51 protein-coding genes and 3 pseudogenes (1 of these 54 running past the window's edge) are annotated in these 56,030 nt (G+C 72.0%); 28 read left to right on the plus strand and 26 right to left on the minus strand.

Annotated features, from left to right (window positions below):
• Positions 1–186 precede the first annotated feature (186 nt).
• Positions 187–1,476: an aldolase/citrate lyase family protein gene (locus tag J7E88_RS18910; RefSeq protein WP_215182580.1), complete on the plus strand. Its 1,290-nt coding sequence runs from the start codon at positions 187–189 to the stop codon at positions 1,474–1,476.
• Between the two features lie 445 nt (positions 1,477–1,921).
• Positions 1,922–2,650: a VOC family protein gene (locus J7E88_RS18915; protein WP_215182582.1), complete on the plus strand. Its 729-nt coding sequence runs from the start codon at positions 1,922–1,924 to the stop codon at positions 2,648–2,650.
• Positions 2,651–3,224: 574 nt separating this feature from the next.
• Here J7E88_RS18915 and J7E88_RS18920 read toward each other — a convergent pair.
• Positions 3,225–3,758 (minus strand): hypothetical protein, encoded by a 534-nt coding sequence (locus J7E88_RS18920; protein ID WP_251022867.1) that lies wholly within the window; start codon positions 3,756–3,758, stop codon positions 3,225–3,227.
• An 87-nt stretch (positions 3,759–3,845) separates the two neighbouring features.
• Here J7E88_RS18920 and J7E88_RS18925 point away from each other — a divergent pair, with 87 nt between their 5' ends.
• From J7E88_RS18925 to J7E88_RS36000, 3 genes and pseudogenes are all read left to right on the plus strand, one after another.
• Positions 3,846–4,523: a TetR/AcrR family transcriptional regulator gene (locus tag J7E88_RS18925; RefSeq protein ID WP_215182584.1), complete on the plus strand. Its 678-nt coding sequence runs from the start codon at positions 3,846–3,848 to the stop codon at positions 4,521–4,523.
• Positions 4,520–5,128: a DUF2867 domain-containing protein gene (locus tag J7E88_RS18930; protein ID WP_215182586.1), complete on the plus strand. Its 609-nt coding sequence runs from the start codon at positions 4,520–4,522 to the stop codon at positions 5,126–5,128. The genes J7E88_RS18925 and J7E88_RS18930 overlap by 4 nt, the downstream gene beginning before the upstream one ends.
• 84 nt (positions 5,129–5,212) lie before the next feature.
• Positions 5,213–5,408: pseudogene (locus J7E88_RS36000) on the plus strand (serine/threonine protein kinase); the annotation flags it as partial.
• Between the two features lie 116 nt (positions 5,409–5,524).
• Here the strand turns inward: J7E88_RS36000 and J7E88_RS18935 are convergent.
• Entirely contained in the window at positions 5,525–6,505 is a 981-nt protein-coding gene (locus J7E88_RS18935) for a LacI family DNA-binding transcriptional regulator (protein WP_215182588.1), read from the minus strand.
• A gap of 227 nt (positions 6,506–6,732) precedes the next feature.
• On the opposite strand from J7E88_RS18935, the gene J7E88_RS18940 reads away from it, so the two are divergent.
• Positions 6,733–7,692: an ROK family protein gene (locus J7E88_RS18940; protein ID WP_215182590.1), complete on the plus strand. Its 960-nt coding sequence runs from the start codon at positions 6,733–6,735 to the stop codon at positions 7,690–7,692.
• A 127-nt stretch (positions 7,693–7,819) separates the two neighbouring features.
• Here J7E88_RS18940 and J7E88_RS18945 read toward each other — a convergent pair whose 3' ends face one another.
• Entirely contained in the window at positions 7,820–7,996 is a 177-nt protein-coding gene (locus J7E88_RS18945; RefSeq protein ID WP_215182592.1) for a hypothetical protein, read from the minus strand.
• A 165-nt stretch (positions 7,997–8,161) separates the two neighbouring features.
• On the opposite strand from J7E88_RS18945, the gene J7E88_RS18950 reads away from it, so the two are divergent.
• Positions 8,162–9,196, plus strand: a complete 1,035-nt coding sequence (locus J7E88_RS18950; protein WP_215182594.1) for an NUDIX hydrolase — start codon at positions 8,162–8,164, stop codon at positions 9,194–9,196.
• Here J7E88_RS18950 and J7E88_RS18955 read toward each other — a convergent pair.
• Positions 9,170–9,877, minus strand: a complete 708-nt coding sequence (locus J7E88_RS18955; RefSeq protein WP_215182596.1) for an MBL fold metallo-hydrolase — start codon at positions 9,875–9,877, stop codon at positions 9,170–9,172. The genes J7E88_RS18950 and J7E88_RS18955 overlap by 27 nt on opposite strands.
• Positions 9,878–10,141: 264 nt before the next feature.
• Positions 10,142–11,506, minus strand: a complete 1,365-nt coding sequence (locus tag J7E88_RS18960; protein ID WP_215182598.1) for a dipeptidase — start codon at positions 11,504–11,506, stop codon at positions 10,142–10,144.
• 110 nt (positions 11,507–11,616) lie between these two features.
• On the opposite strand from J7E88_RS18960, the gene J7E88_RS18965 reads away from it, so the two are divergent.
• A complete protein-coding gene (locus J7E88_RS18965) occupies positions 11,617–12,885 on the plus strand; it encodes a geranylgeranyl reductase family protein (RefSeq protein WP_215182600.1) in 1,269 nt (422 codons plus the stop codon).
• Between the two features lie 108 nt (positions 12,886–12,993).
• Here J7E88_RS18965 and J7E88_RS18970 read toward each other — a convergent pair whose 3' ends face one another.
• Complete coding sequence (locus J7E88_RS18970) at positions 12,994–13,449, minus strand: nitroreductase family deazaflavin-dependent oxidoreductase (RefSeq protein WP_215182601.1); 456 nt, start codon at positions 13,447–13,449, stop codon at positions 12,994–12,996.
• Between the two features lie 161 nt (positions 13,450–13,610).
• On the opposite strand from J7E88_RS18970, the gene J7E88_RS18975 reads away from it, so the two are divergent.
• The 3 genes from J7E88_RS18975 (at position 13,611) to J7E88_RS18985 (ending at position 16,806) form a co-directional block, all read left to right on the plus strand.
• Positions 13,611–14,489 (plus strand): TetR/AcrR family transcriptional regulator, encoded by an 879-nt coding sequence (locus tag J7E88_RS18975; protein WP_251022868.1) that lies wholly within the window; start codon positions 13,611–13,613, stop codon positions 14,487–14,489.
• A gap of 425 nt (positions 14,490–14,914) precedes the next feature.
• Positions 14,915–16,144, plus strand: coding sequence for a sensor histidine kinase (locus tag J7E88_RS18980; RefSeq protein WP_215182603.1), 1,230 nt, complete (start codon positions 14,915–14,917; stop codon positions 16,142–16,144).
• Entirely contained in the window at positions 16,141–16,806 is a 666-nt protein-coding gene (locus tag J7E88_RS18985; RefSeq protein ID WP_215182605.1) for a response regulator transcription factor, read from the plus strand. The genes J7E88_RS18980 and J7E88_RS18985 overlap by 4 nt, the downstream gene beginning before the upstream one ends.
• Positions 16,807–17,002: 196 nt before the next feature.
• Here the strand turns inward: J7E88_RS18985 and J7E88_RS18990 are convergent, their stop codons facing one another.
• Positions 17,003–18,487: an MFS transporter gene (locus tag J7E88_RS18990; protein ID WP_215182607.1), complete on the minus strand. Its 1,485-nt coding sequence runs from the start codon at positions 18,485–18,487 to the stop codon at positions 17,003–17,005.
• Positions 18,488–18,574: 87 nt separating this feature from the next.
• Here J7E88_RS18990 and J7E88_RS18995 point away from each other — a divergent pair, with 87 nt between their 5' ends.
• Positions 18,575–18,988, plus strand: coding sequence for a MarR family winged helix-turn-helix transcriptional regulator (locus J7E88_RS18995; RefSeq protein WP_215182610.1), 414 nt, complete (start codon positions 18,575–18,577; stop codon positions 18,986–18,988).
• 216 nt (positions 18,989–19,204) lie between these two features.
• On the opposite strand, the gene J7E88_RS19000 is transcribed toward J7E88_RS18995, so the two are convergent.
• The 3 genes from J7E88_RS19000 to J7E88_RS19010 all read right to left on the minus strand — a co-directional run bounded on the left by J7E88_RS19000 (position 19,205) and on the right by J7E88_RS19010 (position 21,874).
• Positions 19,205–19,948 carry a maleylpyruvate isomerase family mycothiol-dependent enzyme gene (locus J7E88_RS19000; RefSeq protein WP_215182612.1) on the minus strand — a complete coding sequence of 248 codons (744 nt, stop codon included), beginning with the start codon at positions 19,946–19,948 and terminating at the stop codon, positions 19,205–19,207.
• Positions 19,949–20,129: 181 nt separating this feature from the next.
• The gene (locus tag J7E88_RS19005; RefSeq protein WP_215182614.1) at positions 20,130–20,474 is read right to left on the minus strand and encodes an SCO4225 family membrane protein; all 345 of its coding nucleotides are present in this window, start codon (positions 20,472–20,474) and stop codon (positions 20,130–20,132) included.
• A 65-nt stretch (positions 20,475–20,539) separates the two neighbouring features.
• On the minus strand, positions 20,540–21,874 hold the full coding sequence (locus J7E88_RS19010; protein WP_215182616.1) for an MFS transporter: 1,335 nt from the start codon (positions 21,872–21,874) through the stop codon (positions 20,540–20,542).
• A 76-nt stretch (positions 21,875–21,950) separates the two neighbouring features.
• Here J7E88_RS19010 and J7E88_RS19015 point away from each other — a divergent pair, with 76 nt between their 5' ends.
• Together J7E88_RS19015 and J7E88_RS19020 are read left to right on the plus strand one after the other, a co-directional pair.
• Entirely contained in the window at positions 21,951–23,165 is a 1,215-nt protein-coding gene (locus J7E88_RS19015; protein ID WP_215182618.1) for an ROK family protein, read from the plus strand.
• A gap of 397 nt (positions 23,166–23,562) precedes the next feature.
• Entirely contained in the window at positions 23,563–24,414 is an 852-nt protein-coding gene (locus tag J7E88_RS19020) for a YhjD/YihY/BrkB family envelope integrity protein (RefSeq protein WP_215182620.1), read from the plus strand.
• An 84-nt stretch (positions 24,415–24,498) separates the two neighbouring features.
• Here the strand turns inward: J7E88_RS19020 and J7E88_RS37450 are convergent, their stop codons facing one another.
• Together J7E88_RS37450 and J7E88_RS37455 are read right to left on the minus strand one after the other, a co-directional pair.
• On the minus strand, positions 24,499–24,804 hold the full coding sequence (locus tag J7E88_RS37450) for a hypothetical protein (RefSeq protein ID WP_374196296.1): 306 nt from the start codon (positions 24,802–24,804) through the stop codon (positions 24,499–24,501).
• A 247-nt stretch (positions 24,805–25,051) separates the two neighbouring features.
• Complete coding sequence (locus J7E88_RS37455; RefSeq protein WP_374196297.1) at positions 25,052–25,267, minus strand: hypothetical protein; 216 nt, start codon at positions 25,265–25,267, stop codon at positions 25,052–25,054.
• Positions 25,268–25,780: 513 nt separating this feature from the next.
• Here J7E88_RS37455 and J7E88_RS19030 point away from each other — a divergent pair.
• From J7E88_RS19030 to J7E88_RS19040, 3 genes and pseudogenes are all read left to right on the plus strand, one after another.
• On the plus strand, positions 25,781–26,065 hold the full coding sequence (locus J7E88_RS19030; protein WP_215182622.1) for an SHOCT domain-containing protein: 285 nt from the start codon (positions 25,781–25,783) through the stop codon (positions 26,063–26,065).
• Positions 26,062–26,817, plus strand: a pseudogene (locus J7E88_RS19035) (ABC transporter ATP-binding protein); the annotation flags it as partial. The gene J7E88_RS19030 and the pseudogene J7E88_RS19035, both read left to right, overlap by 4 nt.
• A 53-nt stretch (positions 26,818–26,870) precedes the next feature.
• A pseudogene (locus tag J7E88_RS19040) lies at positions 26,871–27,556 on the plus strand (ABC transporter permease); the annotation flags it as partial.
• 62 nt (positions 27,557–27,618) lie between these two features.
• On the opposite strand, the gene J7E88_RS19045 reads toward J7E88_RS19040, so the two are convergent.
• Both J7E88_RS19045 and J7E88_RS19050 read right to left on the minus strand, forming a co-directional pair.
• On the minus strand, positions 27,619–28,140 hold the full coding sequence (locus J7E88_RS19045) for an ATP-binding protein (RefSeq protein ID WP_215182624.1): 522 nt from the start codon (positions 28,138–28,140) through the stop codon (positions 27,619–27,621).
• Between the two features lie 181 nt (positions 28,141–28,321).
• Positions 28,322–28,645, minus strand: coding sequence for a hypothetical protein (locus J7E88_RS19050; protein WP_215182626.1), 324 nt, complete (start codon positions 28,643–28,645; stop codon positions 28,322–28,324).
• 195 nt (positions 28,646–28,840) lie between these two features.
• Between J7E88_RS19050 and J7E88_RS19055 the strand changes: the two genes are divergently transcribed.
• Positions 28,841–30,031 (plus strand): PLP-dependent cysteine synthase family protein, encoded by a 1,191-nt coding sequence (locus J7E88_RS19055; RefSeq protein WP_251022870.1) that lies wholly within the window; start codon positions 28,841–28,843, stop codon positions 30,029–30,031.
• Between the two features lie 48 nt (positions 30,032–30,079).
• Here the strand turns inward: J7E88_RS19055 and J7E88_RS19060 are convergent, their stop codons facing one another.
• The 3 genes from J7E88_RS19060 to J7E88_RS19070 form a co-directional block, all read right to left on the minus strand.
• Complete coding sequence (locus J7E88_RS19060) at positions 30,080–30,562, minus strand: SRPBCC family protein (protein ID WP_215182628.1); 483 nt, start codon at positions 30,560–30,562, stop codon at positions 30,080–30,082.
• Between the two features lie 75 nt (positions 30,563–30,637).
• Positions 30,638–31,078, minus strand: coding sequence for an SRPBCC family protein (locus J7E88_RS19065; RefSeq protein WP_215182630.1), 441 nt, complete (start codon positions 31,076–31,078; stop codon positions 30,638–30,640).
• Between the two features lie 6 nt (positions 31,079–31,084).
• Positions 31,085–31,930 (minus strand): DeoR/GlpR family DNA-binding transcription regulator, encoded by an 846-nt coding sequence (locus J7E88_RS19070; RefSeq protein ID WP_215182632.1) that lies wholly within the window; start codon positions 31,928–31,930, stop codon positions 31,085–31,087.
• Between the two features lie 222 nt (positions 31,931–32,152).
• Here J7E88_RS19070 and J7E88_RS19075 point away from each other — a divergent pair, with 222 nt between their 5' ends.
• Positions 32,153–34,642: a hypothetical protein gene (locus J7E88_RS19075; protein WP_215182634.1), complete on the plus strand. Its 2,490-nt coding sequence runs from the start codon at positions 32,153–32,155 to the stop codon at positions 34,640–34,642.
• Here J7E88_RS19075 and J7E88_RS19080 read toward each other — a convergent pair.
• From J7E88_RS19080 to J7E88_RS19090, 3 genes are all read right to left on the minus strand, one after another.
• Positions 34,612–37,026: a right-handed parallel beta-helix repeat-containing protein gene (locus tag J7E88_RS19080; protein ID WP_215182636.1), complete on the minus strand. Its 2,415-nt coding sequence runs from the start codon at positions 37,024–37,026 to the stop codon at positions 34,612–34,614. The two genes, J7E88_RS19075 and J7E88_RS19080, sit on opposite strands and share 31 nt — an antisense overlap.
• A gap of 132 nt (positions 37,027–37,158) precedes the next feature.
• Entirely contained in the window at positions 37,159–37,767 is a 609-nt protein-coding gene (locus tag J7E88_RS19085; RefSeq protein ID WP_215182637.1) for a hypothetical protein, read from the minus strand.
• A gap of 504 nt (positions 37,768–38,271) precedes the next feature.
• Positions 38,272–38,715 (minus strand): DUF6643 family protein, encoded by a 444-nt coding sequence (locus J7E88_RS19090; protein WP_215182640.1) that lies wholly within the window; start codon positions 38,713–38,715, stop codon positions 38,272–38,274.
• Between the two features lie 250 nt (positions 38,716–38,965).
• On the opposite strand from J7E88_RS19090, the gene J7E88_RS19095 reads away from it, so the two are divergent.
• Positions 38,966–40,255, plus strand: a complete 1,290-nt coding sequence (locus J7E88_RS19095; protein WP_215182642.1) for a TerD family protein — start codon at positions 38,966–38,968, stop codon at positions 40,253–40,255.
• 17 nt (positions 40,256–40,272) lie between these two features.
• Here the strand turns inward: J7E88_RS19095 and J7E88_RS19100 are convergent, their stop codons facing one another.
• Positions 40,273–41,508, minus strand: a complete 1,236-nt coding sequence (locus tag J7E88_RS19100) for a glycosyltransferase (protein ID WP_215182644.1) — start codon at positions 41,506–41,508, stop codon at positions 40,273–40,275.
• Between the two features lie 58 nt (positions 41,509–41,566).
• Between J7E88_RS19100 and J7E88_RS19105 the strand changes: the two genes are divergently transcribed.
• The 6 genes from J7E88_RS19105 (at position 41,567) to J7E88_RS19130 (ending at position 48,367) form a co-directional block, all read left to right on the plus strand.
• Positions 41,567–42,358 (plus strand): glutamate racemase, encoded by a 792-nt coding sequence (locus J7E88_RS19105; protein ID WP_215182646.1) that lies wholly within the window; start codon positions 41,567–41,569, stop codon positions 42,356–42,358.
• A gap of 158 nt (positions 42,359–42,516) precedes the next feature.
• On the plus strand, positions 42,517–43,077 hold the full coding sequence (locus tag J7E88_RS19110; protein WP_215182647.1) for a hypothetical protein: 561 nt from the start codon (positions 42,517–42,519) through the stop codon (positions 43,075–43,077).
• A gap of 120 nt (positions 43,078–43,197) precedes the next feature.
• Positions 43,198–44,817 (plus strand): apolipoprotein N-acyltransferase, encoded by a 1,620-nt coding sequence (gene lnt / locus J7E88_RS19115; RefSeq protein WP_215182649.1) that lies wholly within the window; start codon positions 43,198–43,200, stop codon positions 44,815–44,817.
• Between the two features lie 226 nt (positions 44,818–45,043).
• Positions 45,044–45,526 carry an NUDIX domain-containing protein gene (locus tag J7E88_RS19120; RefSeq protein WP_215182651.1) on the plus strand — a complete coding sequence of 161 codons (483 nt, stop codon included), beginning with the start codon at positions 45,044–45,046 and terminating at the stop codon, positions 45,524–45,526.
• Between the two features lie 55 nt (positions 45,527–45,581).
• Complete coding sequence (locus J7E88_RS19125) at positions 45,582–46,385, plus strand: 3-hydroxybutyrate dehydrogenase (RefSeq protein WP_215182653.1); 804 nt, start codon at positions 45,582–45,584, stop codon at positions 46,383–46,385.
• Positions 46,386–46,468: 83 nt separating this feature from the next.
• Entirely contained in the window at positions 46,469–48,367 is a 1,899-nt protein-coding gene (locus J7E88_RS19130) for a GAF domain-containing protein (protein ID WP_215182655.1), read from the plus strand.
• Positions 48,368–48,476: 109 nt separating this feature from the next.
• On the opposite strand, the gene J7E88_RS19135 is transcribed toward J7E88_RS19130, so the two are convergent.
• Complete coding sequence (locus J7E88_RS19135; RefSeq protein ID WP_215182657.1) at positions 48,477–49,868, minus strand: MFS transporter; 1,392 nt, start codon at positions 49,866–49,868, stop codon at positions 48,477–48,479.
• Positions 49,869–50,254: 386 nt separating this feature from the next.
• Positions 50,255–50,800, minus strand: coding sequence for a hypothetical protein (locus tag J7E88_RS19140; RefSeq protein ID WP_251022872.1), 546 nt, complete (start codon positions 50,798–50,800; stop codon positions 50,255–50,257).
• A gap of 181 nt (positions 50,801–50,981) precedes the next feature.
• Between J7E88_RS19140 and J7E88_RS19145 the strand changes: the two genes are divergently transcribed.
• Positions 50,982–52,223, plus strand: a complete 1,242-nt coding sequence (locus J7E88_RS19145; RefSeq protein WP_215182659.1) for a cytochrome P450 — start codon at positions 50,982–50,984, stop codon at positions 52,221–52,223.
• A gap of 73 nt (positions 52,224–52,296) precedes the next feature.
• Here J7E88_RS19145 and J7E88_RS36005 read toward each other — a convergent pair whose 3' ends face one another.
• Positions 52,297–52,806: a hypothetical protein gene (locus tag J7E88_RS36005; RefSeq protein ID WP_308307543.1), complete on the minus strand. Its 510-nt coding sequence runs from the start codon at positions 52,804–52,806 to the stop codon at positions 52,297–52,299.
• Between the two features lie 281 nt (positions 52,807–53,087).
• Here J7E88_RS36005 and J7E88_RS19155 point away from each other — a divergent pair, with 281 nt between their 5' ends.
• Positions 53,088–54,044, plus strand: a complete 957-nt coding sequence (locus J7E88_RS19155; RefSeq protein WP_308307544.1) for an AraC family transcriptional regulator — start codon at positions 53,088–53,090, stop codon at positions 54,042–54,044.
• Positions 54,045–54,412: 368 nt separating this feature from the next.
• Here J7E88_RS19155 and J7E88_RS19160 read toward each other — a convergent pair whose 3' ends face one another.
• A complete protein-coding gene (locus J7E88_RS19160; protein WP_215182663.1) occupies positions 54,413–55,975 on the minus strand; it encodes a DUF4139 domain-containing protein in 1,563 nt (520 codons plus the stop codon).
• A gap of 8 nt (positions 55,976–55,983) precedes the next feature.
• A protein-coding gene (locus tag J7E88_RS19165) for a DUF4139 domain-containing protein (RefSeq protein ID WP_215182665.1) crosses the window boundary here: on the minus strand, positions 55,984–56,030 show its 3' portion. The gene runs 2,047 nt beyond the window's last position; only the last 47 of its 2,094 coding nucleotides appear in the window; its start codon lies off the right edge, out of view — the gene reads right to left on this strand; the stop codon is at positions 55,984–55,986.

Here is a 56,030-nt window from a genome sequence, read left to right on the forward strand (position 1 = left end):
GTCAAGTCCCGCAAGGGCTGACCGCACATCTTCCCGCCAGGGGCCGCACGGTGATCTTCACCGTGCGGCCCCTGCCGGTTGTGGCGGACCATTGACGCAGATCACGACCGCCCATTAGCTTCTTTCAACAGAATGTTGAATCCGTGAGGCGGGAAGCGCGGATACACGGTGTGCGGAGGGTGTGGGATGGGTCAGCAGGAGAAGGTGGCGACGAGCCTCGCCGGGGCGGTCAGCGAGGGCATCAGCGCCTCCCTGGCGACGGTGGACGCGGAGCTCGCGCGCCGGTACCCGGGAGACCCCGGCACCCGCCAACCCGTCCACACCGTCTACGTCCCCGGCAACGACTTCGCCGCCGACACCATCCGCTCCTGGGGCGACGCAGCCCTGGCCGCGCTCGACGAGCACGCCCCCGACCCCGCCACCCTGGCCCGCGTGCTCGGCCTCGCCGACGATCTCGCCGAGCCCGTCTACACGCGCGTTCGGGCCAAGCTGGAGCGCGAGCCGATCGAGGACCTGCGTGTCGACTTCGAGGACGGGTACGCGGGCCGCGACGAGGACGCCGACGCCGCCCGCGCCGCCTGGCTGATCTCCGAGTCGTACGCGAAGGGCACCGCGGCGCCGTACATGGGCATCCGCATGAAGTGCATGGAGGCCGCCGTGCGCGACCGGGGCATCCGCACCCTCGACGTCTTCCTCACCGGGCTGATGGAGGCAGGGGGCCTGCCCGGCGGACTCGTCCTCACTCTCCCCAAGGTCACCTACACCGAGCAGGTGTCCGCGATGGTCCGGCTCGTCGAGGAGTTCGAGAAGGCCCGTGGCCTGGAGGCCGGCCGCATCGGCTTCGAGATCCAGATCGAGACCAGCCAGTCCATCCTCGGCCCGGACGGCACCGCCACCGTCGCCCGTATGATCGACGCCGCCGAGGGCCGGGCCACCGGACTGCACTACGGCACCTTCGACTACAGCGCCTGCCTCGGCGTGAGTGCCGCCCACCAGGCCAGTGACCACCCCGCGGCCGACCACGCCAAGGCCGTCATGCAGGTCGCCGCCGCCGGCACCGGCGTACGCGTCTCCGACGGCTCCACCAACGTCCTGCCCGTCGGCCCCACCGAGAAGGTCCACGACGCCTGGCGCCTGCACTACGGCCTCACCCGCCGCGCCCTCGCCCGTGCGTACTACCAGGGCTGGGACATGCACCCCGGCCACCTCCCCACCCGCTACGCCGCCGTCTTCGCCTTCTACCGCGAGGGCTTCGAACAGGCCGCGGCGCGCCTCGCCGCCTACGCCACCCACGCCGGCGGCGACGTCATGGACGAGCCCGCCACCGCCAAGGCCCTCAGCTCCTACCTGCTGCGCGGCATCGACTGCGGTGCGCTCGACACCACGGAGGTCGCCCGGCTGACCGGCCTCACGCGGGCCGACCTCGACGGCTTCGCGGCGCCCCGGCGCGGGGAGCTGACGGCCGCGGCCGAGTAACGGTTGGCCCCGGCCCACTGCTGGCCCCTCGGGCCGAGAACCGGCTGATGATCAGCAGTGGTCCGGCGGCCCGCTTTCGACCTTGACGGCCACCGGAGTGGCGGTGAGCAGCCGGTACGGCGTTCACTGCCCAGGAAACAGCTAGTCAAATTTGCTCAGTGGGACGGATCGGCGTACGCTCCTCGGCATGGCTAGCCAAATTTGGCTAGCTGCTCGGAGGAGTTCGGTGAAGCCGGTACGGCTGCTGGTGCCGGGAGCATTGCGAAGGCGTGGATGCACGGCTATCGGGTCCGCGCGGATCCGGAGTCGTGCGGTGCACGCGAGGGTCCACCGCCACGTCGGCGGGTCACACGGAGCGCCATCGCCGGCGAGGGCCGCTCCTCCGCGCGGCCGGCCCAGTAGCGGCCCGCCGCCAGCACTCCGCTCCTTCCGAACGGAGCGACTCATGGCCAACGAGTTCACCGTGCCGCTTCTGCCCTGCCGGTCCATCGACGAGATCGTCGAGTTCTACACCATGCTGGGCTTCACCAAGGCCTACTACCAGGTCCGTCCCAACCCGTACGTGTCCCTGAAACGAGAAGACCTACAGCTGGACTTCTTCGGGATTCCCGGCTTCAAGGCCGAGAACTCCTACGGGACCTGCCTGGTCATCGTGCCCGACACCGGCGAACTCTTCGAGGCATTCGCCGCGGGCATGCGCGAGGTCCACGGCAAGCTCCTGGTCTCCGGGATTCCCCGGATGACCCGGCCCCGCAAGCGCAAGAACGCCGACAACCACTCCGGGTTCACCGTCATCGATCCCGGCGGGAACTGGATAAGGATCATGGCCGCCAAGTCCACGCCCGAGGAGACGTCAGCCTCCGGGAGACTCGCCACGACCCTTCAGCGCGCGGTCGTCATGGGCGACTCCCACGGCAAGCACGTACGAGCGGCCCAGATCCTGGACGCCGCACTGGAACGGGACAAGGGCACTGCGACGGCGGCCGAGCTCCTCGAAGCCCTTGCCTACCGTGCCGAACTCGCACTCCGGGCCGACGACACCGCCGCCGCCGGCGACGCCCTCACCCGGGCCCGCGCCCTCATCCTCTCCGAAACCGAGCACGGCCAACTCGCCGGGACCCTGGCCGGCCTCGAAGACCTGGAGGCCGTCCTCCGCCCATCCCGGCGCCCCTGACCCACACCCGGGACCGGTGCCGCGCGGCAGTACGGACGCAGTGCGAGGCACGCGCCGCGATGCCCCGGCCGGGCGGCCCGAGCCAAGCGCCCGAAAGCATGAATCCCGGCACTGAGCTGTCGTCAGGTTCCGTAGCCGAAAAGGAGCTTGGATCCCGCGCCCAGCATCGGTGTGGGCAAGCCCATGACGGTGAACCTGGCCGTGCTGTCGGACGGCTACTCGTCTCCCGCGCGCCCGGCGGACGAGTTCGGCTACACGCTGGGACCCCGGCCGGCGTCCGTGGTCCGTTCGGCCGGCCGGCATCTCGAACAGCGGCCGCGCCGGTCCGGGCGGAACCGGCGCGCGGGCGCTGGAGTTGTCCTTTGCCTCCAGGAGCTGGCCCTTGCCGGAGGTCCTGTGGGTGTGGAAGTCACAGCGGGCGCAAGCCATACGGTGCGGGCACTGCTGGAAGAAGGTGTAGGTGCAGTACCCGTCTGCGAGGTCGTAGTTACCGCCGGCGCTCGCCCGACGCGGCTGCTCCGTGGGTGACCGTCTCCCGATCGGCCTGGACCTCGATGGTGCGGACGTTGCGGGGCTATCGCCTCGGGCTCGGCTGCTGGGGTCTGTGCGCGTCGCGCAACAGGTCAGGCGCCAGTTGGCGGTGCTTCTTGGCCAGCGGCAGCCAGATGTGTGATGCCACGGGGCGGTCGTAGCGGACGAACGTGGCGAGGGAGACGTGTTCGTCATCGGCCCGGACGACGAGGTGGCCGGTCATGAACCAGGAACGTGCCTCCAGCCTGATCCAGTCATCTCCGCGGTCCGCGACCTGCCATCCGGCCACCCGGTGCGGTGACGCCGTGAGCCGCAGGCCGAGAAGTGCGCGCCAGATGAACTGCCCCGCGCGGCCCGCCACGTCTTCGAACATGATCCTGGCCCACTGCTCGGGTGACCTGCCTGGAACCCCGCCGGTCATGGTGAAGACGTCGACGTAGCTGGGGTCGGTCATGGTGCTGAGGGCGCGGATCTGCTCGGGAACCGGCTGCTGTCGGCGGACGGCCGGCACGGAGGCCACCGCCTCCTTCGAGCCAACCCGGTGTACGCCACGGCCTGTTTCTGGTTCGACGTTCATACGCCCTCCCCTTGTGGTCGGTCTGTGGAGCGGCACAGCATCCGGATGTTAACCTACATGCATGTATGTATGTGAGGTGAGGTGACTATGGCGGGGAAGCCGGAGGGCGTTCGCCGGGCGCAGGCGGACCGACGGGCCCGGACCAGGAGTGCTCTGCTGGAGGCCGCGGCGCGGGGCCTGTCCAAGTACGGGTACGCCAATCTGGTGCTGGAGCGCGTGGCCGGCGAGGCGGGTTATACGCGCGGCGCCCTGTATCACCTGTTCGCCAACAAGGAAGACCTGGCGCTGGCGGTGGTGAAGTGGGTGGAGGAGACGTGGGAGGCCGAGGTGGGCCGTCTCGTCGCCGCGGAAGCCGACCCTGTCGACGCGCTGATGGCGCTGGCCCGGGGGCATGCCGTCTACTGCCGCCGCGACGTGGCCAGCGTCATGATGACCCTGAGGGTCGAGTTCGCCGGTCAGGACCATCCAGTCGGCCGGGCGATCACGGACATCGTCGACCGGCTCGAAGCCGACTGCGCCGGTCTGATCGCGGCCGGACGCAGCAGCGGCGCGATCCCGCCCGGGCCGCCGCCTGCCGAGACGGCATCGGCCTATCTCGGCATCGTGGAGGCGGTCGGGATCCAGCTCGCCGGCCACGCTCCCTACGACGTCGAACTCGCCGACAGGGCCGTCCGAGGCGTGCTCGGCCTGCCGCCCGTCTCGGCCGATCCCCCGAGCGTTGGAGCTTCCGCTCGCGCACACACGGCTACGGAGGTCCACGAATGAAGTTGCCGAACACCGCCCACACGTCGCGTCCCTGGCGAATCCACGAGGTCACCCCCGGCTTCAAGGTCGAGGATGTGTGGGCGCTGCCGACGCCGGGCGGTCCCGACGAGTTCCCCCGGCTGGTGTCGAGCATGGTCTCGGACTCGGAGTCGGGCACCTTTCCTGAGGGTGCCCCCCTGGTGGTCCGTTTCCTTTGGGCGGCCCGTTGGAGGATCGGAGCACTGTTCGGGTGGGACGGCGGGGACGCTGGTGTCGGCTCCCGGGTTACCTCGCTCAGGGACCGGCTGCCGAGCGATCTGCATGCGGCACCACGGGGCCCGGACTTCAATGACGTCCCCTTCAGGTCGCTGTACCTGCTTACGGACGAGTGGGCGTCGGAGATGGCCAACCGGACCGTGCACACCGTCATGCACATGAGCTGGGTTCCCGACGGATCCGGCGGCTACCGCGGCCAGATGGCGGTCCTGGTCAAGCCGAACGGACGGCTCGGAGCCGCCTACATGACCGCCATCAAGCCGTTCCGGTCCCTGATCGTGACTCCGGCACTCATGAGAAGCATCGAACGCGGCTGGAGGGCGAGCGCGGACGGCGCGACCAAGGCTTAGCTGTGCGTTTTCGGCAGGGCGGCACGTCGTACGTCATGACACACGACACCCCAATGCGGGATCTCCGGCACTGACCCCCGAGGACCCGGCGACGGCTCCACCACTCATCTCACGCGCGGCGGCGAACTCGTCGGGTCCCTCGACCACTTGGCGCCCGAGGGGCCCTGGGAACGATCCGGGCCCGGCCTCCGACGTATGGGCGCTCGGCGCGACGTTGTACGCCGCGGTCGAAAGGGCGTTGCCCTTCCGCCGTACGTCCCCGCGGTCCGCGCTCACCGCGAACGCGGGGCGGCACCACGGGCCCGACGGCGGCATGACCGGCGGCTCGCGGACCGGGATCGGACCGGGATCGGGCCGGGATCGGGCCGGCGGGGTTCTCGCCCGAGCGGCGCGGGATCAGGCCGGCGGGGGGATCTCGCCGGAGCCGCGTGGAATCAACACCGTGTCCAGCGTGACCTGCGTCGGTTCCTCGTTCACTCCGTCCAGCCTGCGGAACAGCCGCTCCGCAGCCGTGCGGCCCAGCGTGGCCGAGTCCTGGGCTATGACCGTGATGCCGAGCAGATCGGCGAGCTCGATGTCGTCGAACCCGACCAGCGCGACCGGCTCCTCGTGTCCGGCGAGGAACCGCACCACGGTCACCGTCACCCGGTTGTTGCCCGCGAAGATCGCGGTGACCGGCTCTGGCGCAGTGAGCATCGCCGCCACCGCGTCCCGGACCCGCTCCGGCGCCGTGGAGCCCAGCGAGACCCAGGAATCGTCGATCTCCAGACCGGCGTCCTCCATCGCCGCGCGATAGCCGCGCAGTCGCTCGACCGCGGTGTGGATGCGCGGCTGGTCGCCGAGGAAGGCGATACGCCGGTGGCCGTGCGCTATCAGATGCGCCACGCCCGCGCGTGCTCCGCCGAAGCTGTCGGACATCACCGTGTCCGCCTCGATCCGCCCTGCCGGACGGTCGACGAACACCGTGGCCACGCCCGCCTTGATCTCCGGCTCCAGGTAGCGGTGGTCGTCACCGGCCGGGATCACGATCAGCCCGTCCACCCGGCGCGCGCACAGCGCGAGCACCAACTCCTGCTCGCGATCGGGGTCCTCGGCGCTGGAACCGTTGATCAGCAGGGCGCCGTGTGACCTGGCGACCTCCTCGACGGCACGGCTGAGCGGCCCGTAGAAGGGGTCGGCAAGGTCCTCCAGCACCAGCCCGATGGACGCGGTCCTGCCCTTCCTGAGCACCCGCGCACTGTCGTTGCGGCGGAACCCGAGGGACTCGATGGCCTCCTGCACCCGCCGCTCGGTGTCGGGCGTGACGCCCGGCTCGCCGTTGACCACCCGCGAGACGGTCTTGAGGCCCACCCCGGCGCGCGCCGCGACGTCCTTCATCGTCGGCCGATTTCCGTAGCGCGGCTCAGGGCCTCGGGGACTCACCGGCGACTGCGGGGGACGGGTCGTATCGGCCACGGTGAGCTTTCTGTCCGAGGGCAGGCGGTCGCGTTCGATGGTATGGGATGGTGTGGCGTCGGGCATAGGGCCTGGACAACGTTGTCAGAGAAATGGAGACTGTTGTCGAATCCGCAGGTCCGACAGTCTCCCCGGGGGATCCCACACCGATGCATACCAGCCTCGTCGCCGCTCTCGACATCGGCGGCACCAAGATCGCCGGCGCGCTGGTGGACGGGGGTGGCGCCCTTCTGCTGCGAACGCAGCGGCCCACACCGGCCCGCGAGAGCGGCGACACGGTGATGCACACGGTCGAGAGCGTCCTCGCCGACCTGACGGCGTCGCCGTTGTGGGCGGGCGTGCGGGCGGTCGGCATCGGCAGCGCGGGCCCCGTGGACCGCTCGACCGGCACGGTCAGCCCGGTCAACGTCCCCGGCTGGCGCGACTTCCCGCTCGTCGAGCGGGTCTCCCGGGCCGTCGGTGGACTGCCCGTGGAGCTCGTCGGCGACGGCGTCGCGATGACGGCCGCCGAGCACTGGCTCGGCGCGGCCCGGGGCCACGACAACGCGCTCTGCATGGTCGTCTCGACAGGGGTCGGCGGCGGCCTGGTACTGAACGGCCGCCTCCATGCGGGCCCCACGGGCAACGCCGGGCACATCGGCCACATCAGCGTCGATCTCGACGGCGACGCCTGCCCGTGCGGTGCGCGCGGCTGCATCGAGCGGATCGCCAGCGGTCCCAACATCGCCCGCCGCGCCGTGGAGAACGGCTGGCGCCCCGGCTCCGACGGTGACGCCTCGGCCGCCGCGGTGGCCGAGGCCGCACGCGCGGGCGATCCGGTCGCGACCGCCTCGTTCGCCCGCGCGGCCCAGGCCCTCGCCGCGGGGATCGCCGCGACCGCGACCCTGGTCGAGATCGACGTCGCCGTGATCGGCGGTGGCGTGGCGGGAGCGGGTGACGTGCTCTTCGCGCCCCTGCGCCGTGCGCTGCGCGACTACGCCACGCTGTCGTTCGTGCAGCGCCTGACGGTGGTGCCCGCGCGGATGGGCCCGGACGCGGGCCTGGTCGGCGCGGCCGCGGCGGCGACGCTCGGGCGGGGCGAGACTCCGGTGGCGGCGGCCCGCGCCTGACGGTCGCCGTGTCCGGCGGGTGGCGGACCGGTCCGTGAGCTCGGCTCGCCCGGGGTGGGCCGGGCCGTGCGGGAGCCGGTCACGGCAGCCGACCCACCCGGGGCACCCGGGAGCGCCCCGGGCGCGCTCACCAGGCGTGCTCCGTCTGCTGCTGCGGGACGACCACCAGGAACGCGTCCGACTCCAGGTCCATCACCACCTCCGCGGCCAGCCCCTCGTCCCGGCGGTGCCGGGCGTACTCCTCGGCGTGCCAGCTGCCCCGCGGGTCACCCGCGGGGAACTTCTCCAACACCGTGCGGCGCATCGCGCATCCCCTCGTCTCTTCCGCTCCAACGACGGCCCCCGGCAGGTGTCACGGGCAACAGCCCGGCCACAGTTGCGTCCCCGATCGGCCAACCCGTTCCGGCCGGGGGTTTCCGTGGCAGGCTGATGCGGGCAAGCCACTGTGGGCAACGGAAGAGGGGGACCCGTGATCGTCTGGATCAACGGTGCGTTCGGAGCGGGCAAGACGAGTGCCGCACGCGAACTGATCGATCTGATCCCCAACAGCACCCTGTTCGACCCCGAGCTCGTCGGCGCCGGTCTGCGATACGTGCTCCCGCAGAAGCGGCTCGACGACGTCGGGGATTTCCAGGACCTCCCCATCTGGCGGCGGCTCGTCGTGGACACCGCGGCCGCACTCCTCGCCGAGCTGGGCGGGGTGCTGGTGGTGCCGATGACCCTGCTGCGGCAGGAGTACCGCGACGAGGTGTTCGGCGGGCTCGCCGCCCGGCGCATCCCCGTGCGCCATGTGCTGCTGTGCCCGGACGAAACGATCCTGCGCACCCGGATAGCGGGCCGCGAAGCGCCCGACGCCCCCGACGGCGACCAGCGCGTCAGGCAGTGGGCGTACGACCACATCGAGCCCTATCGCGCCGCACTCGGCTGGATCACCGCCGACGCGCACGTCATCGACACCAGCCGCATCGACCCGCAGGAGACGGCGCGTCGGATCGCCTCCGCCGTACGCACCGGCGCGGCGGCTGCCTGCGACATCGTCCAGACACCCGAACCCACCGCCGAGACCGTCGCCGCGGGTGTCCTCCTCTTCGACGACGAGAACCGGGTGCTGCTCGTCGACCCGACCTACAAACCGGGCTGGGAGTTCCCCGGCGGAATCGTCGAGAGAGGCGAGCCACCCGCGCGCGCGGGAATGCGGGAGGTCGCCGAGGAACTAGGCATCGAGCTGCCCGACGTCCCACGGCTCCTCGTCGTCGACTGGGAGGCGCCGCGCCCGCCTCGCTTCGGCGGGCTGCGGCTGCTGTTCGACGGGGGCCGGCTGCCCGACGGCGGCGCGGAACGCATACGCCTGCCCGGACCGGAGCTGCGCGGCTGGCGGTTCGTGGGCGAACAGGAGGCCGCCCGACTGCTGCCGCCCACGCGCTACGAACGGCTGCGCTGGGCCCTGCGCGCCCGTGAACGAGGCACCGTGCTCAACCTAGAAGCCGGCACCCCCGTCGGCTGACACCTCCGCCGCGTCCAGCAGCACCGCGGCGGCATGCTCGGTCAGCGGGTCGCCGTGGCCGAAGCAGACCGTCGACGGCGCGAGCGAGGCCAGCCGGCGCATCGACACCTGCGCCGTGGCCCGGTCCACATTGAACACGCCGAGCATCACGTGACCGACGCCCGCCACACAGTCGCCCGTGAACAGCACACCGTGATACGGCAGATGGATGCCGATCGAGCCGTCGGTGTGGCCGGGAGAGTGGATCACCCGGGCACCGCCGCCGAAGTCCAGCACCTCGCCGTCCTCCAGCTCCCGGTCCACCCGGGTCGGCGGCGCGGGCGGCACCGTGAGCCCGTGCTCGTACAGCGGGACCTCCCAGTCCAGCAGCACGGGCTCGGGCACGGGCGCCTCGCCCCGTACGACCGGTGCGTCGAGGCGGTGCGCCAGCACCTCTGCCCCGTATCGCTCGGCCAGCTCTCCGGCGGCGCCGACGTGGTCGCGGTGACAGTGCGTCAGAACGATCCGGCGGATGGCGGCCGGGTCGAGCCCGGCGCCCCGTATCGCCTCCTCGATCAGTGGCGCGGCGTCCCGATGGCCGGCGTCGACGAGCGTCAACTCGTCGCCGTCGCGCCACAGATAGGCCTGGCCGATCGGGAAGCGGAACATGTGCAGCTGCGGCAGTACCTGAAGGAAGTCCATGCGGCGAACGTAGGCACCGACGTACGCTCGCCGCCCCGGACTTCGCTGGCGGCGATCTTCGCCGAGCGCTGAACGGCCCCGCGACGCGAAACGGCCCCGCGACACCGATCGGCCCCGCGACGCCGAACGGCCCTCGCGCCGAGCCGCCCTGCGCTGAACGGACCTTGCACTGAAGGGGCCTGACGGCCCCTGTGCCGAATCGCTGCGCCAAGTCATCACGCGACGAGCGGCCCGGTCCTGAGCCGCCCCGTGCCCGTCAGGTGGTCAAGCCTTCTTGGACGCCGCGTAGTTCACCAGGAACATCGCCTCCGCGACCGACAGCCGCTCCAGCTCCTCGGGGGAGACGCTCTCGTTCACCGCGTGGATCTGCGCCTCCGGCTCACTGAGCCCGATCAGCAGGATCTCAGCCCTCGGGTACAGCGCGGCGAGCGTGTTGCACAGCGGGATGGAACCGCCCATCCCGGAGGCCTGCATCTCCTCGCCGGGGTACGCCGCGCGCATCGCCTCGGCCATCGAGGTGTACGCGGGGCTGGTGACGTCCGCCTGGAACGGCTGGCCCTGGCCCACCTGTTCCAGCGTCACGCGCGCGTTCCACGGGGTGTGCTTCTCGATGTGCGCGAACAGCAGCTTCGTCGCCTCGGCGGCGTCCTGACCGGGCGGCACCCGCAGGCTGATCTGCGCCCGCGCGCTCGCCGGGATCGACGGGGTGGCCCCCGCCACCGGGTGGCAGTCGATACCGATCACGGTGACGGCGGGACGCGCCCAGATCCGGTCCGCGACCGTGCCGTTGCCGGGCAGGCCCACACCGTCGAGGACCTTCGCGTCCTTGCGGAACTCCTCCTCGGGGTACTGCAGGCCCTCCCACTCGGCCTGTGCCGGAAGGCCGTCGATGACCGTCGAACCGTCCTCCGCGCGCAGCGAGTCCAGTACGCGGATCAGCGCGGCGAGCGCGTCGGGCGCGGCCCCGCCGAACTGGCCCGAGTGCAGGTTCCCTTCGAGGGTGTCGACCTGGACGCGGATCATGGTCATGCCGCGCAGCGTCGCCGTCACCGTCGGCAGACCCACCCGGAAGTTGCCGGTGTCGCCGATCACGATCGCGTCGGCCGTCAGCAGGTCGGGGTGCTCCTCGGCGTAGCGCTCGAGGCCGCCCGTGCCCTGCTCCTCCGAACCCTCGACGATCACCTTGACCGAGACCGGGACGCCGCCGTTCGCCTTCAGGGCGCGCAGCGCGAGCAGGTGCATGATGAAGCCGCCCTTGCAGTCGGCCGCACCCCGCCCGTACCAGCGGCCGTTGCGTTCGGTCAGCTCGAAGGGCGGGCTCACCCAGGCGGCCTCGTCCAGCTTCGGCTGCACGTCGTAGTGCGCGTACAGCAGCACGGTCGGCGCGCCCTCGGGGCCGGGGAGCAGTCCGTACACCGACTGCGAGCCGTCCGGGGTGTCGAGGAGCGCGACGTCCGCGAACCCCTCGGCCTGCAGTGCGTCCGCCACCCAATTGGCCGCCGCCTCGCACTCGCTGCGGGGCGCCACCGCCTCGTCCGCCACCGACTGGAAGGCCACCAGCTCCGTGAGCTCCGCCTTGGCGCGGGGCATCAGCGAGGCGACGGTCCCGGCGATCGGATCCGCGGTCATGGGCACGCTCCTTGTGGGTGCGACGTTGTGCGATGTGTGTACGGCAAATGTGTGGTCGATCCTCCCACAGGGGGTGGGACGGGTCTGCGCCGTAGGATGCCGTCGAGAGCATGGGCCATGGGTCGGATCGGGAGCAGAAGTACATCGTGAGCAGCGAGAACGATGCCACCGGAGCAGAGGCGGCAAATGAGCTCGGCGACGGTCCCGCGTGGGACGTCGTCGTGGTCGGCGCAGGACCCGCCGGGGCTTCGGCGGCGTACGCGGCGGCTGTCAGCGGCCGCAGGGTCCTGCTTCTGGAGAAGGCCGACCTGCCGCGCTACAAGACCTGCGGCGGTGGCATCATCGGCCCCTCGCGCGACAGTCTGCCGCCCGGCTTCGAGCTGCCCCTGCGCGACAAGGTGCACGCGGTCACGTTCTCGCTGAACGGGAAGCTGGCCCGCACCCGCCGGTCCAAGCGGATGCTCTTCGGGCTGATCAACCGCCCGGAGTTCGACGCCGGCCTGGTCGAGCAGGCGGAGAAGGCCGGCGTGGTGGTGCGCACCGGCGTCACGGTATCCCGAGTGGAGCAGCACGGTCCCGCCGTCCCCGACCGGCGCACGGTCGCCGTCGTGCTGTCGGACGGCGAGACGCTGCTGGCACGCGCGGTCGTCGGCGCCGACGGCAGCGCCAGCCGGATAGGCGCTCATGTCGGTGTGAAGCTCGACCAGGTGGACCTCGGCCTGGAGGCGGAGATCCCGGTGCCGGACACGGTCGCCGAGGACTGGGCCGGCCGGGTGCTCATCGACTGGGGCCCGATGCCCGGCAGTTACGGCTGGGTGTTCCCCAAGGGCCGGACGCTGACGGTCGGCGTGATCTCGGCGCGCGGCGAGGGCGCGGCGACCAAGCGGTATCTGGAGGACTTCATCGCCCGGCTGGGACTGGCGGGCTTCGAGCCCGCCATCTCCTCGGGTCATCTGACGCGCTGCCGCAGCGACGACTCGCCGCTGTCGCGCGGCCGGGTCCTGGTGTGCGGGGACGCGGCGGGTCTGCTGGAGCCGTGGACCCGGGAGGGGATCTCGTTCGCGCTGCGATCGGGACGGCTCGCGGGGGAGTGGGCGGTACGGATCGCCGAGGCGCACGACGCCGTGGACGCCCGCAGGCAGGCGCTGAACTACGCCTTCGCCATCAAGGCGGGGCTGGGCGTGGAGATGGCGGTCGGCCGGCGGATGCTCGCCGTCTTCGCACGCCGGCCCGGACTGCTGCACGCGGCGATCACCGGGTTCCGGCCCGCGTGGACGGCTTTCACGGACATCACGCGCGGGGCGACGACGCTGGCCGGCCTGGTGCGCAGCCACTCCCTGGCGCGGCGCGCGCTGGACATGCTGGACAAGCGCGCCTAGGCCTGGCCGGCCGCTGCCGCGGGGTGCGTGTCACCAGGTGCGTGTCATCGGGCGTCAGCGGCGCGGGTGTCATCGGGCGGACGTCATCGGGCGTCAGCGGCGCGGGTGTCATCGGGCGATGGTGATGCGGAAGACGGGGTGCTTGTGGGCTGCGGCGAGCAGCTCCTCGTCCGTGGAGTCGGCGTCGATGTCGCCGAAAAAGCGTCCGACCTCCCAGCCCCAGCGCTTGAGATAGGAGCGCAGCAGGGCCGGCTTCTCCTCGTCGGGCAGTTCCACGGCGGTGAAGTGCTGTGTCCTGCGACCGACCCGGAGGCGTCCGCCGCCCGCCGCCCGGAGGTTGCGCACCCACTGCGAGTGGCCGCGGGCGGAGATCAGGAACGGGCCGCCCTCGTACGGAAGCGGGTTGACCGGGATACGCCGCCACTCGCCGGTGGAGCGCCCCCGCACGGCGAGCTCAGCGGTGCCCATGAGGCTGATACCGCGGCGGGCGAGCCATCCGACGAAGTCGTTGACGATCGTGTCGAACCAGTTGGGCCTCATGTAGTGCACCGGGTTCTGCGGCATGGTCGTCTCGCCTTCTGTCCTGTCCGGACATCTTCGAGAGCGGTGCTCTCGCTTAAGAGCAGTGTGCACGGGGTGTAGCTCCTAAGCAAGAGCAGTGCTCTCTATTCTGGCAGGTGCTCTCATTGTTGGTCAGTGCTCCGGAGCGTGACAGAATGTCTCGCATGGCGACTGTTCGAGGGGCCAGGGAACGGGCCCGCACCGAAATCACCGCGGCGATCAAGGAGGAGGCGCGCAGACAGCTTGCCGCTGAGGGCGCGGCGAAACTCTCCCTGCGCGCCGTCGCGCGCGAGGTGGGCATGGTGTCCTCCGCGCTCTACCGCTATTTCCCGAGCCGGGACGACCTGCTGACCGCGCTCATCGTCGACGCCTACGACGCGGTGGGCGCCGCCGCCGAGACCGCCGCGCGTGCCGAAGCCGCCTGGAGCACCGCGCGTGCCGAGGCCGCCGCGCCGCGAGCCGTTGCGCCCAAGGCGGTCGGCCGTGGTGATGCCGCGCCGGGAGCCGTCGGCCGTGCTGACTCGGTGCCCCCCGGGCGGCAGTTCGCGCGCTGGATCGCGGTCTGCTGTGGCGTGCGGGCATGGGCCCTCGCGCATCCCCACGAGTACGCACTGATCTACGGTTCCCCTGTTCCCGGCTACACCGCGCCCCGGGACACGGTCGCCCCCGCCTCTCGGGTCGGCGCCGTGTTCATCTCGATCGCCCGTGAAGCCCATCGCACGGAGGGCCTGGCCGTTCCACCGCTCGGTGACGCACTGCGCACCGAGGCCGACCGCATCGCCGCAGACATCGCCCCTGATCTGCCGCCGTCCGTGGCCGCCGCGCTCGTCGCCGCCTGGGCGCAGCTCTTCGGGCTGATCTCGTTCGAGGTCTTCGGGCAGTTCGAGCGGGTCGTCGGGGACCGCGATGTCTTCTTCGCGCACGCCGCGGGCCGGCTCGCCGCGGAGGTCGGGCTGCGCCCACCGCACGCCGGGGCTGCGTCGCGCGGGCCGCGCGCCGGTCTGGCCGCCGGTGCGCCGGCGGACAGCAGCGCGGGGTCCTGACGCACCACCCGCTCGTGCAGGGCGCGCTGCGCAGGCCCGGTCCGCGCCCATCACCTCCGGGATCCGGCGCCGCGACTCCTCGTAGGCGATCGGAGTGCGTCCGCCGAGCGGCCGCTGCGCTGCAGGGCCGGCAGCAGCGGCCACACCAGCGACTCCCGAAGGGCTCGGCGCACCGGTTCGCTCACCCAGTCGCCTGAGCGCCCGGTGCGATCTCGCCCTCGATCAGGGATCAGGGATTCGGGGTTCGGGGTTCGGGGTTCGGGAACCAGCATCCGTTTCTCCGCCCACGGTTGCGCCGCCCGCACCGCCCGCTTCGGTCTCGCCGATGCCCCCAATGCCGCCCGGCCCCGTACTGCACAGGGAGTACGTGTGACCGCCATGCCGGGGTGACGCCCCGCGCCCCGCACCGGTCTAGCGTGGCCGGTATGGAGCAGCAGCGCACGCGCAGGTGCGGTGGTCCGCCCTGGGCACGGGGCGGACCACCGCTGATGCGTCAGTGGGAGGAACGACGGGAACAGATCCGTGTCCCCTGGATGTCCACCATGGCGCTGGCCGTCGTCGTCATGGTCGGTACGGGCTTCGCCGCCGAAGGCCAGCCGGAGCGCGAGCCGCTCGACGCCTTCGCACGGGTCCTTCTCCTCCTCGGACCCGCGCTGCTCCTGCTGCGCAGCCGCTACCCGGTCATCGCCCTCTTCGGCGCGTGCGCGACCGCGTTCGTCTACTTCGCGGCCGGCTATCCCTACGGACCGGTCTTCCTCACCATCGCCGTCGGCTGCTTCGCCGCGATCGTCACCGGACACCGGCGCGCCGCCTGGTGGGCCATCGGTCTGCTGTGGGCGGGCCATCTGCTCATCGCGCACTGGCTCTACCGCTACCTGCCGCCGGGCGGCGACGATGCCGCTCCCTGGGGCCAGGAGGTGTTCGTCACCGCGTGGGTGATGGCCGTCGTCGCCGCGTCCGAACTCGTGCGTGTGCGGCGCGAGGTGTGGGCCCGGGAGCGCGCCGAGCGCGCGGCCGCCGAGAAGCGCCGCGCCGACGAGGAGCGGCTGCGCATCGCCCGTGAACTCCACGACGTCCTCGCCCACTCCATCTCCGTCATCAATGTGCAGGCGGGTGTGGGCCTCGCCCTCCTCGACACCGACCCCGAACAGGCCCGGACGGCCCTCACCACGATCAAGGCGGCCAGCAAGGAGGCTCTGGGTGAGGTGCGCCAGGTGCTGGACACTCTGCGCACCCCCGGCGACGCCCCGCGCGCGCCCGCCCCGGGTCTCGCGCGCCTGCCCGAACTCGTCGAGCAGGCGGCGAGCACCGGACTCACCGTGGACGTCGAGACGACGGGCAGCGTGCCCGCCCTGTCACCGGGCACCGACCTCGCCGCGTTCCGGATCGTCCAGGAAGCGCTGACGAACGTCGTACGGCACTCGGGTTCGCGCACCGCTCGGGTGCGTATCGCGTACGCCGCGGGCCGGCTGGATCTCCGGGTCGACGACGACGGACCGGCCACCGGGAGCGATGCCGGAGGCAGCGGCAACGGACTGGCCGGGATGCGGGAGCGCGCCGCCGCCCTCGGTGGCACCATCGACGCGGGTCCCCGGCCGGACGGCGGCTTCCGGGTCCGCGCCGAACTTCCTGCGCAGCTCAAGGAGACGATGTGATCCGCGTACTGCTCGCCGACGACCAGATGCTGGTGCGGGCCGGTTTCCGGGCGCTGCTCGACGCCCAGAGGGACATCGAGGTCGCGGGGGAGGCCTCGGACGGCGAGGAGGCCGTGCGCCTGGTGGAGGAACTGCGCCCGGACATCGTGCTGATGGACATCCGCATGCCGGTGCTCGACGGGCTGACCGCCACGCGAAGGGTCACCGGTGACGAGCGCCTGAAGGACGTCAAGGTCGTCATGCTCACCACCTTCGAGCTGGACGAGTACGTCTTCGAGGCGATCCGCTCCGGTGCGTCGGGCTTCCTGGTGAAGGACACGGAACCGGAGGAACTGCTGCGCGCCGTACGGGCGGTGGTGGAGGGTGACGCCCTGTTGTCGCCGGGTGTGACCCGCAGGCTGATCGCGGAGTTCGCGGCCCGCTCCAAGGCGCCCGCCAAGGCCGAGGGGCTCGACGGGCTCACGGAACGCGAGCGTGAGGTGATGGCGCTGGTCGGCATCGGCCTGTCCAACGAGGAGATCGCCCGCCGTCTCGTCGTCAGTCCGCTCACCGCCAAGACGCATGTGAGCCGCACGATGGTCAAGCTCGGCGCGCGTGACCGGGCCCAACTGGTGGTCCTCGCCTACGAATCCGGCCTCGTGCGCCCCGGCTGGCTCGGCTGACCGGGCGTGTGTTGCGAGGCCACCGGCTTGCCTGGCCTGGCGTGTGTTGCGAGGTCGCCGGACCGGTCTGACCCGGGGTGTGTTGCGAGGCCGCCGACTTGTCTGACCCGGCATGTGGTGAGGCGGCCGACCGGCAAGTGATGCGGCGGCCGGCGGGCTGGTGCCCGCCGGCCGCGTTCCCCCGGAACGGGGGCCGTCAGTCGGCGACCTTCACCCGCTCATGCTCCGCCGCCGGTACGGACCGTGCGACGAGGACCGACTCGCCGACGGCGGCGCGCCGCGCACGCAGACCGGTGAGCGTGATCAGCAGCCCGACGGCCGCGATCACGGTGACGACCACCAGACCCGGCCGGAAGCTGTCCAGCACCTCCTGTGGGGACCGGCCGCTCTCGCCGCCCGCGGTGATGACGGCGGTGACGACGGCCAGGAACAGGGCGCCGCCCACCTGGATCGAGGTGTTCAGCAGGCCGGAGACCATGCCCTGCTCGTGGTCCTCGACACCGCTGGTGGCCTGGATGTTGAGCGAAGGGAAGGCCAGTGCGCAGGCCGCGCCGATCAGCAGCATCGACGGCAGGATCACCGCGGCGTACGTCGGCGTCAGGTCGACCTGGAGGAACAGCGCGTACGCGACGACCAGCAGCGCGAAACCGGTGGCGATCACCCGGGGCGTGCCGAAGCGGTCGACGACCGAGCCGATCTTCGTCGCGGACAGCGCCACCAGCGCGCCCGCGGGCAGGAACGCGAGGGCGGTCTGCAGGGCCGACCAGCCGAGCAGCGACTGCATGTACTGCGTGACCAGGAACTGGAAGCCCACGTAGGAGCCGAAGAAGAACGCCGCGCCGAGGTTCGCCCGGACCTGGTTGCCCGAGCGCAGTACGCCGAGCCGGATCAACGGGTGCGAGCTGCGGCGCTCGATGGTGACGAAGGCGGCCAGCAGGACGGCGGTGGCGGTGAAGGAGAGCAGTGTCTGCGCCGAGGCCCAGCCCACTTCTGGGGCCTGGACGACGGTGAAGACGAGCAGCAGCATCGCGAGCGTGCCGGTGACGGCACCGGGCAGGTCGTAGCCCTTGCCCGCGTCCTCGCGGCTGCTGCGCGGGATCAGCTTGATGCCGAGGAGGAACGCGATCAGGGCAATGGGCGCGGGCAGCAGCATGGTCAGCCGCCAGCTCACCTCGGTCAGCAGTCCGGAGAGCACGAGGCCCATGGAGAAGCCGGTGGCGGCGCAGGTGGTGTAGATGGACAGCGCGCGGTTGCGCTGGGGTCCTTCCTTGAAGGTCGTGGTGATGATCGACAGGCCGGCCGGTGCTGTGAAGGCGGCGCTGAGGCCCTTGATGAAGCGGCTGGCGATCAGCAGGGGGCCGGAGTCGACTAGGCCGCCGAGCAGGGAGGCGAGCGCGAAGACGGCCAGGGCGATGAGGAAGACACGGCGGCGGCCGAGGAGGTCGGCGGCGCGGCCGCCGAGGAGCAGCAGCCCGCCGTAACCGAGGATGTAGCCGCTGACGATCCATTGCAGGGTCGAGGTGGACAGTTCGAGATCGGTGGCGATCGAGGGCAGGGCGACGCCGACCATCGAGACATCGAGGGCGTCGAGGAACATCGCGGCGCAGAGCACGAGCAGGGTGCCCCACAGCCGCGGGCTCCAGCGGTCCTGCGATGCGGGGACGTCGATCGGAGAGGTCATGCGGAGGACACTACATGCACATGCATTGACTGCAAGTGCATTTAATTCCCGTGCAACAAAGGGCGGCTTTTCTGCTAACGTGCGGTCATGGCTGCGACGAAATCCGAGCGCGCGCTCGTGGAGCAGTGGCGGGACGTCCTCGCGCTGCATGCCCGCACGATGTGCGAACTCGATCGTGAGTTGCACCGGTTCGGGCTCGGTGCCAGTGACTTCGAGGTGCTGGACGTACTCGCGGAGACGCGCGCGGACGACGGCGGACCCACGGGTGACTGCTCCTATCGCGTCCAGGAGCTCGCCGCCCGCGTCCATCTCAGCCAGAGCGCGCTCTCACGGCTGATCGCCCGCCTGGAGAAGGAAGGACTCGTGACCCGGGGCATGTGCGCGGAGGACCGGCGCGGTGTGCGGGTCGCGCTCACCGACGAGGGCCGGGCACGCCACGCCGAGGTGAAGCCGCTGCAGCGTGCGGTTCTGTCACGGACGCTGCCGGGCGCGGCGGGCTGAGGGTCACGACCCTCAGGCGGCGCGCGGGCAGCGGCACCACGCCAGCCGGATCTGCGACCGTGCCGTGGGTCACGGCCTGCGGCCACGGGGCGCGGTGGACGTGCCTGCCACGGCCTGCCGCCACAGGGCGCAGGGCGCAGGAACGGTCTGCCACGGCGGGTCGGGCCCGTACCGTCGGGACCGTGCCGCGTGCGGCCCGCACAGGCCCGGCCGTGGCTACGACCAGGTGATGCCCGACGTCTCGCGCCACAGGTGCGCGAGGGTCGGATCGCCGGTGACCGACACGGCGTCCATCGGTAGCCGGTTCCACAAGGTCAGGTAGAGCCGCTCCGCCGAGCCGCTCAGCTCGCAGTCGCACGGGCCCTCGCCGCCGCGCTCCGTGCGGGCCGGCTCCTGCGACAGCCGTACGGTCCACACGTCGCCCGTGTCCGTCGCGAAGACGCGCAGCAGCTGCGGATCCGCTGTGCGCACCCGGCTCTTGGGCCGTGCGTGGAACGCCGACAGCAGCTCGTCGATCCCGTCCACCGCCAGCTCCGGAGCGACCGGTCCGGGCTCCCCGTACGCGGCGGACTCGGCGTCCGCCCGGTGCACCGCGGTCTCGTGGGCCTGCCGCCGGGCCCAGAACGCCAGCGGCGAGGGCGCCGGCAGGAACGACCAGCACTCCAGGTCGGCAGGGGCCTCGTGCAACGCCGCCACCAGCAGGCCGTGCCCCTCCCGGAACCATGCGAGAACGTCGTCGCCGTCGAGATCCGGTTCGCCGTCGTCGGGGCGGTACGAGGTGTGCCCCTCGGTGACGAACGCCGTAGCCCAGCGGTGCACCATGCCCGTGTGCCGCAGCAGATCCCGCACCTGCCAGCCGGGGCACGTCGGCACGGGGGCACCAGGGCCCGCCGCTTCGGCAGCCGATGCCAGCAACTGCCCTTCCCGCACGAGGAATCCGACCAGCGAGGGGATCTCCATGGTGCCGAGTGTGCCAGTGCGTCGCCCCCGGCTCCAGGGCCCCCTCGATCACGGCGCCCGCGCCGCCCAGGCCGTGTTGACCACAGCCCCTGCGCCCCTGCGCCCCGGCGTCCGGATCGCGCCGCCCGCGCCCCGGCGCTCCGGACCGCGCAGGGCCAGGCCCGGCGTCCGGCTGCCTGCGTCAGGCCCCGTGCGGGTGCGCGGTGTGCGGCCCGCCGCCCAGCAGGCGTACGAACAGGCCCAGCGCGCACGCCTGTACAAGGACCGCCAGGACCAGAGCCGGGTAGAGGAACGCGGCCGACTCCGCCACGCCCTCCCCGAACAGCGTGCCCAGCGCCATGAGCGCGAAAATCGTGGGCGCGGTCAGCAGGAACAGCCATATCCCGGCCATCGACGCGTCCTCGTGGTGCACGAACAACGTGTCGACGGCCACGAAGAGGGCCGCCGCGGCCACCAGTGCCAGATAGATCCTGGAGGCGGGGTTGCCGAAGGTCAGTCGTGCGAGCGAGGTCAGTCGAGCGTGCATGGCCGTCTCCCGTGGTCGTCGTCGTTCCATGCTGTGACCGTTCGGGTGCCCGCACCTGAGTACGGCTACTCAGCCGCGCTAGGGGAAACGGCGCGTTCCCCGCGTCGCGCACGTACTCGCCCCACGGCGGACGCGACCCGGCCGCTCTCCGAACCGGGCCCGTGACGGGCGACTTCCGTGCCCGGCGCGGACGCGTGGCGTGCGCAGAAGGCGATCAGTGCGGCGCCGGCGGCCAGCGCTGCCACCGTCGTGAGGGCGACGGGCAGGGAGAACCAGTCCGCGAGGAAGCCGATCGCGGGCGGGCCGAGCAGCATGCCGCCGTAACCGAGAGTCGAAGCGGCCGCGACCCCGCCCGGACCGGCCAGCGCGCCCGCCCTGCCGACGGCCACAGGGAAGATGTTCGCCAGTCCCAGACCGGCGACCGTGAAGCCCAGCAGGGCGAGCCATACCGTCGGTGCGAGCGCGCCGAGCAGCATCCCGGCCGCAGCCGTGACGCCGCCGGCGACGAGCGTACGGGTCTGTCCGAGCCGTTCCAGCAGGAGTGTGCCGGTGAGCCGGCCCGCGGTCATGGCGAGCGCGAACAGCGAGTAGCCGGCAGCGGCCACGCCCGGATGCGCGTGCAGATCCTGCTCCAGGTGCAGCGCGCTCCAGTCGGCCATGGCGCCTTCGCCGTACGCGGTGCACAGCGCGATCACGCCGAACAGGAGCACCAGGTTGCGGGTGCGCCCGGTCAGGCGCGCGGGCGCGGACGTGCCGGACACAGCCTCCTCGCCCTCCGGCGCCGGGGGCCGGTGGGCCAGCAGGGCCGGCCCGGCGACGGCGGTGACCAATAGCCCGAGCACGGTGAGGGCGAGCAGGTGGGAGGTGGGGGACAGGCCGCCGGCGACGAGACCGCCGAGGCCCGCGCCGAGCATGCCGCCGAGGCTGAAGGCCGCGTGGAAGCTGGGCATGACGGGCCGTCGCAGGGCCGCGATCAGATCGACGGCGGCGCTGTTCATGGCGACGTTGATCCCGCCGTACGCGGCGCCGAAGACGAGCAGGACCAGGCCGAGGGCGAGCGCGGAGTGCGTCAGCGGCGGCAGGGCCATGCTCAGCGAGAGCAGCACCGCGCTGCCGACGGTCACCGCATGGCTTCCGAAGCGGCGGCACAGGCGGCCGGTGAGCGTCATGGTGACCACGGCCCCGGCGGAGACTCCGAGGAGCGCGAGACCGAGGTCGCTCGCGGAGGAGCCGGTCTGTTCCTTGATCGCGGGGATGCGGACGACCCAGCCGGCGAAGAGGAAGCCGTCGAGGGCGAAGAAGACGGTGAGGGCAGTGCGGAGGCGGGACAGGGAAACGGAGGCGGGGTTTCCGCCGGGTCCCCCCGCTACGGCCGTCCTGAGTTTGTTTAGTAGCGGCACAAAGTCAGGATAGGGGCTCGCGCCCGTTGTGTACAAGGCGGCGGCTCCAGGTCCGGATCATGGGAGACTCGGCTGCATGAACGGCAAGGCGACGACCACCCGGACGAGACTGGAAAGAGGCCGCAGCGCCCTCGGCCCGGCACTGGAACTGGTGCACACCGGGCGTGCGCCCACGCGCGCCGTCCTCACCGCCGAGCTCGGCGTCACCCGCGCCACCGCCGGAGCCGTCGCCGCCGAGCTGGAGGCGCTCGGGCTCATCCGCGTCGACTCCCGGCCCGGCGCCGCCGCCGGCTCCCAGGGCCGCCCCTCGCACCGCCTCGCCGTCGACGACACCGGACCGGTCGTTCTCGCCGCCCAGGTCCACGCCGACGGCTTCCGGGCAGCGCTCGTCGGGCTGGGGGGCCGTATCGTCGCCACCGCGCCCGGCTGCGTCACCGTGCAGGCGGACCCGGCACAGGTACTTGGGGAGGTCGTCGAGGCGGGCGCGACGCTGCTGCGCGAGAGCGGGCGACGCTGTGTCGGGGCCGGGCTCGCCGTGCCCTCCGCGGTCGCCGAACCGGAGGGAACCGCCCTCAACCCCCTGCACCTGGCCTGGCCGGCCGGTGCTCCCGTACGTGACATCTTCGCCCAACGCGTCGCCGCCGCGGGCATCCGGGGGCCCGCCTTCACCGGCAACGATGTCAACCTCGCGGCCCTCGCCGAGCACCGCCACGGCGCCGGCCGCGGCGCCCAGCACCTGCTGTGCGTGGCCACCGGCCACCGCGGCGTCGGCGGTGCGCTCGTGCTCGACGGCCGCCTCCACACGGGCAGTTCGGGCCTCGCGCTGGAGGTCGGCCACCTCACCGTCAACCCCGAGGGCAGGCCCTGCCACTGCGGCAGTCGCGGCTGCCTGGACGTCGAGGCGGACCCGCTCGCCTTCCTGACGACCACGGGCCGCGAACCCGGCCCCGAGGTGTCCCTGCTCCAGCAGTCCAGGGACCTGCTGCGAGGGGAGTACGACGACCCGGCGGTGCGCGGGGCGGCGGCGGAGCTCATCGACCGCCTCGGCCTCGGTCTCGCCGGGCTGGTCAACATCCTCAACCCGGACCGGATCATCCTCGGCGGCCTGCACCGCGAACTCCTGGAGGCCGACCCGGAACGCCTGCGCGCGGTCGTGGCGGACCGCAGCCTGTGGGGCCGCAGCGGGGGAGTCCCCATCCTGTCGTGCACCCTGGACCACAACAGCCTGGTCGGAGCCGCGGAACTGGCCTGGCAGCCGGTCCTCGACGACCCACTGGCGGCACTCGCCTGACGCCCGGTCAGCGGTCGGCGGGGCGGGAGGAGTTTCCGGGCCGTCGTCCCTGCGGCCCGGGACGGGTGGCCGTTCGGCCCCCGGCAACCGGCGCCTTGGGCTTCTTCCTGGGCACGTGGGTCTGCGTGACCGCATGGCCGCCGATACCGGTGCGTACGGGCGGTGCCCGGGCTTCGCCCTTACCGCGCGGGGCGGCTTGGCCGGCGGCGCCGCCCCGCGCCGGACGGCTTGCCGCGCGGCCGCCGGGCGCGGGTGCCCCGGTCTTGCCCCGCCGCGCGGGGGCGGGGAGGCCGCCGGAGGCCGGCGCGCCCGCCCCCCGTTGCACCCCAGGGCCCCGGCCACCCGTCCGGAGGACCGCTCGGCGGGTCGCGGGGTGCCAACGGGTAGTCCACGACATATGAGCGACACGTCCTCCGGCCCGCGCCGCGCGCACCGGTTCGAGCATCTGCACCGCAGGGTGATCCAGTCACCCGTCGGGCTGGGCTGGAACCGCGGCCGGGAGATGGAGCTCATGCACCGCGCCATGGGCTTCGCCGCGCTCGGCTTCGTCACACTTGTACCGCTGCTCGTCGTCGTTGCGGCCGCCGACCCGGTCAGTGCCGAAGGCTTCGCCCGCTGGCTCGGTGAGGGGCTCGGCGTCTCGCGGGAGTCCCAGCGCCAGGTCGAGGAACTGTTCGGCAGGCCTGGGCAGGCGCTGCAACGCACGACGGCGTTCGGTCTCGCCGCGCTCGTCGTCTTCGGACTGACCTTCGGCTCCGCCGTGCAGACGGGCTACGAGAAGGTGTGGGATCTGCCCACGGCCCGCTGGCACACCATGTGGCGCCATGTGGTGTGGCTGGCGCTGCTCATCCTCTTCCTCATGGTGTTCGTCAATATCCCGGAAACCGGGGACCCGGCGTTGGCCAACGCGCTGGGCACCATTGCCGATCTGCTCGGCACGATCGTGTTCTTCTGGGTGTCCCAGCGGCTGCTCCTCGGTGGTCGTGTCCGCTGGCGTGCCCTGCTGCCCGGTGCGCTGGTCACCGCCGTGTCGATGCTCGGGCTACGGGTCTTCTCGCAGCTGGTCTTCTCACCGCTGATCGCGTCGAACACGGTGACGTACGGCCCCTTCGGCACCGTCCTCGTTCTCCAGTCATGGCTCGTCGGCGTCGGCGTGGTGGTTTACGGCGGGGCCATCGTCGGGCGTCTCATCCACGAGGACCTCACCCGGCGCCGACTGGGTCACGCCCTCGAGCACCACGACCTCTAGCCGCGCCCGCCCGGCTCAGCCCCCGCGCTCCCTCCGGCGGCATCGCGAAGGCCCCGGCCGGGTTGGCGATCAGGATCCGGTCCGTCAGCTCCTTGCCCAGGACGGCCTCCAGCCGCGGGTCAGCTCCTTGCCCAGGACGGCCTCAAACCGCGGTCGCAGCGGCCGCAGCAGATGCACCATTCCCGGCATCTCGGAAGTCACCGTGTCCGCGCCCAGCAGCAGCCGGTCCCCGTGACCGGCGTCCGCCGGCGCGGCCAGCAGCTCGGGCACCCGCCAGTCGGTCGCGTGATACGCCCGCGAAGGGCCGTCGAAGGCGAGATGGGCGCCCGCCGCTCCCGCCTCCCGGTGCACGACGGGATCCGGCGAGCGGCCCGGATGACCCAGGGTCACGGCCCCGGCCACACCCACAGTTCGCCGCAGAGCAGCTCCAGGACATCGGGCGCCCCGGTGCGTCCCGGCGGTGGCGGTCAGGTGAGCCGGGCGTGCGCGTCGACCGTGTGGAAGGCCCCGGCCACCTTGACGAGCCCGGCGCGCACCGCCGAGTCCCCCTGCCCTCGGTCACCTCCCGCGTGAACAGCCCGGCCATGCCCTCCGCGCCGAGGCGCGTGACGTCGATCGCATAGGTGCACCGCCCAGTTCAGGCCGCGGCGACGACGTGCACGCCGTGTGCGCGGGACAGTGCGGCGAGATCGGCGGGACTGCGGCCCATCCCGTACGGGGTCCACTGCACCACCGTCCGGCCGCCCAGTGCCGCGAACTCCCCGATCCGCCCGTCGGCGTCCGCCGGGTCGTCGAGCTCGGCGCTGGGCAGCAGCGGGCTGCGCAGGAACAGGTGGCCGTGCGCGTCCGTCACGTCCGGTTCCGTCGCAAATACCTCCCCGAGGACCGTGCGGACGAGCTTCACCGGTGCGGGCCCCGGCTCAGGCCGGCGCGTTCGGGTGCCGAGACGTGCAGCACCCGGTAGTGGTCGCCGACCGCCGCGGGGGGAGTCGTGGTCCCACAGCGTCGCGTACAGCAGTTCCCAGCGGCGGAGGTCGAGGCCGAGCATCGACGCAGACGACCCCTCCCCGCCCCGCCGGCCGCTCCGTCTCCACTGCGGCCGCCTCGACGAGCGGACCGGACCGGGCGCCCGCGGGCAGCCGCTGCCTGCGCCGGACCGCGGTGCGCGTTTCGGCCGCCGCGGGCGGTACGGAGAGGTCGGGCAGAGGGTCCCGGGCCGCCGGAGCAGCCGCACCCGGCCCGGGTACTCCCGCGGAGGTACGTGCACAGCCGCTGGCCGTACGACGACGTGAACCCGCTGCGGCGGGAGCCTCGAAAGCGTCACGGAACCACCGCGAACCGAAAGCCCCCGAGGAGCTGAACCGACATGAACACTCTGGTCCACGACGGGCCCGGCCCGTGGATCCTGTTCTTCCCGCTGATCTGGGCGGCCGTCGTAGTCGGCGTCGTCACCGTCCTGCGCCGCACCGGCATCCTGCGCCCGCACCGCGCACCCTGGCAGGGCGCCAGGCCCCCGATCGCCGAGAGCTCCCCGATCGCCGTGCTCGGCCGCCGCTTCGCGGCGGGCGAGATCGACGAGGAGGAGTACTGGCGGCGGCTGTCCGTCCTGGACGAGCAGTTCGGCCGCACGGCCAAGCAGGGCCGGGCATGACCACCCACGCGAACGGGACCCGGACCGCCGGGTCCCGCCCCGCCGCCCGGGTCGTCGACGGCGTGAAGATCTACGGCAGCGGCGACACCGACGTGAGGGCTCTCGACGGGGTGACGATCGCATTTCCAGCCGGTCGCTTCACCGCCATCATGGGTCCCTCCGGCTCCGGCAAGTCCACGCTCATGCACTGCGCGCCGCCGGGCTCTCCACCCTGACGTCGGGCTCCGCCTTCATCGGCGGCACCGAGCTCAGCGGTCTCGACGACCGACGGCTCACACTGCTGCGCCGCGAACGCGTCGGCTTCGTCTTCCAGGCCTTCAACCTGGTCCCCCCTGACCGCCGCGGAGAACATCACCCTGCCCATGGACCTGGCGGGGGAGCGGCCCGCCCGGGATTGGGGCGACGCCCTCGTCGACGCCGTCGGGCTGCGTGACCGGCTGCACCACCGCCCGAGCGAACTCTCCGGCGGACAGCGGCAGCGCGTCGCCGTGGCCCGCGCCTGCGCCGGCCGTCCGGCCGTCGTCTTCGCCGACGAGCCGACCGGCAATCTCGACTCCCGCTCCGGCGAGGAGGTACTGCGGCTGCTCGGCGGCACCGTACGCACGACGGACCGCACCGTCGTCATGGTCACCCACGATCACGTGGCCGCCGCCCATGCCGACGAGGTCGTCTTCCTCGCCGACGGCCGCCTCGTCGACCGTATGGCGGACCCGACCGCCGAACGCGTGCTCGACCGGCTCAAGGCCTTCGACCCCCGCGGGCCCGTCACGGAGGTGGTGAGGCCGCCGACCGCGGCTGGCGTCCGGGCTCCACCGCACGCCTGGCGTTCACCGACGGCACCGAGCGGACGTTCACCGTCCGCGCCGTGTTCGAGCAGTCCGAGACGGCCGGTGACTACGTCATCACCCGCGCGGCCTGGGCCTCCACCGCGGCCAGGACTCCGACACCCTCGTCGCCGTCACCCTCAAGGACGGCGTGAGCACCGCGGACGGCAAGCAGGCGGTCGACAAGGCGGCGGCCGCGTACGGCAGTCCCGTGGCGCAGAGCCGCGAGGAGTACGCCGAGAGCTCCGCCGGAGCCATCGACATGATGCTGACCCTCGTCCACGCGCTCCTCGCGCTCGCCGTGGTGATCGCCCTCCTCGGCATCACCAACACGCTCACCCTCGCCGTCCACGAACGGACCAGGGAGCTCGGGCTGTTGCGCCGCCGTCGGTCAGACCCGTGCCCAACTGCGCGCCATGGTGCGCCGGGAGTCGGTGCTCGTCGCCGCCTTCGGCAGCGCCGGGGGCTCGCGCTGGGCGCGGTGCTCGGCTGGGTTCTCGTCAAGGCGTCGGAAAGCGCGGGCGACACCGCGTTCGCCTTCGCGGTCCCGCCGCTGCACCTGCTGGTCGTGGCGCTCGTGGGCCTGGCGGCCGGCGCGGTTGCGGGCCGGCGGCCCGCGCGGCGTGCCGCACGGCTCGACGTCCTGCGCGCGATCGCGACCGAATGACCGCTGCCGGGGACGGCTGCCCGGCCGTCCCCGCGCCGTCCGGCCGTCCCCACGCCGCCCCGTCAGTCCGTAACGGCGGACCGGGCCGTGGCAGTTGCGGCCTCGGCCGCCGCCTCGTGCACTTCGGTGAACGGGCCGGTGGTCGTCGCCCCGTACACCGCCGGATAGTCGGGCAGAGCCAGCGCGGGGAACTTCGCGGGCAGGGTGAACCACACGACCTTGCCCGCGTCGCCTCGCGGCCGTACACCCCAGCTCTCGCTGAAGGCGGCCACCAGTGCGAGCCCGCGGCCGTGGGTCTCGGAGGAGTCCGCGTCATGGACGGTCGGCAGACGCGGATCGTGGTCGTGGACAGAGACCGTGAGCCTGTCGAGCAGCAGCTCGACGTCCACGGTGCACGTCTTGTCCGGCTGAGCGTGCCGGTGCACATTGGTCAGCAACTCGGTGACGCCGAGTGCGGCCTGGTCGATCAGAGGATCGAGATGCCAGTAGCGCAGTTGCGCCGAGATGATTCTGCGGACCTGGCCGATCCGCGACGGCAGGGCCTGGAGCTCCACCGTGCAGTGCCTGCTGGGCTGGCTGATCACGGCTGCGACTCCCCGAAATAGTCCGGAAGAAGACGACACAAGAGATCCAGCAGTCGGCCGCCTGCTGAACATACCGGCGGGGCTGGATCTCAGCGTAACCGCCGGTGAACCCTGAGTGATGTGGAACCAGCGTGAACCATGGCCTGGGGGGCCGCAACTCGCGGCACTCCCGTGCCCGTTCTCAACTCCTGTGACCGCCTGCCCCGCGCACGGCGTCCAGGAAGCGTCCCGCAAGGGCCTTTCCGTCCGGCCGCGGGCTGCGCTGACCCATGGTCAGGCGGTAGCGCTTGCCGTTGAGCGTCGCCACCGTGCTGTCGTCACCGGCGAACCAGGGCCGGCCGGCGGTGACGGCGCGCACCGGCGCGCTCTCGATCACGCGGCCGTAGCTGGTCATCAGCGCCAGCCGGCCGTCCTTGATCATCACCTGCCCGGCCCGTGTCAGTGAACGCGGCCAGCGCTCGATCCGCACGCCCGTGGCACTGAAATCCGGCTCCGCGGTTGCCATCGTCTCCGCCCCCTTCGCAGCGACTCCTGGAGGAAGTCTGCACACTTGGGCCGCCGCGCACCAGTGCGCCTGGTCACGGCGGTGCACAAGGGACTCCTATGGACTCCCAAAGCGATGGTTTGCCCAGGTGAGGGCCTTACTGTTGCAGGTGGTGCAGACAGTGGACCAGTGGTGGGCGAGACGAGGACGGCACTCATGAGCACGCGTGAGAATCCAGTGGCGGTCCCGCAGGCGGACGAAGCGTCCGCCGAACGGGTGAGACCGGACGCGGCGGGCTCGGCCGGGGCGGTCGCCACCATCGACGTGGACCGCACGGACAACGCCTACCGGGGCTGGCTGAAGGAGGCGGTGCGCAAGGTCCAGGCCGACGCCAACCGCTCCGCCGACACCCACCTGCTGCGCTTCCCGCTGCCCGAGGAATGGGGCATCGACCTCTACCTCAAGGACGAGTCCACGCACCCCACGGGCAGCCTCAAGCACCGCCTGGCCCGGTCGCTCTTCCTCTACGGTCTGTGCAACGGCTGGATCCGGCCGGGCAAGCCCGTCATCGAGGCGTCCAGCGGTTCGACCGCCGTCTCGGAGGCGTACTTCGCGAAGCTGATCGGCGTCCCCTTCGTCGCCGTGATGCCGCGCACCACCAGCCCCGAGAAGATCCGGCTGATCGAGTTCCACGGCGGGCAGTGCCACTTCGTCGACGACTCGCGCAAGATGTACGAGGAGTCCGCCGCGCTCGCGGAACGCACCGGTGGCCACTACATGGACCAGTTCACCTACGCGGAACGGGCCACCGACTGGCGGGGCAACAACAACATCGCCGAGTCGATCTACCAGCAGCTGCGGCTCGAACGCTACCCGGAGCCCGCCTGGATCGTCGCGACCGCCGGCACCGGAGGCACCTCCGCGACCATCGCCCGCTATGTGCACTACATGCAGTACGACACCCGGATCTGCGTCCCCGACCCGGAGAACTCCTGCTTCTTCGACGGCTGGACCCACGGCGATCCGGATGCGAGCAGCGACTGCGGCTCCCGCATCGAGGGCATCGGGCGGCCCCGCATGGAGCCGAGCTTCGTCCCCGGCGCCATCGACCGCATGATGAAGGTGCCCGACGCGGCGAGCGTCGCCGCCGTGCGCGCACTGGAGACGGCCATCGGGCGCAAGGCGGGCGGCTCCACCGGTACCGGTCTGTGGAGCGCGCTCAAGATCGTCGCCGAGATGGTGGACAGCGGCGAGCGGGGCAGCGTGGTCACCCTGATCTGCGATCCCGGCGAGCGCTACCTCGACAAGTACTACTCCGACGACTGGGTGGCCGGGCAGGGGCTGGACATCCGCCCGTACGCGGCCGCCGTCGAGACATTCCTGAGCACGGGCGCCTGGCCCTGCTGAGCACCGCCCAGCCGCCGGGGCAACGCGCCCGTGGCGGTCACCCACGGGTCAGGGCGTACCGGAGCCGGCCAGCCGGCGGTCCAGGTTGCGCACCGCGTCCCGGAACGCGCGCCCCAGCCCCGCTCTGCCCAGCCGCAGGGCGAGGCGCAGCGGAGCGGGGCCGTCGGCGGCGAACGTCCACCGGATACGCGATCCCGTCGGCGTCGCGGTGATCCTCCACTCCTCCAACAGGGCCCGCAAGCCAGGGGCGTTGGTCTGCTCGATGCGGTACGCGTAGCGGCTGTCCGGTTCCTTCGCCAGGATGCGCTCGGTGAACACCGTGCCGCCCTTGAGCCTGACCTCGCGGCCCGCTCCACCGTCCGTCGACCGGGCCGCCGTCACGGCCGTGAACCAATCGGGCAGTCCCTCGACGTCCTCGGCGAGCGCGGCGTAGACGGCGGACGGCACGGCCGTCACCTGGGCCGAGAACACCAGCCGTATCGGTGCGTTGTCGACGAACTCCAGCTCGACCGGGCGAAGTTGGCGGGCCATGGTCCGGACCTCCAGTGGCGGCGAAGGGGTGTGGGGACCGCACACCCTAGCGGTGGCGCCGAAGGATGTCCGCCCTTATGGCCTGCGTGCGAGCAGCCCCTGAAGCGCCCGGCCGAAGATCACCCGGCCCACGCGGGCGACCAGCCGGTCCAGCACCCGGGGCAGCGCTGCGAACCGCAGCTCCTCCACCCCCACCACCGCCGAGCCCTCACCGACCGGGCGCACCTCGATCTCGGCCCAGCCCGTGATCACGCGACCGCGCTTGACCAGCCTGCACCGGCCCGGGCGCGCGCCCGAGGGCGGCTGCCAGCGCACGACCTCCATCGGGTCGTCGAAACCGAGCCGGCCGAGACCGGTGCGCGCCACGAACACCGTCCCCACACCCGTCGGGGTGCCGCCGCGCACCGAGACCGACGTCAACGGCACCTGGGCCGCGTGCGCCGGCCAGTCCGTCACCCGCAGCCAGCACTCGGCGGCGGGCAGCGCCGTGGTCCGGCCGATGCGGAACACTGCCATCCCGGCTCAGCCGCCCTGGCCGTGGGCCGCCTCGTCCTCACCGGCCACGATCAGACCGGGCAGATGCTCGGCCATCTCCTGGCGCGCCTGGGCCGGCAGCCCCGCGTCCGTCACCAGCGTGTCCACGTCCGACAGCTGCGCGAACGAACTCAGGCCCACCGTGCCCCACTTGGTGTGGTCGGCCACCACCACCACGCGCCGCGCGGCGGCCACGAACCGGCGGTTCGTCTCCGCCTCCGCCAGATTCGGCGTCGACAGACCCGCCTCCACCGAGATGCCGTGCACCCCGATGAACAGGATGTCGAAGTGGAGCGACCGGATCGCCTGATCGGCGACCGGCCCGACCAGCGCGTCCGACGGCGTGCGCACGCCGCCCGTGAGGACCACCGTCGCGGCTCCCGGCCGCCGGTCCCCGGCAGAACCGGTGTGCTGCGCCGAGTGGAAGACATCCGCGACGCGCACCGAGTTGGTCACCACCGTCAGATCGGGCACGTCCAGCAGATGGTGCGCCAGCGCGTACGTCGTCGTGCCGCCCGACAGCGCGATCGCGCTGCCCGGGACGGCGAGCCCGGCCGCCGCACGGGCGATGTCCTCCTTGGCGCTCAGTTCCAGCGCCGACTTGGCCTCGAAGCCCGGCTCGTGCGTGCTCGCCTCGACGACCGGCACCGCACCGCCGTGCACCTTCTCCACAACACCCTGCCGGGCCAGGGCGTCCAGGTCCCGGCGCACCGTCATGTCGGAGACGTTCAGCCTGCGGGTGAGCTCGTTGACCCGCACACCGCCGCGTCTGCGGACCTCGTCGAGGATCAGGGCACGCCGCTGCTCCGCGAGCAGGTTCTGGTTGTCGCTCACCGCCGGGGCCGGTCCTTCCGTGTCGTCGCCCGTCCTGGCGTACAGCGCCTGTCGGGCCGAGGTTTCTCATCCTCGCACGCGCCCCGTGGGCCGGCCTCGGGGAGATTCCGTAAGTGACCTGCGGCGAACCACCACGATCCGGGATTCTGGTCACGAACCGCAGCAACACCGCGCACCCGCTGCCCTCTCACCGCCCCTGCGACAAGAGAGCGAGTCACCTCAGTGTCCCCTGCCACCCCGGCACCGTACGGCGAAGGGCCCGCGCTGGAGCTGCTGGTCCACGGCGTCGGCGGAGCCACTCCGCAGGACATGCTCAAGGATCCCCGAACGGTCCGGATCACCGGCGACGACAAGGCCGCCGTGTACCGGCGCGCCGACGACGCCGAGGCCGAGCAGCACCCCGAGGAGTACACCGACCGGCCCGTCCCCGAGGCGTACTGCTGGTCCAACCTCACGTCCGGCAACGGAGCGCGGGCCCTGTGGCTGCTGCTGCTCCCCTTCATGGTCGCCAACCTCGCCCACTGGATGCGGCCCAGGGCCAGGGGGAGCCGCCGCACGACCCGGCTGTACGGGGCGCTGGTGCGGCTGGTCGCGCTCAGCCTCACTGTCCTGCTGACGGCCGCCGCCTGCGAGGTCGCGCTCGACCTGCTGGCGTGGCAGTGCGCGGGCTCGGCCGCGTGCAGCGGGGAGCGCGCCTGGCTCGGTTTCCTCTCCGCGGAGCAGGGCGGCTGGTGGTCCCAGCCCGGCCGGCGGCTCGCGCTCGGCGCCGTGGTGCCGACCGCGCTGGTGGTGCTCCTGTGGTACCTGTCCAACCGGACCTGGAGCGCGTACGAGTCCCAGCGTCCGCCCACGGGCGAGGACGGGTGTGTCGCCGGTGTCGACGCCGACCAGGACGGCGCTGGTGAGGCGGATGGGGTCGACGAGTCCGACGGGTTCGGTGAGGCCGACGGGCCCGACGACGGGGACGAGGACTACGCGGGGGACGCGGACGATGCGGACGACCCGCAGGACGGGGAGTCGCGCAGGCCACTGGTGCGGCCCGCGCTCGGCAGACCCGGCTTCTGGTACGGCCGCAGGCTCGTCGCCCGGCTGCGCGCCGCGCACACCGCAGCCGGATTCCTCAGCGTCGCGGCCGCGGTGGCCGGTGCCGCCGCCCGCCACGACCGCTCCGCGGACGACATGCTGCTGAGGGTCTGCGGCGTACTGCTCGAAGCCGCGCTTGCCCTCGCCGGCGCCGCGGTGGTGTGGGTGGTGCTGCGCAGAGGGCGCAGTGAGAGGCGGATCGACGCCCGGCTCGACCGGGCCGCCGTACGGTATCTCCCCGGCACCGCCCTGGCGTTGCTCGCCCTGGCACTCCTCTACGCCGCCTGGTCACGCCCCGCCTGGGAGTCGGCGGCGACACTTCCCGGCGACGTCACCTTCCGCGTGATCGCCCTGGCCCAGGGTGCGCTCGTCGTCGCCCTCGCCGTTGCCGCCCTGCGGCTGCACCGCCGGGCACACCACCCGAGCGCGGTGCTCCGCGGCTTCGGCGGGCCGGCCGTCGCCATGCTCGCCTGCGCGCTCGGCAGTGTGATGACCGGCGGCGTGGCCCAGCGCGTAGCGGACTGGCTCGACGGGCCCGGCACTCCCGGCATGGACGAGCACGGCGCCATCCCCGGGCCGCCCGTCCTGCTCAGCTGGCAGGCCGCCGTCATACCCGTACTGCTGATCGTCCTGCTGCTGCCGGCGCTCGCCCTCGCCGTACGGACCTGGCTGCGTGGACGCCGCCTCGCGGCCGTCATCGAGGCGGAGTACGGGGAGGACCGGCCGGACCCGGTCCGCACCCGCCGGATCGCCGGCACCCGCGCGAGGGCGCAACTGACCGACAGCGCGCCTACGCTGGTCGGTCTGCTGGCCGGTGCCACGCTACTGCTCGGCATCGGTGCCGTCGTCGGCGCATGGGTGAGCGGTGAGGTGCCCGGCCGCGCATTCGGTGACAGCGGCGGCCTGACCGAGCCGACGGCCGAGGCAGCACAGGCGCTCGGCTCCTGGCTCATCGGCTTCGGGTTCATCCTCTTCGTCACCATGGGACGCCGCGCCTACCGCGACGCCTCCGCCCGCCGCAGCATCGGCATCCTGTGGGACGTCGGCACCTTCTGGCCGCGCGCCGCCCACCCGTTCGCGCCGCCCTGCTACGCCGAGCGGGCCGTCCCCGACCTCACCTGGCGCATGTGCACCTGGACGGAGCGCAGCGGCGGACGGCTCGTCATCTCCGGCCACTCCCAGGGCAGCGTCCTCGCCGCGGCGGCCGTCTGGCAGTTGCCGGCGGCCACCCGCCGCCGCGTGGCCCTGCTGACGTACGGGTCACCGCTGGAAAGGCTCTACGGCCGTTGGTTCCCTGCCTACTTCGGGTCCGCGGCGCTGCGCGAGCTCAACAGTCAGATCGACTGCTGGCGCAACCTGTGGCGGACCACCGACCCCATAGGCGGACCCGTGCTGGTGCCCGCCTCCAACGGGCACCCCGATGTCGACCGGGACGCGCTCAAGGACCCGCTTGTCCACGGCCGTTCCGGCCGCTACCCCCTGCCCGAGCCGATCCTCGGACACTCCGACTACCAGGCCGACCCGTCGTTCGCAAAGGAACGCGCGCATCTGCTCGACCGGCTCACCCCGGCCGTGCCCGCGCAGCTCAGGACCGAACCTCAGGGCAGCTCCGGCAGGTCATCGGCGTAGAGCAGGGTCAGATCGTCGGTGCTCACCTCGACGAGCTCGGCCACTCGTACCGCGTGCCGCTCCACCATCGACTCGAACGTCTGGCGCGCGGTACGGCCGTTACCGAAAGCCGGCCCCTTCGGCAGCGCAGTGAAGTATTTCAGCAGGGCCTCCGCGGCGCCCTCGCCCAGCCGGTACTCGTGCTCCTCGGCCTGCTGCTCCACGATCCGCAGCAGCTCCTCCGGCGCATAGTCGGGGAAGGTGATGGTACGTGAGAAACGGGAGGCCACACCGGGGTTGACGTTGAGAAACCGCTCCATCTCGGCGGTGTACCCGGCCACGATCACCACGACCGCGTCCCGGTGGTCCTCCATCAGCTTCACCAGGGTGTCGATCGCCTCCTTGCCGAAGTCACGGCCGGAGTCCTCGGGCGACAGGGCGTACGCCTCGTCGATGAAGAGCACACCGCCCCGCGCACGTTCGAACGCCTCCTGGGTGCGGATCGCCGTCGAGCCGATGTGCTCGCCGACCAGGTCAACGCGGGATACCTCGACGAGATGGCCGCTCTCCAGCACGCCGAGGGAGGCCAGGATCTCGCCGTACAGCCGGGCGACCGTCGTCTTGCCGGTGCCGGGCGAGCCGGTGAAGACCAGATGCCTGCGCACCGACGCGGCCTTGAGCCCCGCCTCCTGGCGGCGCCTGCCCACCTCGATCATGTTGGTCAGCGTGCGCACCTCGCGCTTGACGCTGTCCAGACCCACCAGCGCGTCCAGTTCACCGAGGACGACTCCGGAGCTGCGCGCCGGCTCGGCGGGAGGCGCGGCCGGGCCGGGCTTCCCTGCCGCGGGTGTCTGGGCGGGAACGGCCGACAGCAGCCCGGGGGTCTGCGGGGCGGTCAGCACGGCCGTCGCACGCTCGGCGCCGGGCCGTACCGTTCCGCTCTCGTCGCTCGTGCACTCCTCCACGACCGGGCCGTCGACCTCGGCGAACTCGTAACCGCCGCGGGCACAGCGCTCGGTGCGGCAGCGGCTGAGCATCGTGCGGCAGCCGTCCATGACATGGAAGCCGTAGCCACCGCTGCCCGTCACCCGGCAGCCGCGGAATGTGCCCCTGCCCTCGGCCGACACATAGAACCCCGCCTCGGCGGGCGAAGTGACCGTGCAGCGCTCGATCAGCGGGTCCGCTCCCTTGGTCACGATCACACCGGTCTGCGCGGCGTCGATCGTGCAGCCGTTGAGGGTGCCGCCGCTGCCGTGGTCACGGAACCAGGCGCCGGTGGACACCTCGCGGATCCGGCAGTCGTCGAGCTGGGCGGTCGCGCCGTCGCTCACGGACACCGCCGTGTTGCGCACCTGGGACAGATCGCTGTCGACCACGTCGGCGCGCGAGCCGCGGTCGAGGACGAACAGGGCGTCCGGGACATCGTGCACACGGCACGAGTCGAGTACGGCGGTCGCACCGTCGCTGACCCAGACCGCCGGGTAGTCGCCCGTACTGTCGTGGATCTCGCACTGGTTGGCGTCCACCCGCGTGCCCGGGTCCCAGACGGACAGGCCGTTGCGCCCGAAGCGGCGGACGGTGGACCGGGTGAGGGTGAGCACGGACCGGGACCGCAGATCGATCGCGTTCTCCGGGATGTCGTGGATGTCGCAGTCGGAGAGCGTGAGCACCGCGTCCGTGTCGAGCGTGACACCGTCCGAGGTGGTCCGGTGCACGGAGGAGTCGGTCAGATGCGCCGCCGCCCGCGAGGCGATCTGCACACCGGTGCCTTTGATCTCGTAGATCTCGCAGCCGAAGGCCTCCAGGCCGCTGCCCTCACCGGTCACGGACACCCCCGCGCCCGAGGCGTGGTGCACCCGGCAGCGCTCCAGGCGGGGGTGCGCCCCGCCGTGCACCGACACCCCCGACTGGCCCGCGGCGACCACCTCGCACTCCTCGAACACCCCGCCCGCGCCGTCCAGTACGGCGATGCCGACGCCGGCCGGGTTGTCGACGGTGCAGCGGCGCACCGTGGGCCGTGCGGCGCCGCGCACCTCCAGGCCGACTGCGGAACGCGTCACGATCCGCAGGTCCACCAGCTCCGGTGTGCCGTCCTCGACGAGCAGCGCGGGGGCCGCCGAGTCCTGGCCCTCCACGTGCAGGTCCTGGACGGTGGCGGACGCGCGCACGGTCAGCGGCACACCGTCGAGGGGGGCGATGCGCACCGAGCCCACGGCCCCCTCGGGCCCGCGCAGGGTGACCGCCCGCTGCACCACGAGGTTCTCGCGGTACGTCCCGGGGGCCACGGTGAGGATGTCACCGTCGCCGGCGGCCTCCAGGGCAGCGGCGAGGGACGCGTACTCGCCTGTGCGGCGCCGCCACCGCGACGTGCCGGTGTGCGTCACCTGGACCGTGCCCTGTGCCATGGTGCTGCCTTGCCCCCACCTCGTGTTTTCGTGCATCAGCGCGCCGCTGACGGGGACGCCTCCCGCACCCCGCGTGAGGGGTCGCACCACCGTAGCGCGCGCGGCGGGCGGCAGTTGACGGGATGCGGGGGGTCAGCTGCCTGCGCCCGCCCGTCCCCAGTCCGGACCCACCGCGGCCCAGGCCCGGTCGAGATCGGCGAATCTGCGCCGCACGAGCCGCCACAGCAGAAGCCGTCGGGCGCATTCGACGAGCACACCGAAGGCCCCCGCGGCCCCGATCCCGGCGAGTGTCGCGTGCACGCTCGCCGTGGCGGGCTCCATGGGGCGCGGCACTATTCGGCCGGAGCCGTCGGTCCAGACCGGGAAGGTGCCTCCCGTCCGGGCATACGGCACACCGGTCGTCAGGGTCCCTGTGCGTCGAGTGCCGTCGGGGGCCGTCCACTGCGCGACGACCGTCCGGCGCTGCTCGCTCGCCGCGGCGGACTCCGGGTCGAGGGCCGCGGGACGGGCCACGGTGGCGGGGCCCAGGACCGTGGCGGTCGTCGCATGGCGCTGCTGGCGCTGTATCCGCACGGAATGGCGCAGATACGCGTCCGTCAGCGTGCCGGTGAGCCAGCCGACGACCGGGCCCGCCGTGAGGAGCAGAAGCGCCGTGACAAGGGCCAGCCACGCCTCGGCCAGGTCAGTCGCACGGCGCAGGGGGTTGTGCCGCCAGCGCCAGATTCCCGCGGCTGCTCGCACGGCTCGCCACCCCCTTCTGTGTCCGTGACAGTCCGGTACGGCACGGAACAAGCATGGGTCGCGCGAAGAGAGAGCAACGTCCCCCCTCCGTCGGCCCCCGTGTCCGTCGCGAGGACGTCCTCGCGACGGGTCCAACGCGAGGCGCTGTACGAAGGGTTCCCGCTCGGCGGCGAAATCCACGGAAAGAGGCTGAAGGGCCCTGACAGTGTTCAGGGCGTTTGAAGCGCTCAAACGTGCTGAACGTCCGGCGGCGTCGACGGACCGGTCGACAGGCGCCGAGGCGGTACGGCGTGGCCGTCGTACCCGGCCGGGGCGCGCAGTCAATGTCCGCTGCGGCGCACGCGGTTGCGCAGGGACCCCGGCCGAGATGTCGGCCGGGGTCCCACCGTGCTCTCCGCAATCCCCCGCGGCTGCACCAGGTCCCGCCGGGCACGCTCCGCGCCACCTCGGCCGCGCGGCGGCCGTTCGGACGGGAAGCCGTCTCCGGCAGGCATCACGGTGCCGTCAGTACCCCCGTCCCTGATACGGGCGGTTGTACGGGTCCTCGTAGGGCGCGGGCGCAGGCCGCGCCGCGGCCGGCCGCATGGCCTCGTAGCCGGTGGCGACCGGACGCTGCTGCTGTCCCTGGTACTGGCTGCCGGGGTACCCGCGGGGCGCTGCCGCTTGCTGCGGGATGTACGGCGCGGGCGTCTGCTGCAGCGGGACCGGCTGCGGCATCTGCTGCGGATATCCATAGGCAGGGGGATGGGACTGCGCCGCCGGGAGGGCGGGCAGGGCCGCGGGGAGCGCCGGCAGATAGCTGTTGCCGGTGTCGTAGGCGGCGGGCACTCGGATCGGGGCGATCTGAGGCGTGCCCCGCTCCGCGACCAGGGAGTCGTAGATCGGGGTGTCGGGGAACAACGGCGCGGAGTAGTAACCGCCGCCGTAGGTGGCGCGGGGGGAGGTCATGGCACATAAGTTAAGCCCACGATGTGCTGGTTGGGGAGTCCGATAAGAGGGTTGTTTCAGGAGCTGTGAGTGACGACGGATCCCCAATTCGAGCGAATCAGGCAAAATCGGTCGCTCCGGCGTCTCGTGTGGGTGTAAAGGGCAAGCGTAGAGAGGGTTACCGACGGGTCGGGCCCCTCAGGCGGACGTATGCGGAATAGGTTGACGATGAATGAACTTCCGGGCGCGGGAACCGGCGATGGGGGCGGTCATGTCGATGCTTAAGGGAGCCAACACCGCGGTGCAGGCGCAGCGCATCCGAGTCGAGCTGGGCTGGCGGCCGGGGCCGGGCGTCCCGGACATCGACGCCTCGGCCCTTCTCCTGGCGGGCGGAAAGGTCCGCTCGGACGCGGACTTCGTCTTCTACAACCAGCCGGCGCACGCCTCGGGAGCCGTGCGGCACGAGGGGAAGCGGACCGCGGAGGGGGCTGCCGCCGACGTCGTCGCCGTCGATCTCGACCGCGTCGAGAGCGGAATCGACCGCGTCGTGCTGGCCGCATCGGCCGGCGGCGGCACCTTCGGTCAGGTGCCCGGGCTGCACATCCGCGTCCTGGACGCCGCGTCCGGGGCGGAGCTGGCCCGCTACGACAGCCAGGACGCCGGCGTCGAGACGGCCTTCGTGCTGGGCGAGCTCTACCGCCGCCAGGGCGCGTGGAAGTTCCGTGCGGTCGGCCAGGGCTACGGCTCCGGACTCGAGGGCCTCGCCACGGACTTCGGCATCACCGTGGACGAGCCCCAGCGGCCGGCCCCGCCCGCCGCCACCGCACCCTCCGCCGCGGCGCCTGCCCCTGTCGTGCCCCCCGCACCCGCCGTGGCTCCGCCGCCTGCCGTCCCGCCGGCGGTGCCCGCCGTACCGCCGACCCCGGTGCGCCTGTCCAAGATCACGCTGACGAAGGAGGCTCCCTCCGTCTCGCTGACGAAGCAGGGCGGCACCTCGGGCGCGATGCGCGTGAACCTCAGCTGGCAGGTGCGCAAGCAGTTCCAGGGCTGGGGCGCCAAGCTCGGCCGGGCCGTCGCCATGCACGGCGACCTCGACCTCGACCTGTGCGCGCTGTACGAACTCACCGACGGGCGCAAGGGCGTTGTCCAGGCCCTGGGCAACGCCTTCGGCGCCCTGCACCAGCCGCCGTACATCCACCTCGATGGCGATGACCGCACCGGCGGCACACCGGGCGAGAACCTCACCATCAACCTCGACCACAAGAACGCGCTGCGCCGCGTCGTCATCTTCGTGACCATCTACGAGGGCGCCCGCAGCTTCGCCGACCTCGACGCGACGGTGACACTGCAGCCCCAGCACGGCGCCGCCATCGACTTCTCCCTCGGCGAGTGCACCGTCCCCTCCACTGTCTGCGCCCTCGCCCTCATCACCAACACCGGGTCGGACCTCGTCGTCCAGCGTGAGGCCCGCTTCCTCGTGCCCGACCGGGGCGTCAGCCCGCAGCGCACCGTCGACCACGCCTACGGCTGGGGCATGAACTGGACACCGGGCAGGAAGTGACGCCCCGCCACGGGCGTTCAGCGCTCGGGTGCGGCCTCGGGCCGGGCGTACGTACGCCCTTTCCAGGCCGCGCCCCGCCCCCGGTGGTGCTGGACCGCCGAGTCGACGGTCATCAGCAGATAGAGCAGCGCGGTGAACGGCAGCGTGGGCGCGAGCAGCAGCGGCTGGCGGTAGTAGCGCAGCATCGGCACGTACGTCCCCGCCATCACCGCCCAGGCGAGGCCCGCCGCCCACGCGGCCGCCGCATCACCGGCCGCCCACGCGGCCGGCAGGACGACGGGCGGCGCCAGATACACCAGCGCGAGCCCCACGACCGTTCCGGCGAGCACCAGCGGGTTGTGCCGCAGCTGTGCGTACGCGCTGCGGGAGACCATCCCCCACAGATCGGCGAGCCGCGGATACGGACGCACGCTGTCCACGCGGTCCGCGAGCCCCAGCCAGATCCGGCCGCCCGAGCGCCGCACGGCCCGCGCCAGCGAGACGTCGTCGATCAACGCCTGCCGGATCGACGCGGGTACGCCCGCCCGCAGTGCGGTGTCGGTGCGCAGCAGGACGCAGCCGCCGGCCGCGGCGGCCGTCCGCGCGCCGTCCCTGTTGATCCGGCGGAAGGGATAGAGCTGGGCGAAGAAGTAGACGAACGCGGGGACCACCAGTCGCTCCCAGCCGCTCGCGACACGCAGGCGCGCCATCTGGGAGACCAGGTCGTACGCGCCCGGGCGGTCGGCTCGGGCGTCGCGTTCGGCGTCGGCGTCGGCGTCGGCGTCGGCCGAGTCTGCGCCGTGCGCCGCGGCCACCAGTTCGCGAAGGCTGTCCGGCTCGTGGGCGATGTCCGCGTCCGTCAGGAGGAGGAACTCGGGGCTGTCCGCCCGGGCCACGGCGATTCCATGCCGCAGAGCCCACAGCTTTCCCGTCCAGCCGGGCTCCGGTTCGCCCGGCGTCACGACACACAGCGGCAGCCCGCCGTGGCGCGTGGCGAGCGAGCGGGCCACCTCCGCGGTGCCGTCGCTGCTGTTGTCGTCCACGAGCACGATCCCGGCACGGCCCGGATACCGCTGGGCCAGCAGGGACGGCAGGCTCGCCGGCAGGACCTCGGCCTCGTCCCGCGCGGGCACCACCACGGCGACGGCCGGCCATACGTCAGGGTCCGCCCGCCGGGGCAGACGCTGATCGGTGCGCCAGAAGAAGCCCTGGCCGAGCAGCAGCCAGCACCATGCGGCGAGTGATCCGAAGGCGGTCCAGGCGAGGGCGCTCATCCGCCGCAGTCTGCCCCACACAGGCCGGGCCGGCGCGGCGGTCGACTATGGTGACCGGGTGAAGATCGCGCTCCTTGACTCCGGAATCGGCCTCCTCCCGGCGGCCGCCGCCGTACGCCGAATGCGGCCCGACGCGGATCTACTCCTCTCCAGCGACCCCGACGGCATGCCGTGGGGGCCGCGTACGCCCGACGACGTCACCGAGCGCGCGCTCGCCGTGGCCCGCGCCGCGGCCGCCCATCGGCCCGACGCGCTGATCATCGCCTGCAACACCGCCTCGGTGCACGCGCTGCCCACGCTCCGGGCCGAGCTGGAGCCGGACCTCCCCGTCGTCGGAACCGTGCCCGCGATCAAGCCCGCCGCGGCCGGCGGCGGTCCGATCGCCATCTGGGCCACCCCGGCGACCACGGGCAGCCCGTACCAGCGCGGGCTGATCAGCGACTTCGCTCACTCCGTCGGCGTCACCGAGGTCCCCTGCCCCGGTCTCGCCGACGCGGTCGAGAGCGCCGACGAGGCCGCGATCGACAGCGCGATCAACGCGGCGGCAGCACTCACACCGCCCGACGTCAGGGCCGTCGTCCTCGGCTGCACTCACTACGAACTCGTCGGCGAGCGCATCCGCGCGGCCATCGGAGCCCGTTCGGCCGCCGGCACCCTTGTCCTCCACGGCTCCGCCGACGCGGTCGCCGCCCAGGCCCTGCGCCGTGGCGGTGTCGTCCCCGCCCCGGACGCGTCGCCGACCGGCCGCCTCACCGTCCTGCTGAGCGGCCGGGAGTCGGAGCTGCCCGCCGCCGCCTCCGCCTACGCCGAAGGGCGCCTGCTCCGCGCGGTCACCACCCCGGCGGTCTGACGGCCCCGGGCTCCCGGGACGGGCCCCGGCTGAACCGGGATGGCCCAGGGGCTCCCGGGACACGGCGCCCCGGGACAGACGCAGGCCCCGAGGCGGTGACTACCCTCGGTCACACGCGGGCCGTGCTGTGTCCGCGGATCGTGGGTACCCTCCAGAACATGAGGCACCGTTCCCGCGGCTTGGGGCCCGCCACAGAGCCCCTGCCAGAAGTCTGGACCGGCCGAGCGACCAACCGCATGCAGTGGGTGCTCGCTGTGGCGGGAGCAGCGTGTCTCGCGCTCGGTATCAAGCTCGCAGTGGACGCCAACTGGGAGATGGGCATCACGGCGCTGTTGATGGCGGTGATCGGCTGTGTCGCGGCCGGCCTGCTGGTGCTCTACGGGACGCTCGCCTTCGTCCACCTCGAGGTGACGATCGACCGGGAGGCCCTTGAGGTGCGCTGCGGACACGTGGGCCTGCCGCGCAAGCGAATCCTGCTCAGCGAGGTCGTACAGGCGGACTACGACCCGAAGGTCACCCCGCACCAGTGGGGCGGCTGGGGCTGTCGCTGGCGTCCGGAGAAGGGCACGGCGTGGGTCGTGCGGCGCGGCGAGGGAGTGGTCGTCACGCTGAAGGACGGCGAGACGTTCACGGTGACCGTCGACAACGCGGACATGGCCGTACGCGTCCTCCGGGACCGTCTCGGCCGATCACACACCGAGCCCGTCCCCCACGTCTGAGCCGGCGGCCGGCGAGACCGGATCCCCTGAGGCGCAGAGAGCCCGTGCATGGGCCACCGTGCGCCGAGGGACGGTCACCGCACTGCCGGGCCCACAGGTCAGCGCCGTAGACTCCGGCAGGTGAGCGCCACCATCACCCCAGTCGACACCCCGCAGCCCGCGCGCGCGGGCGGCCGCCCGCTGATCCGGCGATGCGTACGCCCCGGCGCCGCGGCGCTGTCCGGCGTGCTGCTCTTCCTGAGCTTCCCGCCCAGGCCCCTGTGGTGGCTGGCGGTCCCCGCGTTCGCCCTGCTCGGCTGGGCCCTGCGGGGGCGGCGGGCGCGGGCCGCGCTGGGCCTCGGCTACCTGACCGGACTCGGGTTCCTCCTTCCGCTGCTCGTCTGGACCGGCGAGGAGGTCGGCGCGGTCCCATGGCTGGCGCTCGCGGCCGTGGAGGCGCTGTTCGTCGCCGTGGCCTGCGTGGGCATCGCCTGCGTCTCGCGGCTGCCCGCCTGGCCGGTGTGGGGCGCGGCGGTGTGGATCGCAGGAGAGGCGGCCCGCGCCAGGGTGCCGTTCGGTGGCTTCCCCTGGGGGAAGATCGCCTTCGGGCAGGCGGACAGCGTCTTTCTGCCGCTGGCCGCCGTCGGAGGCACCCCCCTACTGAGCTTTGCGATCGTCCTGTGCGGACTCGGGCTGTACGAGACGGTGCGGCAGGCGGCAGCCGGCCGCCGCACGGGCACCGTGCGGCGCGGCCCCGCGGCCGCCGCGCTGCTCGCGCTCGTGCTGCCCCTGGTGGGAGCCCTGTGCGCCCGGCCGCTCGTCGACGACTCCGCCGAGGACGGCACCGCCACCGTCGCCGCCGTCCAGGGCAACGTGCCCCGCCTCGGCCTCGACTTCAATGCCCAGCGCCGGGCGGTGCTCGACAACCACGCCCGCCGTACCGAGCAGCTCGCCGCGGACGTGGCGGCGGGCAAGGTGCCCAGGCCCGACTTCGTCCTCTGGCCGGAGAACTCCTCCGACCTGGACCCCTACCGCAACGCCGACGCACGTCTCGTCATCGACGAAGCCGTCAAGGCGATCGGCGTCCCGACCGTCGTCGGTGCCGTGGTCACTCCCGAGACGGGCAAGCTCCGCAACACGCTGATCGAGTGGGACCCCCGCCGGGGGCCCGTCGACACCTACGACAAGCGCCATGTCCAGCCGTTCGGCGAGTACATCCCGCTTCGTTCGTTCGTACGCCTCCTCAACTCCGACGTCGACCGTGTGCAACGGGACTTCGGCCCCGGCCACGAAGTGGGCGTCTTCGACCTGGCGGGGACGAGGGTCGGGCTCGTCACCTGCTTCGAGGCGGCGTTCGACGACGCGGCCCGTGACACGGTCACACACGGCGCGCAGCTCATCTCCGTCCCCAGCAACAACGCCACCTTCGGCCGCAGCGAGATGACCTATCAGCAGCTGGCCATGTCACGCGTGCGGGCCGTGGAGCACAGCCGGTCCGTCGTGGTCCCCGTCACGAGCGGCGTCAGCGCCGTGATCACGCCGGACGGGGAGATCGTCCAGCGGACGGGGATGTTCACGCCCGACGCGCTCGTCGCGGAGGTGCCGTTGCGCTCCTCGCTCACGCCCGCCACCCGGCTGGGCGTCTGGCCGGAGGCGGCTCTGCTGCTGCTCGCGGCCGGCGCGCTGGGCAAGGTCGCCGCCGATGCCGTACGCGACCGGCGCCGACGGACCGAAGGGGCGCAGCGGGCCGCGGACGCCTGAGCCCTGCCGTCCGTCCGGACGAGCCGGTGGTCTCGTGACAGCGCCGCCGCGGCGGCCGGCCTCCGCGGTGGCGACTGTGAGGCCCCGGGATCCCGGCCACGGAACGGCGGTGACCTCCCGACAGCGGGGCGGGTGACCTCCCGACGGAGAGTCGGGTGACCTCCCGACGGCGGGCCGGCCTCCCCGGCCGCGGAAGGGCGGACGAGGGCCGGTTAGGGTCGCGGGCATGGGCACCCCTGACTTCATCCGTGAGATCCGGGCCACCGCGGACCACCAACTGCTGTTCCTGCCGGGGGTCAGCGCAGTCGTCCTCGACGATCAGGGCCGTGTCCTGCTGGGCAGACGCGCCGACACCGGGAAATGGTCGATCATCGGCGGCATCCCGGAGCCGGGGGAGGAGCCCGCCCGGACCGCCGAGCGCGAGGTGTTCGAGGAGACGGCCGTACGCTGCGTCGCCGAGCGGGTCGTCCTCGTACAGGCGCTGCCCGATCCGGTCACCTATCCCAACGGCGACCGCTGCCAGTACATGGACATCACTCTGCGCTGCCGGGCGGTGGGCGGCGATGCCCGGGTCAACGACGAGGAATCGCTTGAGGTGGGCTGGTTCCCGCTCGACTCGCTGCCGGAGCTCAAGGAGTTCGCCCTGTTCCGGATCAAGCAGGCCCTGACCGAGGGACCAGCATGGTTCCAACCCACCATCGCGGAATGAAGTATGGGCGGTGACCACATCGGTCGGGAGATGATCGCTGCCTAGGGTGCACAGCATGACCGCGCCCACCACCCCTGGTCCCTCAGGCTCCTCCGTCTCCCTCGACCTCGGCGGACGCACCGCCCTGGTCACCGGTGCCGCGGGCGGCATCGGCCGCGCCTGCGCGTTGCGGCTCGCTGCCGCGGGCGCGAAGGTCAGAGCCGTCGACCGCGACGCGGAGGGGCTGGGCGTCCTGGTGGACCGGGCGGACGGACTCGCCGGAGCCGTCGAGGCGCAGCTGCTCGACCTCACCGACCTCGACGCCGCCGAGGCCGTCGCCGCGGGATCGGACATCCTCGTCAACAACGCGGGACTGCAACTGGTGCGCCCCATCGAGGACTTCCCGCCCGATGTCTTCCACGCCGTGCTGACCGTGATGCTGGAGGCACCGTTCCGCCTGATCAGGGGCGCGCTGCCGCACATGTACGCCCAGGGCTGGGGCCGGATCGTCAACATCTCCTCCGTGCACGGTCTGCGGGCCTCCGCCTACAAGTCCGCGTATGTGGCCGCCAAACACGGCCTGGAGGGTCTCTCCAAGACCGCGGCCCTCGAAGGCGCGTCGCACGGCGTGACGTCGGTGTGCGTCAACCCCGGCTATGTGCGCACACCACTGGTGGAGAAGCAGATCACCGACCAGGCGGCCGCACACTCCCTTCCCGAGGAACGCGTCCTGACCGACGTCCTCCTCAAGGACTCCGCGATCAAGCGTCTCGTCGAACCGGACGAGGTCGCCGGGGCCGTCCTCTACCTGTGCTCGCCGCAGGCGTCCTTCATCACCGGAACCTCGCTGGCGCTCGACGGCGGCTGGACCGCCCATTGACGGGCCACGCCGCCGGCAAGGACGGCCGCCCGGTTGTCCACAGGGCTGGTGCGACCCTGCCCAGGCCGGGTAATCCTGTGTCCATGTCCCTGGAAGAAGCCGCCTACCTGGAGCTCCTTGCCCGTGGCGCCGCAGTCGAGGCCTACGACAGGCCCGTCCTGCTCGCCCGGGCGCACGGCGCCGACGCCGCGTCGCTCGCCGGTATCGAGTACGCCAAGCAGCTCGCGCTGCGCGTGCGTGCCGAGCTGGAGGGACGCAGGCGGCGGGAGGCCGAGCTCTCCGCGCTCTTCGAGACGGCGCACGATCTGGCGGGCCTGCGCGATCTCGACGCCGTGCTGCGCGCGATCGTGCAGCGCGCACGCTCCCTGCTGGGCACCGAGGTCGCCTATCTGAGCCTCAACGACCCGGTCGCCGGTGACACCTACATGCGGGTCACGGAGGGGTCCGTCTCGGCGCGTTTCCAGCAGGTCCGGCTCGGCATGGGGGAGGGGCTCGGGGGCCTGGTGGCCCAGACGGCCCGCCCCTATGTGACCGACAGCTACTTCGACGACGCCCGTTTCGAGCACACCGGACCGATCGACGCGGCGGTCAGGGACGAGGGTCTGGTCGCCATCCTCGGCGTGCCGCTGACCCTCGGCAGCCAGGTCATCGGCGTGCTGTTCGCCGCCGACCGCCGCGCCCGCGTCTTCGAACGGGAACAGGTCGCGCTGCTCGCCTCGTTCGCCGCACACGCGGCCGTGGCGATCGACACGGCGAACCTGCTCGCCGAGACGCGCTCGGCCCTGGCCGAGCTGGAGCGGGCCCACGCGATCATCCAGGAGCACAGCGGCGTCATCGAGCGCGCATCCGAGGTGCACGACCGGCTCACCGAACTGGTGCTGCGCGGCGGCGGCGTCGACGACGTGGCCGCCGCGCTCTCCCAGGTCCTCGACGGTACGGTGGAGTTCACCGAGGACGGCCCGCATCCGGCGGGCACCGGCGGCCGCGCCGGCCGCCACGGCGACGACTGGATCGCCGAAGTCTCCGCGGGCGGAGAGGTGTTCGGTGCCCTCGTGCTGCGCGGCCACCCCGATCTCGACCCCGTCGACCGGCGCACCCTGGAGCGGGCCGCCATGGTGACCTCACTGCTGCTGCTGGCCCGCCGCTCCGCCCATGACGCCGAACAGCGGGTGCGGGGCGAGCTGCTGGACGACCTGCTCGACGCGCCGGACCGCGACCCCAGGCTGCTGCGGGAGCGCGCGGCCAGACTCCGCGCCGACCTGGATGTGCCCCATGTGGTGCTGGCCGCGCGTATCGACGGCACCGAGACCGGCCGCGGAGCAGGCCCCGAGTCGGCCGCGCGGGAGAGCGCGGACCGGCAGCGGCTGTGGTCGGCCGCCTCTCATCTGGCCGCGACCCGGTCCGGCCTCGCCGCCGCACGGCACGGCGGCGCCGTGCTGCTCCTCCCGCTCGGCCCCGATGACACCCCGGCCTCCCTCGCCCGCCAGACCGCCCGCCAACTGGGCGGCACCCTGCGCGAGTCGGTGACCGTCGGCGCCTCGTCCCCCGTCGCCTCCCCGGCCGGCGACCCCGCACCGGTGTCCGGTGCCTACGAGCAGGCCCGGCGCTGCCTGGACGCGCTGCGCCTCCTCGGCCGCTCGGGCCAGGGCGCGGCAGCCGAGGACCTGGGCTTCCTCGGGCTGCTGCTCGCCGACCCGGGCGACATCGACGGCTTTGTGCGCCGCACGATCGGCGAGGTCGTCGCCTACGACAGACGCCGCGGCACGGACCTCGTCGGCACGCTGGACGCGTACTTCGCCAGTGGCATGAGCCCGGCCCGTACGAAGGACGATCTCCACGTCCATGTGAACACCGTCGCCCAGCGTCTTGAGCGCATCGGCCGGCTCCTGGGCTCCGACTGGCAGACGCCGGCCCGCGCCCTGGAGATCCAGCTGGCGCTGCGGCTGTACGGCATGTCGTCGGCGGTGGCGCGCCGGGAATGAAGCGGGGCTGCCCCTCGCGCGTAGCCGGTGCGCCTCCCGAGTACGGGAACCGCGCGGGACCAATGGGGTCCCGCGCGGTGTCGTGTGTGGTGAGCGATCAGGGTGCCGCTCAGGCAGTACGGGCAGCATCCGCCGCTGGGGCGGGGGCGGGTGCGGTGTCCGCGGCGGAGTCGGCCTCGACATCGTTGAGGTCCCGCCGACTGGTCTCCTTGGCGCATCCGATGGCCAGCACGGTGAGCAGGGCCGCGGCGATGACATACAGGGCGATCGGCGTCGACGAGTCGTAGTCCGCGAGCAGAGCGGTCGCGATCAGCGGCGCGGGCGCTCCGGCGGCGACGGAGGAGAACTGCGCGCCGATGGAGGCTCCGGAGTAGCGCATGCGCGTCGAGAACATCTCCGAGAAGAACGCCGCCTGCGGTGCGTACATCGCCCCGTGGAAAACCAGACCGACGGTCACGGCCAGCAGCAGCGAGCCGAAGGTCGCCCGGTCGATCAGCGCGAAGAAGGGGAACATCCAGGCGCCGACACCGACGGCGCCGATGAGGTAGACGGGCCTGCGGCCCCATCGGTCCGACAGCGCGCCCCAGAGCGGGATCACCGCGAAGTGGACGGCGGACCCGATGAGAACGGCGTTCAGGGCGGTCTGCTTGCTCATGTCCACCGCGGTCGTCGCGTACACGAGGATGAACGCGGTGATCACGTAGTAGCTGATGTTCTCCGCCATGCGCGCGCCCATGGCGACCAGCACATCGCGCCAGTGGTGACGCAGCACGGAGACGAGCGGCATCTTCTCCGCCTGGCCGGCGGTGGCCCTGCGCTGCTCGGCCTGGGCCAGCGCGGCCTTGAAGACGGGCGATTCATCGACAGAGAGACGAATCCACAGTCCGACGATCACCAGAACGCCGGAGAGCAGGAAGGGAATCCGCCATCCCCACGAGGTGAACGCGGCGTCCGAGAGGAGCGCCGTGAGGGCGGAGAGGACTCCGGTGGCGAGCAACTGCCCGGCCGGCGCACCGGTCTGCGGCCACGACGCCCAGAAGCCGCGCCGCTTGGCGTCGCCGTGCTCGGACACGAGCAGTACGGCTCCGCCCCACTCGCCGCCGAGTGCGAACCCCTGCACAAGGCGGAGGACGGTGAGCAGCACCGGGGCCGCGGTCCCGATGGTCGCGTGCGTGGGCATCAGCCCGATCGCGAACGTCGCCCCACCCATCATCAGCAGGCTGAGCACGAGCAGCTTCTTGCGCCCGAGCCGGTCGCCGTAGTGCCCGAAGACGAGCGCCCCGAGAGGCCGGGCGGCGAAGCCGACGGCGTAGGTGAGGAACGACAGCAGGGTGCCGACCAGCGGGTCGGAGCCGGGAAAGAACAGCTTGTTGAACACCAGCGCGGCGGCCGAGCCGTAGAGGAAGAAGTCGTACCACTCGATGGTGGTGCCGATGAGACTCGCGGCGACGATGCGCTTGAGGCTGGAGGGGGCTGGTGGAGCGGTCGCGGGGGAGGACATCGGCACCACTTCCTGGCGTGTGACGGGGACGTTTGCGTATGCCACACCGTAGGAACGCGCAGGTCAGAGGCGTATGTGGCGGGACACCATAGTTCTGAGCGTTGGAGTGCATGTGCCCACCATGGGGGCGGTGGTGGGGCTTCGCGACGGCCTCGATGAGGCCGCGAAGGAGGCTGTCCGAGTTGCGCTACTCGGGCATGATTTGGAGGCGCCGTGCTGACTCCCGTGCTGGTTTGGCGCCGACTGAAAGCCCACGTCATCATTGCCAGGCCGTTGCTGCCGCCGGCTCCCCTGAGGCCGCAAGGCGGTGGGTCGCGAACATCGACGACGAGGCGGTCTTCGACGCCTGGGCCGATCTGGGACAGCCGAACTTGTCCGGGGAGGCGCTAGTCCAACCGTCCAGGTCCTGCGGGACAGTGGGGCACGCAGTCGGGGCAGGCGTACACCGCTCGGGCAGGGTAGGGGCGGGGCTCGATGATGCGTACGAGGACCGGCGCCTCGGTGTTGCGCTCGCAGCGGCAGCAGACGCGCGCCAGGGTGCGCCGCCCGGAGATTTCGGTCGGCGCTGCCTGGAGTGCGGAGTGCAGGCGCCCCAGGCTTGTCCAGTACCGCTCGCTGGTCAGCGGGATGCACCAGTGGAGCCCGGGGCCATCCATACGGTGCTGGGGTGGAACCGCCACGTGACAGCCGGGCCCGAGCACCCGGACCTCCGGCAGCTGCCAGTGGTCGGCGGCGCCGGGCTTGACCAGCCAGTAGAGGATGCTGCCGTGCCCGTCCTTGATGACGGGTCCGGTATCGCCTCCGAGGCGGTCGAGGGCGCGGATTCCCAGGCTGAGCGGAACACGTACGGCGTCCCACCACCGTCCCGCGGGCAGGGTCCGTACGTCCAAGCCGTAGGGCTGTACCCACTGCTGGGCTCTGCTCATCGTCATGGTGATCACCGGCTCCTCCCGATCGGGTGTCGTGACCATAGGACGGAACAGGCACCGCGACTTACGCCCACGCGCAGGGAAGTTGCCCTCGCACGCAGTGCCTGGAGCGGTCTCGTTCCGAACCCCTACTGCGCCGTACCGTGCTGTGTCGTATCGGAGTCCGAATGTCAGGGAGGCACTGATGGAAGACCGGATCCCCTTGGTGATAGACCCGACCGGCCGTGACATCCACGCAGAGGCCAGCCGCTTACGCGGGCTGGGACCGGTGGCGCGCGTCGAACTCCCGGGCGGGGTCGAGGCTTGGGCGGTCAGCAGTCCCGATCTGCTGAAGGAACTGCTCACCGATCCGCGAGTGTCAAAGGATCCTCGCCGGCACTGGCCCGCCTGGATCAACGGGGAGATCTCCCCGGAATGGCCGCTGTTCACGTGGGTCGCGGTGCAGAACATGTTCACCGCGTACGGCGGAGAGCACAAGCGGCTGCGGACGCTGGTCGCCAAGGCGTTCACCGCTCGCAGGACCGCCGCACTGCGGCCACGCATCGAGGAGATCACCATCGATCTGCTGGACCGTGTCGCCCGGGCCGGGCAGCACGGTCAGGAGGTGGATCTGCGGGAGGAGTTCGCCTATCCCCTGCCGATCCAGGTGATCAGCGAGCTGCTCGGCCTGCCCGGGGAGAAGCGGGAGGAACTGCGGTCCATCGTCGACAGCATCTTCCACACCTCCGCCGACCCGGAGGAGGTCACCGCCACCTACGCCCGGCTCTATGACGTCCTTGGCGATCTCGTCGCCGCAAAACGGCAGTCGCCCGACGACGACTTGACGAGCGCTCTCATCACCGCTCGCGACGACGAGGGCGGCACCCGGCTGAGCGAGCAGGAACTGCTCGACACCCTGCTGCTCATGATCAGCGCAGGCCATGAGACCACGGTAAATCTCCTCGACAACGCCGTCCACGCACTGCTCACCCACCCGGATCAGCTCGCGCACGTACGGTCCGGCCGAGCCTCGTGGGACGACGTGATCGAAGAGACACTGCGATCGGACGCGCCGGTCGCCAGCTTGCCGCTGCGGTACGCAGTGGAGGACATCGCACTGGACGGGACGGTCATCCGCAAGGGCGAGGCGATCATGGCGGCTTACGCCGCGGCAGGACGCAGTCCCGAGCGGTACGGGAAGGACGCCGACTGCTTCGACGTCACCCGGACCGACAAAGAGCACCTGGCCTTCGGCTACGGCGTGCACTACTGCCTTGGCGCTCCGCTCGGCCGGATGGAGGCCCGTATCGCGCTGCCGGCTCTCTTCGAACGGTTCCCCGGCCTCACCCTCGCGGTGCCGGCGGAGGAGTTGCGTCCCGTGGACTCGTTCATCTCCAACGGACACCGCGCTCTGCCCGTACGCCTCTCGTCAACTGCTCGGCCGTAAACGACCGAGCCTATTTACTCGGTTCGATACGGCTCATGCTCACGACTGCCCTCCACGACAGGGCGGTCACGGGTCACATCCACCCGTCCCCGCAATGCGGGGACGGGACCGGGCAGCACGTACACCCCCATAGGAGCCGCACATAAGGCGATGGCCTGTGCCCGGCGGCCGACTGGGCGTTCGCGCGGTCGATCTCCAGCAGGTCCCGCAGGACGTCGGGGTGGTCGTGCCGATCCTGCATCTCGGAAATGGACACCTGCTGCTTGTTCGCCAGGGCCTGGATCGGGCGCATTGACGCCTTCAGGGCGGCCTTCGCCGCATGATCGACCCGGGTCTGAGCGTTCTCGACCGCGTCGGCGTACCGCTCCACCACGCAGTCGAGACTTTCTGCGAAGTCGGTGCCGGTCAGCCGTCCGTAGCGCAGCCCGGTGTCCGGGTGGACGGATGCGGCGTGGACGGATGTGGGATTCCTCCAGCCAGGCAGCCGGACTGCGACCAGATGCCGTACCTCTTCGTCGGTGGGCCCGCAGGCCGTCCGCCAGCTTCTGCGACGGTGACGGCGAGCAGGCCGACGGCCAGGCACCAGAACACCGCCTCCCGTGTCATGGGTGCTTGAGGCAGGCGTGAGACGAACGGGGCGGCCGACGGTAGACGAGCATCACGACGCGTGCTTGCCCGCGCACGCAAGGAAATTGCTGACAGGCGAAGCGCCTCGGGGCCGGAAATGGCTGTGGGATTCACGCAATCGGTGGAAGCGAGAGGCTTGTACTACACTCCGCGCCCGTAACTACCGTTACTCGCAGGTTTGTTGAGAATTCACTCATTAATGGGTCAATGAGCGGCCGGCAGTGGAGGGGGTTTCCGGTGCCCGCGGGAACGTACAGCATCGAGTCGTTGTCGACCGGGGACGTGGCACAGCGTGAGCGCGCCGAATTCTGGCGTGAGCACATAGGGTCGTATCAGTCCCGGATGGGCTACCGATATGCGCGCCAGGACAACTTCCGAGGCGAGACGGTTCGCCAGCACACGGACACCTATCAACTCGTCAGGTTCTGGTCGGACGAGATCGAATACAGCCGGACCTCACGTCAGGTCCGGCAGGACCCGGACGAGAACTACCGGCTTTTACTTCCGCTCGGTGGACAGATCCTGCTGCGTCAGGATGACCAGGAGGCACGGCTGACGCCGGGGACCGGCGCCCTGGTCACCTTCGGCGCCCCATTCCAGTGCCTTCAGAACGCAGCGACGCACGCATTCATCCTCACGATCCCCGCCCATGAGGTGAATGGACCGATGAACCGGGAATCGCCACTGGCGACCGGACTCGATCTGAGCCGGGGCCTGGGCCGCGTCGTGGGTTCTGTGCTCACCGACCTCTACGAGGAGCGCGACAACCTCACTGACGCCCAGTTCAACGCCGTGTCCGACCGTGTTGTCGAGCTGCTGTGCATGCTCGTGGTGGGTGACGACCGCCCGGATGCGTCCGGTCATCTGGCCCAGGTGGAAGCGATGGTGCGCCGCTATGTACGCGAGCACGCGGCCGATCCGGAGCTGACTGGCGCGGCGATGGCACGGGCTCTGGGGTGGTCGCTGCGGCAGGTGCAGCTGGCGCTGCAACACGTAGGGACCACTCCCCGGGAGCTGATCCGGGAAGAGCGGCTCCGGCTGGTGCGGGACCGGCTGCGGTGCGCAGAGTTCGCGCACATGACGATCAACGATCTGGCATACGCGTCCGGCTTCTCCTCCGCGAGCGCGCTCAGCACCGCGTTCCGGCAGCGCTTTGGACTGAGCCCTCGAGAGATGCGGTACGGAAGCCGCTGACCCGCGGACCGGGCCGACGACGGGCACGGAAGGGGTCGTGAAGGCGCATCGTCCACATGGGCCAACCTGCCGCAACGATCGCCCCACCCCCAGCCTGGGGTGGGTGGGACCTCGTCGGTGCCCGTGCAGGTCGTACTTGGAGTGGACGGCGGCCGACTGGTTGGGCGGTCGACATGGGAACCGGCCGAAGTGCTTTGTCGCCGATCGCCTCGGCGTGCTCCCCCGTACCGGGCTTGGCTGAGCGCGGACGAGGGTGTCGAACACGTCCGAGTGGCAGCTGATGCGCGAGGTGCTCCGAGACGGCCACCGGCTGCGGAGGGAGTCAGGGATCGGGCCTCCGGCAGCGGGCGTGCAGCGGACCATAGAGCTCAAAGCCCGCCGACTTTGGCGCTCGCCGACACTTCGTAGACCAGAGTGACCGTGCGGCGGCCGCCGGGCGGGAGGGTGACATCCCAGCGGGCGATGCCTTCGGCGTCGAGCATGTCGGGCGCCGGGGAGCAGGCTTCCTTGCGCAGGCGTACCTCCACCGCCGAGACCTCGGAGACCGGGATCCGCTCCCGGAGGACGACCACCCGTTCACCGTGCTCCCCAGGAGCGGAGAACCGGGACAGGTGCAGCCGGACCGTGCGGGTGACCACCGTCCGCTGGGTGATTCCGGTGGAGTCGCGCGACTCCTCGGCATGCCGGACCACCCGGTAGTCGTCGCAGCTGCCGAAGGCGAGCTGGGCGGGGACGCCGGGGCCAGTGAAGTCCAGCGTGCCGCGGCCACTGAATCCGCTGCCGCGGACCAGGTCCACGGGCCCGGCGAGCAGTGCATGGCCGGACAGGTTGTCGAACCGCACCACGTGGGTGACCAGCGCAGACAACTCGGGTGAGCAGGCGTACTCGCCGTTCGCGGCCGTGGTGAAGGCGGAGAGCGGCACCCGGTGGGCGCGGCCGTCCCCGGGCACGGAGACCGGGCGAGGGGAGTTCAGCACCCGCGCCTCGCCGCGGTCGTCCACCCCCGGCAGGCCGAGTACCGGGGCCGGGCCGAGGTCGCCGATCTCCTCCTCGCGCAGCTCGACGTCGACCGTGCGGCGCTCCGCGGGGGAGCGGTCCTTGAGCGTCAGCCGGTCCTCGCTCAGCCGCGGTGTATCGGTGGCCAGCGCCGACCGGGCCGTCGACAACGTCAGCCGTACGTCCGACCAGTCCTCGCCGGTGCGTTGCCATACCATCGCGTCGGTCTCCAGCGTCAGGCGGTCCCCGTCGAGCGCGGCCCGGTAGGCGGGCCGCCACAGCGCACACGGGGTGAGGTGGCTCAGGCGCAGCCCGACCGGCCCGGCGACCGCGGCCTCCACGGTCAGCTCGATATGGCCGACCAGCTCGGCGGGCTCCCCCTCGGCGAGGTCCATGGCCCGCTGGGCCTCCCCGATCTCGACAGCAAGGGCGGTCAGCCGGGCCTCCACGGTGCGCAGTTGCTCGCCGTACGAGTCGCGCTCGTCGTCCAGACGGTCCAGTTCGCGGGTCCAGCGGGGCCCCTCGCTCTCCCCGGAGCCGGCGCCTTCGCCGATCTCCCGCAGCAGATCGGCGGCGAGGCGGGCGAGCAGGTCAAGGCGGGCATGCAGCCGATCGCGTCGCTGCCCCAGGGCGAGCCGCTCCTCTTCGAGGGTGTGCACGCGGTGGCGCAGGACGGAGTCGTCGTCGGTGGACGGCAGAGGCCCGCGCGGCGTCCAGCTGCGGACGATCCGCATGTCGAGCACGGTCGCGGGGTGACCGGCGGTCAGCTCGGCATGGAGGGTGCGGTCGACGGCCAGTGCACTGACCGGTCCGAGACGCAGCCGCTGGACCCCGGCCTCCAGGTCGAGCACGACGGCGCGCTCGATGTGGGCTCGATCCTCCAGGCAGGTGACGGCGGTGACGGGGAGAGGAAACGGCTTCGGGGCCGTGGACATGGCGTGTGTCAGCTCCTGCGGTTGCCGCCGACCAGGGCCTTGCCGGCCGGGATGC

The sequence above is a fragment of the Streptomyces sp. ISL-10 genome, assembly GCF_018614575.1.
Classification (GTDB): Bacteria; Actinomycetota; Actinomycetes; order Streptomycetales; family Streptomycetaceae; genus Streptomyces.

What these genes read in the sequence shown, in the direction of transcription:
- J7E88_RS18945 (WP_215182592.1), bottom strand. Translation starts at nt 7,996, where the DNA reads ATGCGCCGCACGGTGTTGGAGAAGTTCCCCGCGGGTGACCCGCGGGGC.
- J7E88_RS18975 (WP_251022868.1), top strand. Translation starts at nt 13,611, where the DNA reads ATGGCGACTGTTCGAGGGGCCAGGGAACGGGCCCGCACCGAAATCACC.
- J7E88_RS18970 (WP_215182601.1), bottom strand. Translation starts at nt 13,449, where the DNA reads ATGCCGCAGAACCCGGTGCACTACATGAGGCCCAACTGGTTCGACACG.
- J7E88_RS18915 (WP_215182582.1), top strand. Translation starts at nt 1,922, where the DNA reads ATGGCCAACGAGTTCACCGTGCCGCTTCTGCCCTGCCGGTCCATCGAC.
- J7E88_RS19030 (WP_215182622.1), top strand. Translation starts at nt 25,781, where the DNA reads ATGAACACTCTGGTCCACGACGGGCCCGGCCCGTGGATCCTGTTCTTC.
- J7E88_RS19110 (WP_215182647.1), top strand. Translation starts at nt 42,517, where the DNA reads ATGAGGCACCGTTCCCGCGGCTTGGGGCCCGCCACAGAGCCCCTGCCA.
- J7E88_RS18935 (WP_215182588.1), bottom strand. Translation starts at nt 6,505, where the DNA reads ATGAAGGACGTCGCGGCGCGCGCCGGGGTGGGCCTCAAGACCGTCTCG.
- J7E88_RS19160 (WP_215182663.1), bottom strand. Translation starts at nt 55,975, where the DNA reads ATGTCCACGGCCCCGAAGCCGTTTCCTCTCCCCGTCACCGCCGTCACC.
- J7E88_RS19100 (WP_215182644.1), bottom strand. Translation starts at nt 41,508, where the DNA reads ATGAGCGCCCTCGCCTGGACCGCCTTCGGATCACTCGCCGCATGGTGC.
- J7E88_RS19020 (WP_215182620.1), top strand. Translation starts at nt 23,563, where the DNA reads ATGAGCGACACGTCCTCCGGCCCGCGCCGCGCGCACCGGTTCGAGCAT.
- J7E88_RS19080 (WP_215182636.1), bottom strand. Translation starts at nt 37,026, where the DNA reads ATGGCACAGGGCACGGTCCAGGTGACGCACACCGGCACGTCGCGGTGG.
- J7E88_RS18920 (WP_251022867.1), bottom strand. Translation starts at nt 3,758, where the DNA reads ATGAACGTCGAACCAGAAACAGGCCGTGGCGTACACCGGGTTGGCTCG.
- J7E88_RS19145 (WP_215182659.1), top strand. Translation starts at nt 50,982, where the DNA reads ATGGAAGACCGGATCCCCTTGGTGATAGACCCGACCGGCCGTGACATC.
- J7E88_RS18995 (WP_215182610.1), top strand. Translation starts at nt 18,575, where the DNA reads ATGGCTGCGACGAAATCCGAGCGCGCGCTCGTGGAGCAGTGGCGGGAC.
- J7E88_RS18980 (WP_215182603.1), top strand. Translation starts at nt 14,915, where the DNA reads ATGGAGCAGCAGCGCACGCGCAGGTGCGGTGGTCCGCCCTGGGCACGG.
- J7E88_RS19125 (WP_215182653.1), top strand. Translation starts at nt 45,582, where the DNA reads ATGACCGCGCCCACCACCCCTGGTCCCTCAGGCTCCTCCGTCTCCCTC.
- J7E88_RS18910 (WP_215182580.1), top strand. Translation starts at nt 187, where the DNA reads ATGGGTCAGCAGGAGAAGGTGGCGACGAGCCTCGCCGGGGCGGTCAGC.
- J7E88_RS19095 (WP_215182642.1), top strand. Translation starts at nt 38,966, where the DNA reads ATGTCGATGCTTAAGGGAGCCAACACCGCGGTGCAGGCGCAGCGCATC.
- J7E88_RS18955 (WP_215182596.1), bottom strand. Translation starts at nt 9,877, where the DNA reads ATGGACTTCCTTCAGGTACTGCCGCAGCTGCACATGTTCCGCTTCCCG.
- J7E88_RS19135 (WP_215182657.1), bottom strand. Translation starts at nt 49,868, where the DNA reads ATGTCCTCCCCCGCGACCGCTCCACCAGCCCCCTCCAGCCTCAAGCGC.
- J7E88_RS18930 (WP_215182586.1), top strand. Translation starts at nt 4,520, where the DNA reads ATGAAGTTGCCGAACACCGCCCACACGTCGCGTCCCTGGCGAATCCAC.
- J7E88_RS18940 (WP_215182590.1), top strand. Translation starts at nt 6,733, where the DNA reads ATGCATACCAGCCTCGTCGCCGCTCTCGACATCGGCGGCACCAAGATC.
- J7E88_RS19050 (WP_215182626.1), bottom strand. Translation starts at nt 28,645, where the DNA reads ATGGCAACCGCGGAGCCGGATTTCAGTGCCACGGGCGTGCGGATCGAG.
- J7E88_RS18990 (WP_215182607.1), bottom strand. Translation starts at nt 18,487, where the DNA reads ATGACCTCTCCGATCGACGTCCCCGCATCGCAGGACCGCTGGAGCCCG.
- J7E88_RS19065 (WP_215182630.1), bottom strand. Translation starts at nt 31,078, where the DNA reads ATGGCAGTGTTCCGCATCGGCCGGACCACGGCGCTGCCCGCCGCCGAG.
- J7E88_RS19060 (WP_215182628.1), bottom strand. Translation starts at nt 30,562, where the DNA reads ATGGCCCGCCAACTTCGCCCGGTCGAGCTGGAGTTCGTCGACAACGCA.
- J7E88_RS19120 (WP_215182651.1), top strand. Translation starts at nt 45,044, where the DNA reads ATGGGCACCCCTGACTTCATCCGTGAGATCCGGGCCACCGCGGACCAC.
- J7E88_RS18965 (WP_215182600.1), top strand. Translation starts at nt 11,617, where the DNA reads ATGGGCCATGGGTCGGATCGGGAGCAGAAGTACATCGTGAGCAGCGAG.
- J7E88_RS19015 (WP_215182618.1), top strand. Translation starts at nt 21,951, where the DNA reads ATGAACGGCAAGGCGACGACCACCCGGACGAGACTGGAAAGAGGCCGC.
- J7E88_RS19090 (WP_215182640.1), bottom strand. Translation starts at nt 38,715, where the DNA reads ATGACCTCCCCCCGCGCCACCTACGGCGGCGGTTACTACTCCGCGCCG.
- J7E88_RS19000 (WP_215182612.1), bottom strand. Translation starts at nt 19,948, where the DNA reads ATGGAGATCCCCTCGCTGGTCGGATTCCTCGTGCGGGAAGGGCAGTTG.
- J7E88_RS18960 (WP_215182598.1), bottom strand. Translation starts at nt 11,506, where the DNA reads ATGACCGCGGATCCGATCGCCGGGACCGTCGCCTCGCTGATGCCCCGC.
- J7E88_RS19055 (WP_251022870.1), top strand. Translation starts at nt 28,841, where the DNA reads ATGAGCACGCGTGAGAATCCAGTGGCGGTCCCGCAGGCGGACGAAGCG.
- J7E88_RS19140 (WP_251022872.1), bottom strand. Translation starts at nt 50,800, where the DNA reads ATGACGATGAGCAGAGCCCAGCAGTGGGTACAGCCCTACGGCTTGGAC.
- J7E88_RS19005 (WP_215182614.1), bottom strand. Translation starts at nt 20,474, where the DNA reads ATGCACGCTCGACTGACCTCGCTCGCACGACTGACCTTCGGCAACCCC.
- J7E88_RS19130 (WP_215182655.1), top strand. Translation starts at nt 46,469, where the DNA reads ATGTCCCTGGAAGAAGCCGCCTACCTGGAGCTCCTTGCCCGTGGCGCC.
- J7E88_RS18925 (WP_215182584.1), top strand. Translation starts at nt 3,846, where the DNA reads ATGGCGGGGAAGCCGGAGGGCGTTCGCCGGGCGCAGGCGGACCGACGG.